Annotated in this window: 41 protein-coding genes, 1 tRNA gene, 1 other RNA gene and 1 pseudogene (1 of these 44 running past the window's edge); 21 read left to right on the top strand and 23 right to left on the bottom strand. The window is 58.4% G+C overall.

Annotation, left to right across the window (positions count from 1 at the left end; genetic code table 11):
• The 4 genes from QM649_RS12030 to QM649_RS12015 all read left to right on the top strand — a co-directional run.
• On the top strand, window positions 1–2829 hold the 3' portion of the coding sequence (locus QM649_RS12030; protein WP_415199288.1) for a carboxypeptidase regulatory-like domain-containing protein. The gene continues 786 nt to the left of window position 1, outside the view; 2829 of the gene's 3615 nt are visible here — the last part of the coding sequence; its start codon lies off the left edge, out of view; it ends in the stop codon at window positions 2827–2829.
• A gap of 432 nt (window positions 2830–3261) precedes the next feature.
• Window positions 3262–6873: a TonB-dependent receptor domain-containing protein gene (locus QM649_RS12025; protein ID WP_415199287.1), complete on the top strand. Its 3612-nt coding sequence runs from the start codon at window positions 3262–3264 to the stop codon at window positions 6871–6873.
• Between the two features lie 95 nt (window positions 6874–6968).
• Window positions 6969–8462, top strand: coding sequence for a hypothetical protein (locus QM649_RS12020; RefSeq protein ID WP_415199286.1), 1494 nt, complete (start codon window positions 6969–6971; stop codon window positions 8460–8462).
• Between the two features lie 132 nt (window positions 8463–8594).
• Window positions 8595–8777, top strand: coding sequence for a hypothetical protein (locus QM649_RS12015; protein WP_415199285.1), 183 nt, complete (start codon window positions 8595–8597; stop codon window positions 8775–8777).
• 481 nt (window positions 8778–9258) lie between these two features.
• On the opposite strand, the gene QM649_RS12010 is transcribed toward QM649_RS12015, so the two are convergent.
• The 11 genes from QM649_RS12010 to QM649_RS11960 form a co-directional block, all read right to left on the bottom strand.
• Window positions 9259–10221, bottom strand: a complete 963-nt coding sequence (locus tag QM649_RS12010) for a polysaccharide biosynthesis/export family protein (protein ID WP_415199284.1) — start codon at window positions 10219–10221, stop codon at window positions 9259–9261.
• Window positions 10205–12355, bottom strand: coding sequence for a GumC family protein (locus tag QM649_RS12005; protein WP_415199283.1), 2151 nt, complete (start codon window positions 12353–12355; stop codon window positions 10205–10207). Before QM649_RS12005 ends, QM649_RS12010 begins: the two co-directional genes overlap by 17 nt.
• Window positions 12356–12402: 47 nt before the next feature.
• The gene (locus tag QM649_RS12000; protein WP_415199282.1) at window positions 12403–13545 is read right to left on the bottom strand and encodes a glycosyltransferase family 4 protein; all 1143 of its coding nucleotides are present in this window, start codon (window positions 13543–13545) and stop codon (window positions 12403–12405) included.
• Between the two features lie 57 nt (window positions 13546–13602).
• Window positions 13603–14862, bottom strand: coding sequence for an acyltransferase family protein (locus QM649_RS11995; RefSeq protein WP_415199281.1), 1260 nt, complete (start codon window positions 14860–14862; stop codon window positions 13603–13605).
• Between the two features lie 137 nt (window positions 14863–14999).
• Window positions 15000–16151, bottom strand: a complete 1152-nt coding sequence (locus QM649_RS11990; RefSeq protein WP_415199280.1) for a glycosyltransferase family 4 protein — start codon at window positions 16149–16151, stop codon at window positions 15000–15002.
• Window positions 16152–16206: 55 nt separating this feature from the next.
• Entirely contained in the window at window positions 16207–17331 is a 1125-nt protein-coding gene (locus QM649_RS11985; protein WP_415199279.1) for a glycosyltransferase, read from the bottom strand.
• Complete coding sequence (locus QM649_RS11980; RefSeq protein WP_415199278.1) at window positions 17328–18455, bottom strand: glycosyltransferase family 4 protein; 1128 nt, start codon at window positions 18453–18455, stop codon at window positions 17328–17330. Before QM649_RS11980 ends, QM649_RS11985 begins: the two co-directional genes overlap by 4 nt.
• Before the next feature lie 21 nt (window positions 18456–18476).
• Window positions 18477–19415, bottom strand: a complete 939-nt coding sequence (locus QM649_RS11975; RefSeq protein WP_415199277.1) for a glycosyltransferase family 2 protein — start codon at window positions 19413–19415, stop codon at window positions 18477–18479.
• A gap of 93 nt (window positions 19416–19508) precedes the next feature.
• Window positions 19509–20684: a glycosyltransferase family 4 protein gene (locus QM649_RS11970; protein ID WP_415199276.1), complete on the bottom strand. Its 1176-nt coding sequence runs from the start codon at window positions 20682–20684 to the stop codon at window positions 19509–19511.
• Between the two features lie 139 nt (window positions 20685–20823).
• Window positions 20824–21933 carry a hypothetical protein gene (locus tag QM649_RS11965; RefSeq protein ID WP_415199275.1) on the bottom strand — a complete coding sequence of 370 codons (1110 nt, stop codon included), beginning with the start codon at window positions 21931–21933 and terminating at the stop codon, window positions 20824–20826.
• Entirely contained in the window at window positions 21933–25610 is a 3678-nt protein-coding gene (locus QM649_RS11960; protein WP_415199274.1) for a hypothetical protein, read from the bottom strand. The genes QM649_RS11965 and QM649_RS11960 overlap by 1 nt, the downstream gene beginning before the upstream one ends.
• A gap of 232 nt (window positions 25611–25842) precedes the next feature.
• Here QM649_RS11960 and QM649_RS11955 point away from each other — a divergent pair, with 232 nt between their 5' ends.
• From QM649_RS11955 to QM649_RS11920, 8 genes are all read left to right on the top strand, one after another.
• Entirely contained in the window at window positions 25843–27009 is a 1167-nt protein-coding gene (locus tag QM649_RS11955) for an acyltransferase family protein (protein ID WP_415199273.1), read from the top strand.
• The gene (locus QM649_RS11950) at window positions 27006–28076 is read left to right on the top strand and encodes an acyltransferase family protein (RefSeq protein WP_415199272.1); all 1071 of its coding nucleotides are present in this window, start codon (window positions 27006–27008) and stop codon (window positions 28074–28076) included. Before QM649_RS11955 ends, QM649_RS11950 begins: the two co-directional genes overlap by 4 nt.
• 136 nt (window positions 28077–28212) lie before the next feature.
• Window positions 28213–29619: a hypothetical protein gene (locus tag QM649_RS11945; protein WP_415199271.1), complete on the top strand. Its 1407-nt coding sequence runs from the start codon at window positions 28213–28215 to the stop codon at window positions 29617–29619.
• Window positions 29620–29724: 105 nt separating this feature from the next.
• Entirely contained in the window at window positions 29725–30588 is an 864-nt protein-coding gene (locus QM649_RS11940) for a glycosyltransferase family 2 protein (protein ID WP_415199270.1), read from the top strand.
• An 81-nt stretch (window positions 30589–30669) separates the two neighbouring features.
• Window positions 30670–32130 (top strand): flippase, encoded by a 1461-nt coding sequence (locus QM649_RS11935; protein ID WP_415199269.1) that lies wholly within the window; start codon window positions 30670–30672, stop codon window positions 32128–32130.
• Entirely contained in the window at window positions 32127–33221 is a 1095-nt protein-coding gene (locus QM649_RS11930; protein WP_415199268.1) for a glycosyltransferase, read from the top strand. Before QM649_RS11935 ends, QM649_RS11930 begins: the two co-directional genes overlap by 4 nt.
• A gap of 118 nt (window positions 33222–33339) precedes the next feature.
• Window positions 33340–34356, top strand: a complete 1017-nt coding sequence (locus QM649_RS11925; RefSeq protein WP_415199267.1) for a glycosyltransferase family 4 protein — start codon at window positions 33340–33342, stop codon at window positions 34354–34356.
• 142 nt (window positions 34357–34498) lie between these two features.
• Window positions 34499–35689: an acyltransferase family protein gene (locus tag QM649_RS11920; protein ID WP_415199266.1), complete on the top strand. Its 1191-nt coding sequence runs from the start codon at window positions 34499–34501 to the stop codon at window positions 35687–35689.
• A gap of 101 nt (window positions 35690–35790) precedes the next feature.
• On the opposite strand, the gene QM649_RS11915 is transcribed toward QM649_RS11920, so the two are convergent.
• The 4 genes from QM649_RS11915 to QM649_RS11900 form a co-directional block, all read right to left on the bottom strand.
• Window positions 35791–37305, bottom strand: coding sequence for an MBOAT family O-acyltransferase (locus tag QM649_RS11915; RefSeq protein ID WP_415199265.1), 1515 nt, complete (start codon window positions 37303–37305; stop codon window positions 35791–35793).
• A gap of 88 nt (window positions 37306–37393) precedes the next feature.
• On the bottom strand, window positions 37394–38368 hold the full coding sequence (locus QM649_RS11910) for a hypothetical protein (RefSeq protein ID WP_415199264.1): 975 nt from the start codon (window positions 38366–38368) through the stop codon (window positions 37394–37396).
• A 110-nt stretch (window positions 38369–38478) separates the two neighbouring features.
• Window positions 38479–38727 (bottom strand): acyl carrier protein, encoded by a 249-nt coding sequence (locus QM649_RS11905; protein ID WP_415199263.1) that lies wholly within the window; start codon window positions 38725–38727, stop codon window positions 38479–38481.
• Window positions 38693–40591, bottom strand: a complete 1899-nt coding sequence (locus tag QM649_RS11900) for an HAD-IIIC family phosphatase (RefSeq protein ID WP_415199262.1) — start codon at window positions 40589–40591, stop codon at window positions 38693–38695. The genes QM649_RS11905 and QM649_RS11900 overlap by 35 nt, the downstream gene beginning before the upstream one ends.
• 344 nt (window positions 40592–40935) lie before the next feature.
• On the opposite strand from QM649_RS11900, the gene QM649_RS11895 reads away from it, so the two are divergent.
• Window positions 40936–41862 (top strand): glycosyltransferase, encoded by a 927-nt coding sequence (locus QM649_RS11895; RefSeq protein ID WP_415199261.1) that lies wholly within the window; start codon window positions 40936–40938, stop codon window positions 41860–41862.
• A 271-nt stretch (window positions 41863–42133) separates the two neighbouring features.
• Here QM649_RS11895 and QM649_RS11890 read toward each other — a convergent pair.
• Window positions 42134–42220 (bottom strand) — tRNA-Leu (locus QM649_RS11890).
• A 282-nt stretch (window positions 42221–42502) separates the two neighbouring features.
• Between QM649_RS11890 and QM649_RS11885 the strand changes: the two are divergent.
• From QM649_RS11885 to QM649_RS11875, 3 genes and pseudogenes are all read left to right on the top strand, one after another.
• Window positions 42503–42805, top strand: a pseudogene (locus tag QM649_RS11885) (pirin family protein); the annotation flags it as partial.
• A 280-nt stretch (window positions 42806–43085) separates the two neighbouring features.
• Window positions 43086–43406, top strand: a complete 321-nt coding sequence (locus QM649_RS11880; protein WP_415199260.1) for a pirin-like C-terminal cupin domain-containing protein — start codon at window positions 43086–43088, stop codon at window positions 43404–43406.
• 83 nt (window positions 43407–43489) lie between these two features.
• Window positions 43490–43915: a MarR family winged helix-turn-helix transcriptional regulator gene (locus QM649_RS11875; RefSeq protein WP_415199259.1), complete on the top strand. Its 426-nt coding sequence runs from the start codon at window positions 43490–43492 to the stop codon at window positions 43913–43915.
• 408 nt (window positions 43916–44323) lie between these two features.
• Here the strand turns inward: QM649_RS11875 and QM649_RS11870 are convergent, their stop codons facing one another.
• Window positions 44324–44587 carry a hypothetical protein gene (locus QM649_RS11870; protein WP_415199258.1) on the bottom strand — a complete coding sequence of 88 codons (264 nt, stop codon included), beginning with the start codon at window positions 44585–44587 and terminating at the stop codon, window positions 44324–44326.
• A gap of 475 nt (window positions 44588–45062) precedes the next feature.
• Complete coding sequence (locus tag QM649_RS11865) at window positions 45063–46193, bottom strand: DegT/DnrJ/EryC1/StrS family aminotransferase (RefSeq protein ID WP_415199257.1); 1131 nt, start codon at window positions 46191–46193, stop codon at window positions 45063–45065.
• 115 nt (window positions 46194–46308) lie between these two features.
• Between QM649_RS11865 and QM649_RS11860 the strand changes: the two genes are divergently transcribed.
• Complete coding sequence (locus QM649_RS11860) at window positions 46309–47721, top strand: amidohydrolase family protein (protein ID WP_415199256.1); 1413 nt, start codon at window positions 46309–46311, stop codon at window positions 47719–47721.
• Between the two features lie 280 nt (window positions 47722–48001).
• Here QM649_RS11860 and QM649_RS11855 read toward each other — a convergent pair whose 3' ends face one another.
• The 4 genes from QM649_RS11855 to QM649_RS11840 form a co-directional block, all read right to left on the bottom strand.
• A complete protein-coding gene (locus QM649_RS11855; protein WP_415199255.1) occupies window positions 48002–48616 on the bottom strand; it encodes a hypothetical protein in 615 nt (204 codons plus the stop codon).
• Window positions 48617–48703: 87 nt separating this feature from the next.
• Window positions 48704–49450, bottom strand: coding sequence for a transferase (locus QM649_RS11850; RefSeq protein ID WP_415199254.1), 747 nt, complete (start codon window positions 49448–49450; stop codon window positions 48704–48706).
• Between the two features lie 55 nt (window positions 49451–49505).
• Window positions 49506–49742 (bottom strand): TIGR03435 family protein, encoded by a 237-nt coding sequence (locus QM649_RS11845; RefSeq protein ID WP_415199253.1) that lies wholly within the window; start codon window positions 49740–49742, stop codon window positions 49506–49508.
• Window positions 49739–50329: a TIGR03435 family protein gene (locus tag QM649_RS11840; RefSeq protein ID WP_415199252.1), complete on the bottom strand. Its 591-nt coding sequence runs from the start codon at window positions 50327–50329 to the stop codon at window positions 49739–49741. The genes QM649_RS11845 and QM649_RS11840 overlap by 4 nt, the downstream gene beginning before the upstream one ends.
• Before the next feature lie 156 nt (window positions 50330–50485).
• Here QM649_RS11840 and ssrA point away from each other — a divergent pair.
• Window positions 50486–50838, top strand: a transfer-messenger RNA (tmRNA) gene (gene ssrA / locus QM649_RS11835).
• Between the two features lie 447 nt (window positions 50839–51285).
• Here the strand turns inward: ssrA and QM649_RS11830 are convergent.
• On the bottom strand, window positions 51286–53217 hold the full coding sequence (locus QM649_RS11830; RefSeq protein ID WP_415199251.1) for a transketolase C-terminal domain-containing protein: 1932 nt from the start codon (window positions 53215–53217) through the stop codon (window positions 51286–51288).
• Window positions 53218–53453: 236 nt separating this feature from the next.
• Here QM649_RS11830 and QM649_RS11825 point away from each other — a divergent pair, with 236 nt between their 5' ends.
• From QM649_RS11825 to QM649_RS11815, 3 genes are all read left to right on the top strand, one after another.
• Window positions 53454–54911: an MFS transporter gene (locus QM649_RS11825; RefSeq protein WP_415199250.1), complete on the top strand. Its 1458-nt coding sequence runs from the start codon at window positions 53454–53456 to the stop codon at window positions 54909–54911.
• Between the two features lie 155 nt (window positions 54912–55066).
• Window positions 55067–56782 (top strand): ATP-binding protein, encoded by a 1716-nt coding sequence (locus QM649_RS11820; protein ID WP_415199249.1) that lies wholly within the window; start codon window positions 55067–55069, stop codon window positions 56780–56782.
• A 225-nt stretch (window positions 56783–57007) separates the two neighbouring features.
• Window positions 57008–57671: trans-sulfuration enzyme family protein (locus QM649_RS11815; protein WP_415199248.1), on the top strand; the 664-nt coding region annotated here is incomplete at its 3' end.

The following is a 57671-nucleotide window of genomic DNA, read 5'->3' as shown; positions in this document are numbered from 1 at the left end:
ACCTTCGACGCGCAGTATGGGCGCGTGGGCGGCGGCGCGGTCAACATCATCCTGAAGAACGGCTCTCCGCATTTTCATGGCACGCTGTATGACTTCTGGCGCAATTCGGTGCTCGATGCAAACACCTACCAGCTGAACCAGGAGAACGAAGCGAAGCCCTTCCACAACGAGCATCAGTTCGGTGGCACCGTCGGCGGCCCGTTCCTCAAGCACAACGCCTTCTTCTTCTTCAGCTATGAGGGCTATCGCCAGGTGCTGCCCGCGGGCGTCGTCACCACGGTTCCCACCTCCGACCTGTATCCCGGCTCCGATGGTTCTGTCGATCTTTCGAGCTATCTGACGGCGACCGGGCGCACCGGCGGCATCTACGATCCGGATACCACGGCCTGCGTGGTGGAAGGCTCAACCGGCTGCACCACTTATGGGCGACAGCAGTTTTCCGGGAACATTATTCCGGCGGATCGCATCAGCTCGGTCGGTCTCGCATTCATGAAGCTCTTCCCTGCTCCGAATCGCGCGGGTTACACCAACAATTATGTGTTCAATGGCAAGGATCGCTACAGCTACAACATGCCCATCGCCCGCGTCGACTATGACTTTACCGACAGGACAAAGCTCTACGGCATCTTCGCATGGTGGTCCGGTCATGAGTATCGCAACGGCAATGGACTTGTCGGTCCTGCCATCACCGGCGACATCGACAACTACCGTTCGAGCCTGACCCAGGTACTCGACCTTACGCACACCTTCAGCCCCAAGCTCATCGGCGATATCCGCGTCTCCTTCAATCGCTATTACTATGCCGATCCGAACGGCACCGTTGCTGCCGGCCTCGATTCGCTGACGGCAAGCGATGTCGGCCTGACGATGCCGAAGATCCCCACCACGACGAAAGACTACGCACCATCGATCTCACTCGGCGATAACTTCCCCGGCATTATCGGCAACGAGGTTAACCCGAATATCTTCGAGACCTATGACGTTGGCCCCTCGCTCACGCATGTGATGGGGAACCACAACCTGCATTACGGCGCGGAGTGGTCTCTCTATCACGACGTGCCCTCGGGCATCGGCAGTCCGAATGGCTACTTCGGCTTCGGCACCGACTTCACCCAGAAGAATCCATTCCAACAGGAGGAAGACGGCTCGGTCATCGCCAACCTTCTGCTGGGTTATGCGGACTCGGGCGGTGTCGATTACGACATCGCGCCGTACGAGTCCTATCGCTACGTGGCGGGCTATGTGCAGGATGACTGGAAGGCGCGCCGCAATCTGACAATCAATGCGGGCGTTCGCTGGGATGAGGAGTTCTCACCGATCGAACGGCACAACCGCCTGCTTGCCGGCATGTGCCTTACCTGCGTCAACCCGATCTCGGCCAGCGTGCCTTCGCTTGCGCCGCTCTATGGCACCGTGCTCTTCGCCAGCAGCAGCCAGCCTGCCTATCCGAACAACACGGGATTCTGGCAGCCGAAGATCGGCCTCTCCTATAGCCTGAGCAAGAGCACCGTGCTGCACGCCGGATATACGCTGAGCAAGGCCTTCGGCATCGAACTGGGCGGCGCTTCGGCCTGGAACGAGTCGACCTCGTATAACGATTCGCCGGACGGCAACCTGCATCCCGGCACCGGCTTCATCAGCGGCAACCCGTTCCCCAACGGCTACGTTACGCCTCCCGGAAGCTCGGAAGGCGCGCTGGCGCTGGTCGGCACCAACTTCGGCATCGACATGCGCGATCGCAAGATCATCCACGTACACCAGTGGACGCTCGGCATCCAGCAGGCTTTGCCTTTCCAGATGCTCGGCGAGATCGACTACCTCGGCATTCACTCGGATAACCTGCGCTCCTCAAGACAGCTCAACGGCCTGAGCGCGCAGGATTTTGCCGAAGGCCATGCCGATCCGAACTATCTCGACCAGCAGGTGCCCAACCCGTTCTACGGCGTTCTGCCCACCACGGTCGCGCTGGGACAGAACCCGACCATCCAGGCACGCTATTTGAAGGTTCCGTACCCGGCCTTCGATGGCGGCATCTACGACTACACCTTCCCCGGCGGCTACAGCAATTACAACGGGCTGCTGGCCAAGCTGGAGAAGCGCTTCTCGGGCACGGGCGTGCTCTCGAAGGGGCTCAGCTTCCTGACCTCCTTCACCTGGTCGCACCTGCTCGACGCGACCGGCTATCTCAACAACAATGGGGCGGGTCTCGTCGACCCGACACCGTACTACACCACGGACGGCGGCAACCGCCCCTGGGATCTCGCCTTCAGCGGACTCTGGGGACTGCCGATCGGCCGCGGTGCCGCGCTGTTCTCAAATGCCCACGGCATTTTGGGCCAGGTGGTGAACGACTGGCAGATGGATTGGATCTTCCAGAACGATGGAGGCACGCCGGTCGGCTATCCCAACGGCTACAACTACAACTGCGGCAACTACAACATTCTTCCCGCCCACCGGAGCTATAAGAGCTACCTCAACAACTCGGATAATTCCTGCTTCTCGACCTTCGCCGAGTACACGGCTGTGACCAAGCTGCCGATCACGACGAAGCTTCTCAACCCCTGGGCGCAGCAGACAGCCATTGGCTTCGAGAAGAAATTCCGCATCCGCGAAGGCACGACGCTGCAGTTCAAGGCGGAGGCCTTCAACCTGACCAACACCGCGATCTTCGGAGGCCCGAACACCGGCTCTCCGGATCAGGAAGTAACCCGCAACACCAGCGTGGCCAGCGACAACCAGCCCGGCTCCTGGTCGGGATACGGCACCATCGGCTCGACGGAACAGAACTTCCCGCGCCAGATCCAGATGTCCCTGAAGCTGCAGTTCTAACCCAGAAAACTCCCAGCAGAAGCGCCCTGTTGCCTAACCCGGCGGCAGGGCGTCTCTGTTTCTGACCGGTACTATCCGTTGCGAGATTAAGCCATTTCCCTTGAACCACTTGATGGGTCATTCCCGGTGCAATGCGGTTGAGTGAGCTGCAGGATTCCGAGAGCCGCAATATGCACCGGCATGCTGCCTTTGCGACGGTCGCGACGCGTTTCGCAGAGGCCGTTCTTTTGAGCGTCTCGAGAGATACAGAAAAAAATCCGAAAAGATAGCGTTTACACGGGATGCAATGTTGGATATATTCCCATTCACTCCATAGAAATACGAAATTTCTTCACTCCAAATTTGCTTCGAGGTTGTTTTTGCCCCTTCTTCAGGATGTTTGTGGTTTACGCGTTGATTCCTATGAAACCGATTACACACGGAGCCTAGCTCATGCTGGTTTTCGCAGTAAACAAGAGACCACACGGCGGCAAATCCGCACGCCGCATAGCCCTTCCCATTGCACTTTTAGCCAGCGCCGCCGCACTCCACGCACAGGAGTTTACCGGTCACGTCTCCGACGCTTCCAAGGCTGTGATTCCGAAAGCGCTCATCACCGTTCATAACGAACTCACCAACGAAACGCTGCAGACCATCACCACGGGAGCCGGAGACTACACCATACCCTACCTGAAGCCGGGCACCTACTCGGTCACCGCCGAGAGTCCGGGCTTTGACAAGCAGGAAAAACTTCACATCTACCTCGAGACGGGCAAGACCGCGACCATCGATTTCGTGATGAAGGTGGGCACGAAGGTCGAGACCGTGACCGTTGCCGATAATGCCCTGCTCGATGCGAGCAAGGCAGACCGCGGTGAGGTTGTCGAAAACGAGCGCGTGACCGAGTTGCCGCTGAACGGCCGCGATCCGAACATGCTCTCCATCCTCAACGCAGGCGCGGTGTGGACGGGCAGCATCCAGTATCAGCGCCCCTTCGATGACACGCAGGAAAACCTGTCGATCAATGGCGGCGGAGCCGGACAGAACGAACTCATGCTGGACGGCATGACGAACGAAGCGGCCTCCGCGAACAACACCGCCAACTCGAAGATTGCGTATGTGCCGCCGGTCGACTCCGTACAGGAGTTCAAGATCGTGACCAATCCCTACGACGCGCAGTATGGGCGCGGTTCGGGCGGCGTCGTGGATATGACGCTGAAGTCGGGCACGAACAAGATCCACGGCGATGCGTACGAGTTCGCACGGCGCAGCTTCCTCGATTCGAACACCTGGCAGAACAACTGGCTGCTGGCCAGCACCGGCGACGAAGCCGAGTACGGGCGTCCGCAGCATAAGCTCGACCAGTACGGCGCAGAGCTCGATGGCCCTGTCTATCTGCCGAAGATCTACGATGGCCGCAACCGCTCGTTCTTTCTTTTGCAGTATGAGAACTGGAACGAGATCGTGCCGAACGCGCTGGTCACTTCCGTCCCAAGCCCGCAATGGGTGAACGGCGACTTCAGCAACCTGACCTGGTGGGACGGGAGCGAGTATGCGCCGATCACGATTTACGATCCGCTGACGCTGCACCAGAACGCGGGGGGAGCGTACGTTCGCAACGCCTTTCCGGGAAACGTTATCCCAACAGGACGCATCAATCCAGTCGCACAAAAAATCATGTCCTACTATCCGGCTCCGAATACGACGCCGGCCACGGGCACGAATCCTTTTGCAAACAACTACTCCACACCCAACCCCACGACCGATCGCTATCGCAATGTGATCGGCAAGTGGGACCAAAACTTTTCACCGGCCGACCGCTTCACGCTTCGTTATGGGTACTGGGAGCGTGTCGAGATCCGCAGCACGAACGGCATGCCCGGCGCGATTGCGCAGGGCGAACTGCCGCACGGGGAGCGCAGCCACACCTTTGCCACGGAGTGGATCCACACCTTCACGCCGAAGCTGTTCTTCGACTTCCGCGCGAATGTGATTGTGCGCGCCGACTACACCTTCGATGGGCCTTCCGGCTTCGACCCCACAGCACTGGGCTGGTCTGCCTCGGAGGTCAACCAGCTGGGCAGCGCGGCACGGCAGGAGTTCCCGCTCATCGAGCCAAGTGAGTTTGCTTACATCGGCAACAATGGCTCTTCGCAGACGGTGAGCAACTCTCTGAACCTCTTCCCCAGCGTGACGTGGAACCACGGCAAGCATACGATTCACGCCGGGCTGGATCTTCGTCTGCAGCAGTCGGTGAATGACATAGTGAATGGCGGCCCGTACTTCTGGGTCGATCGCCAGTGGACGCAGTCGAACTACATCGACGCCGACTGGACGAACGACAGCGGCAACTCATTCGCATCGATGCTGCTGGGTACACCGACCTCCGGCAGCAACACGATCAACGCCACGTCCTTCTGGTCGCAGCACTACTGGGCGCCGTTTCTGCAGGATGACTGGAAGCTGACGCGCAAGCTGACGCTGAATCTTGGCGTTCGCTACGATCTCAATCCATCCGCGGTGGAGCGCCACAACGGGGCGGACTATGCGTTCGACACGTCGGTGACGAATCCTGTGAACGCGCAGGTCAACTCTTCCCTGCTGCCGGGCCCGGTGCTGGGCGGTGTGACCTTCCTTGGCGTCAACGGCAATCCACGCAGCCTGTACGCGCTGACCAAGACCAACATCCAGCCGCGCGTCGGCTTTGCATACGCGCACGATCCGGATACGGTTCTTCGCGGAGGCTTCGGCGAGATGATCCGCAATCCGCAGACCGGCGGCAACACGCTGGGCTGGAGCGCGACGACGCAATTTAACGCAACGCTGGATGGAGGCATGACGCCTTATGACACGCTCTCCAATCCGTTCCCCACGGTATTGCAGCCCACCGGCTCCTCCACAGGCCTGCTTACAGACCTGGGACAGGGGCCGTGGGATATCAATCCGAAATACCGCACGCCGAGCTTCTGGACTTACTCTCTCGGCGTGGAGCATAAGTTCCTGAAGCGCGATACGGTCGAGCTGAGCTATGTAGGCAGCCGCCTCTATAACGCTGACAGCAGCGATAACATCAATCACGAAAGCAGCGCGTACTACAGCAAGTGCAACCTGGATCAGGGCGGCAATCCAGCACTGTGCAATAACGACTATCCGACCAATCCGTTCTATAACATTCCGGCGTTCAACGGCTCGTCCTACTACAGCGCTACGACGATCCAGGGCGCGAACCTTACACGCCCTTTTACCGCCTTCGGCGACATCATCCGCTACCAGCTGAACGATGGACGCAGCTGGTATAACTCGCTTCAGCTTACGGCGATGCATAAGTGGACCAATGCACTTACCCTGCACGGCACATGGACGTGGTCGAAGCTGATGGACGCAGGCGGCTGGACAGATGAGACGTATCGCGTGCCGTATCGCGGGCTCGACGGCAACGATCGCACGCACCGCATCACGATCTCGGCTGTGTACGACCTGCCTGTCGGCCGGGGCCGCACCGTCGGCGGCGATATGAATCGCCTGCTCGATGGCGTGATCGGCGGATGGGAACTCGGCAGCTTGTATGTGTATGAGACAGGCTGGCCCTGGGCCGTCCCCGACAACCCCGGCGAGAACTACATTCACAACGCATGGGTGCCTCGCCATGTGGATAAGACAACCGGATACATACGCGGCGTAGCAGCCTGCGTGCGCCAGTGGCAGCAGGACAGCAACGGCGATTGGAGCCAGCAGATGCTTGCCTTCAACTACACCGGAGGCTGCCCCCAGGCAGACTTCTCCGTGGTGCCGGACTGGGGCGAATATCACAATACGGTAGCTACCGGGATTCGTGTACCGAATAACCAGCAGTTCGACGTAAACCTCTCCAAGAACTTCCAGGTGGTGAGCCGCATGAAGCTTCAGCTTCGTCTCGAAGCCTTCAACGCACTTAACCATCCACTGTGGCAGGAGGCTTATGAAGGCAGCGCACAGGATGTCAATTTCGGCACCATCGAAAAGGGCCCATGGGCGCAAAGCAATCTACCCAGACAGGTGCAGGTGGCAGTGAAACTGATGTGGTGAGATAGCCTCGCATTCTCCTGCGGCAGCGACATGGGAGTACTCTTCTCTATGTCGCTGCCGTTATTTTTTGTTTGCAATAGACCGATGAGGAATCGATGCGACTTATCCTGCTGCTCGCGATGATTGCTACAACGTCACTTCCTCTGAAGGCTGCGTCCTTTTATGTCGATGCTTCACACGGCAAGGATGCCTCGGCAGGAACACGACTTCATCCATGGAAGTCGCTGGACGCGGTGAACCGGCATACCTTTCATCCCGGCGATCACCTCTACTTCCGTGCAGGTTCCGCATGGCAGGGGCAACTCCGAATCAAAGACTCCGGGGCAGAGGGATCTCCGATTCAGATCGATCGCTACGGCCATGGCGCGCTGCCGCGCATCGATGGCGCTGGGCAAGTACGCGAGGTGCTCAGCGTGGTGAATGTCTCCTATGTTGAAGTGCGGCACCTGGAGATCACGAATCACACCGCAGCACCTGCGCTGCTGCGCGGCGTACTTGTAGCTGCCAATAACAGCGGGACGCAACGCGGCATTGTGATCGCGGATCTCTATCTTCACGACATCAGCGGTACAGAGCAGAAGAAGGATGCCGGCGGCATCGTCTTTCAGACTTCCGGCTCTGAAGTGCCGAGCAGATTCGACGGCCTGCGCATCGAAGGGAATCTCTTATGGAAGGTCGATCGTTCCGCGATCGCCGGACTCAGCGATGAAACAGATCGCACGCGATGGTTTCCGAGCCTTCATGTCGTGATCCGGGATAACGTGGCGGATGATATCGGCGGAGACGGAATTGTGCCGTGGGCCACAGATGGCGCGCTGCTGGAACATAACATCGTGTGGCGCGCAAATCAGCGAGCGGGAAGCTATGACGCGGGCATCTGGCCCTGGAGCACGGATAACACGACGTTACGCTGGAACGAAGCGGCATGGACTCACTCCACGCTGGATGGCGAAGGCTTCGATTCAGACTATAACTCACGCAATACGCACTTCTTCTATAACTACAGCCACGATAACGATGGCGGATTCATGCTACTGTGCTCGCCCGTACGAAGAGATGAGCGCAATAACTTCGGGAATACAGGCACTGTCGTCGCCTATAACATCAGCCGCAACGATCATGCCCGCATCTTTCACCTGAGCGGCGCGGACAACGTGACCCTCTCTCGCAATGCGATTTACACCGCCGCGGGAAACAACACGCAGATCCTCCTGGTAAGCAATTGGGAGGGCTGGTCACGAGGCGCGCATTTCATCTCGAACTTATTCGATGTACAAGGAGCCGGACATTACGGCTACGGAGCCGAGCGGCATACAGATGGCACGTATCGACTTGCACCGGGTTGGGGTGGCGCGAAAGATATACAGTTTGCCTGCAATCGCTATCAGGGAACGCAGACGAGCAAGCCAGAGGACTCGTGCTTATCCGCAAGCCGGCAGGACGCGCCGAAGGCTATCGACTGGGAAACTGTTCCGGCGGAACCGACGATGGACCCACGGCACCCGGAGCGGATGCCTGCGTTTCTCGCTGCACACAGGGCGTGGATGCGGAGACTTTTCGAACTGCAGTTTCCTGTGAGCCGTGAATAGCGATCTTCTACTTCCGGATGAGAGCTTAAGTGCGGGAAGGCGAGTTATTGCTGCGGAGAATCGCCGCCGCTCTTCTGCTCCTGCAGCTGCTCATGCAGAGACTGCCTCTTGGGCAAACCAAACTGCTCGCGCATGGACTTCTTCTTCTTCGACTTGCCGCCGCGCAGACTGCTTCTGCCAGAGGAGGAGGACGAAGAGCTGCTCGAACTGGAGCTGGAAGAGGAGGAGGAGCTAAATCCTCCGGACATCGCGGACGAGAAGATACTCGAGGAGGAGAAGGCTGAGGACCTGCCGAAGCCGCCCATCGCCGGATGACTGATGATGGGACTTCCAGGCTTTGGCAGCGAAGACGCCGTGGAGGTCTTACTCGCGCCGCTGTTGCTGCTACGCGACAGGCCGGCAAAACTGCTCTGGCTACCTGAATTAAAGGTATTGGTAACGGCCGAGCTGACGGCGCTGGAAGAAAGCCGCGACATCATTGCGGGGCTGATTGTCGACGCGCGGGAAGCCGCGGCAGAGAGCGAAGAGGCACTGAGATTCTGCTTGTTGCTACCACCGCCTCCACCGCAACCGGCACATACTGACGATGCCGACATGCTTGCAGAAGCAGAGAAACTCGTCGTTGCGTTCATGGTCGCACTCGCACTTGCAGAGCCGCTTGCAGAAGAGTTTGCTGCGACCTGTGATGCCCCTTCCGGAATAAGAGCAAGGTTTAGCAACAAAAGCGCTGCTAACCGAGCAAACATTCCGGAAGAAAGTCGAATCGCAAGCATGAAGTACCTAACACGAAGCAGCATTAGTCGATCTGAGAATACGCAACGGCATCCACGACAGCATTGGTGGCGCCAGGAAGTGCCGTCAGACCGAAGTCCTTCCAACCGCTACGCGGCAATACAAGAACATCTCCCGCCTGCATGACTGGAGCTGGTATCTGGTTCTTAAGAACCTTGTTTAGGTTGAAGCGAATGGTTTGAGCCGTTCCATCGGGCAGAGGACGGACAATCGCCGCTTTCCCCATAGCCGCTGTCTTATTGAAGCCCTGAGCGAGTGAGACAACGTTGAGAACAGTCAGTTTAGTGCCGCCTTGAATGTAGAAGGCACCAGAATGAACGAAGTCACCAACCACATATATGAGGGGCGCGCGGTTTACGACGACAGTATCGCCAGGAAGAACGACAGTGGCTTTAATTTCTGGCGAATAGTCTTGTGTCGTCACGTTGACAGTAATAGGGTGGGTCGAATCGTAAGCGTGTGTGACCGTAATACTCGATCCTTCGCTCGCCGTCACGCCACCGGCCGCAGCCAGCGCGTCATAGAGCGAGCGGGGGCCCAGCAGCGTATACACGCCGGGAGCTTTCACCTCGCCAAGCACTGTGACACCATCGGTCGAGTAGTCGACGATATCAACGGTCACGAGCGGGCTGAGCATGATCTTGCTCGTAACGAGGCGTTCCTGAATCGTGGCCGCGGCCTGACTGGGGAGCATACCGTCAACCTTGACGGTGCCTCCGATCGGCAGCACTACGGCACCCTGCTGATCCACACGCAGCTTTCCTGAGAGCTCAGGCGTATTGAAGACCTCGACGTCCAGCAGATCACCCGACGTGATCGGAATGTTCTGCAAGGGAACGCGTTCCGATGCAGCAGCCGGGGCGGCCTGAGATGCAGAAGCAGACTGTGCGTCCGATTGCGCAATCGCCGATGCGGAAAGGAATGCGAGCCCCAAGAGGGCAAATGCAGCCTTATTCGTAATAGCCATAGCTGTTCTTCCCGTAATATCCGGTATCTTGTCCGACATTGGAATCATTCAGCACGACACCCAGAATGCGGGCGTGCGCACGAACGAGAATCGCGCGGGTGCGTTTCAAAGCCTTCAGCGGAGTGCTTCCGGCCCTGGCTACCAGAATGGTGGCATCCGCGAGACGAGCCAGCGGAAGAGAATCGCTGACGGCCAGCATAGGAGCGGAGTCGATCAGAACCGTATCGTATTCTCTCTTCCACTGCTCCAGGAGGGCCTGGAGCTTTGCCGAAGACAAGGCTTCAGACGGGAATGTGGTTCCCTTTCCTGCCGGAATGAAGTGAAGGTTCGGAAGATCCTGAATCGGAGCAATGATCGTTTCCGGACCTGCGCGATCGATGAGCCAGTCGCTGAGGCCATTCGTGTTGGACACGTTGAAATCAACATGCAAACGAGGACGGCGAAGATCGGCGTCGATTACCAGGATGCGCGCACCCTTCTGGGCGAGAGCAATCGAGTAATTCGCCGAGGTCAGCGTCTTGCCTTCGCTGGGCAAGGAACTCGAAATCAGAACGAGGCGCGGCGGCTGATCGATGGAGCTGAGCATCACCGAGTTGCGCAGCGTTCGATAGGCTTCTGCGAAGCGGGAGCGCGGCTCGGTGATGGTAACCAGGCGTTGCGGCCGTGCCGAGGTATCGGTCTTCAGAGCCTCAATATGCGGAACGGTCGTCAGCGTAACCAGACCGGTGTTGGATTCCAGTTGGGCAATAGTTTGGATTTCACCTCCCATTGCTTCTTTCAAAAGGGCTGCGCCAACACCAACGGCAATGCCCAAGATAAAGCCAGATACGAGAATAATCGTCTTTTTCGGGGCGACAGGAACAAGTGGCGTGCGCGCACGGTCCACGATCATAGTGTTGATCGAGTCGAGACCAGCATTCACGGTAGCCTGTTGCAGCTTGTATTCGAGCGTGTCATAGAGATCACGACTCGATTCACCCTCGGCAAGCAGCACAGCGTAGTCGGCCTGCTTACGGTTCAGGGCATAGGCGCGAGCAAGCTCTGCTTCGTATGTGGAACGAAGCATATTCTCCGCGTTCCTTGAAGCGCTCAGATCCTCATTCAGGTGCGCAGTAATTACCTTGATATTGCTGCCAATTTCCTTGCGCACTTCAGCCAGCTGTGTCCTGACCTCGGCTAATGGGGGATAATTTTCACCAAATTTTGTCGAGAGCTGGATGTACTGCGCGTAAAGAGTGGATTCGGTGCCCTGCAGACTTTGTAGGTGGGCATCAGGCACTAATGATGCAAGAACTTCCGGATCCCCAGATTGAGCCGCCCGCCACGCGGCTTCCTTCAGAATGCGGTCGCCTTCTGCCTTCGTAACTTGATCGTTCAAGTCCTTGAGACGATCGATCTCCGTGTTATTTGTTGGATCTGTTCCAACCAGATTGTTGTTCTGCTGGAATTCCGCGATCTTAGTCTGCGCATCGGCCGCGCGCTTCTTGAGATCATCCATCTGCGAGGCAAGCCATCCGTGGACCTGAGAGACGGAGTTGTATTTGCTCTGGAAGTTGACCCGCATATAAGCATCTACGGCTCGATTCAACAACAATGCAGCTAGCTCTGGGTTGTGGTCTTGAAACGTGATGCCTACCAACTGGGTACCAGTTACCTGAGCTGCTTTAATAGAGCCTTTAAATTTATCGATGACGCCAATCTGGCGAGGCGTTAACTGTAAAGGCTGATGCTGCGCGTCTTCCTGGACAAAAACCATCTGGTCTTTTGGAAATCCAGCGAACTGTTGAAACTGCTCGGGGCTCAACGTCTCCAGAGTAGAGAGCGCCACCTGATCACTAGTCAGAATCCCAATCTCAGTCGGAATGACGTCGTTTTCTCCGCCCATCAGCGCATCGGTCAACCCAAGAGAACCGGAGCGCGAAGGATCAATGCGGACCGTGCCCGAGGCCTCGTAGACCGGCTTCGTAACAGAGATGTAACCCGCCGAAGCTGCAGCACAGATTATCGTGCAAATCAGAATGAACCATTTGCCGTTCGCAATTGCACGGAAAAGATCAGCAAAAGAAGTTCCCTCTGCCTCAACGTGTTCAAAGCCTGACATGGGAAGAGACTGCTCAGGAGGAGTTTGGGGCATGGCTGGCTAATTATATCCTTATGGTCACGGCCCAAAGCCGTCAAAGGTTAACGCGAAAACCGCGTAATTGTTGTATCTACGTTACAAATCATCTTCTCGACGGAAAAGTCAGCGAGGGCACTCTGCCGTCCTTGTTGCGCGAGTTGATTCAAGAAACCTGAGTCCGTTTTAAGCCGTTTTATGGCCTCTTGCAGTTCTGTCGTGTGGCCCGGAGTCACGAGGATGCCCGTTTCGCCGTCCCGGATGATCTCCACTGCTCCACCTGCGCGCGTCGCGATCACGGGACGCGATGCGAGCATACCTTCCACAATCACGCGTCCAAAGGGTTCCGGCGCGGTTGCGGTATGTGCGATGACATCCACTGAGCGCATGAGCTGGGGAACATCTCTACGAAATCCGAGGAAATGAACACGCTCTGACAACTTATGTCTCTGAACCAGAGCATGCAGTGATTCCACATACTCCTTCTCACCGAATAATGCGTCGCCGACAATCGCGAGATGCACATCGGGCAGTGCTGCTACGGCCTCGATCAGGACGTGCTGCCCCTTCCAGGGAGACAGACGGCCGAAGGCTCCTACAACGAACTTGCCCTGCCAGCCGAGCTCACTGCGGAGCTCTCCAACCATTTGTTCAGAAAAAGTATCAAATGGCGCCGGGCTAATTCCATTGTAGATGACGATCGATTTTTCGCGCTTGCCACCGGACGCGATGAAGGAATCGAGCGTGGCCTGCGAGTTCGAGATAACCAGATTTGCGGAGTGATTGCCAGTAAAAACGGCGACGCTCCGCATGATGCCGCTGAAATGATCCGCCTGCAGCATATCGCGCAGGTGCCAGATCAGTGGCTGCCCCCGCCGTTTTGCCAGAGCGCTCACCAGAAAGGCTTTCTGCGAATTGGCATAAATCACGTCAAAGCCTTCTGCGATCTTTGCCAGTTTGTTGCGAAGTTCAACAAACGACGGCACAGCCGAGAGCAGAGAAGAGATGCCAGCTTCCCGGCGCACTTCGCCAGCGCTGCCCGCAGCAAGCAGATGAACCGGCACGGGGATTTCTTCCAGCAGCCTGCGAAACGGGCCATCGGAGAAGAGCACCACCTCAGCCGTATGCGAGGTTCCGCGCACGGTATCGAGCAAGCTTAACTCGCCGCCGCCAAGCTGGCCGGTCTGATCGACAAACAATACCTTCATGCCGAGCGCTTCCTTCTCAGCGAAATGGAGAGCCCGTGTACTCGCCTATTCGAATCTTTACAAAGCATCCGACACCCTTGTCGCTGGAAGATCGGGGCGCTCAAGATCTGCAATTTTTCTTTCCCGCCGATCAAAAAGCCAATAACGAATGCGATCCGTATTGGCCTCAAAAATGCTATAGAAGCAAAGGGTGACAAGGATAATCAGCGAAAAAAAGCCGATCATCTCAGCAAGATTTATAGGAGTCTTAGCTCGCGGATGCCATGGACGCAGCAAGAGCGCTGCCAGGAAAGCGCCCACTGGCATATGCAATACATATAAGGAGTACGAAATTTTCGAGAAAAATCCTGCCAGCGAACGGTACCAGCCAGCCCGGGATGGCCTCTTGTAATGAAGAAACATGTACAACAACCCCGTGAACAGTAGGGCAATGATGTATTGAGACTTATGGACCCCGATATCGAACTTCCGCAGGAGCACCGTCCCTGCCCCAACCAACAACACCATCATGGCCGTCACCGCATTCACGAGTGCAGCTGGAACACGCAATGGCACGAGCGACAGCAAGGCTCCCATGATCCAGATCGGAAACAGGATCGGAATATGCTTAAGCGAAGCAAAATCACTACGCATAGTGACAAATGTGAGAAAAGCGACAACGAGACTCACGCATGCTGCCCTCGCAACCAATGAACGCTTCAATGCAAATGGGACTACGAGTATAGGAAACAGGATGTAGTACCAGAATTCGTTTCCCAAGCTCCAGAGGGCACCATTACTACCGGGGGTGGAGACCAGGATGCCCTGCAAAAATGCGATATTTCCGAGGATTGTCGTTATCCGGAAATCCTGATCTACATGGGGATACACATATCCAATATGAGCCACATACACCTGGCCCGGAGCACCCAGCAGATGATAACCAAGGTTGTCCAGTAGAAGCCCAAACAGCAACGCCGGCAAAAGAACAACCCACAGGCGTGTCAATCGCTTGATGAGGTACGTCTTCGACGACCAGACGTGACGCCTCAGACTCTTGATAACGCTGCCGCCTACAAGGTAGCCGCTTAAGACAAAAAACATCATGACCGGGGTGTTACCCATGTCCGCGCGGCGATGAAATACAGGTGGAGGAGCAGGCACTGCAGTCGCAGTATTTACTGCTGGCACCTGCACATCCGCTGTCGAATCACTCAGCGATGAGAAGAAGAAACTCTTTTCGTGGAATACCATTACCGCGAGAGCAGCCAGCCCACGCACTGCATCGAGGTGAACAGAGCTCCACGTGGGAGCAGTCTCTTTATGAACGGTCGGCATACGCGTCCTTTACCTAATTGTCCGGAAGTCGTTAGTCCTCACATGACCCCAATATTGCGGACGAAATTTGCATTGCAACGACGATGGAATCAACGGCTCAGATACCTACCGCGGTGACGTCTTTCCCAACAAAATTCTCATGCGAGCGCCTCCTCATAGACCTGGCGGGTCTTTGCGGCGATCACGGGCCAGTCGAAGTTTTTGACAGCATAAGCGCGGCAGGCATCGCTTGAAGGCAGCGCTCGCGCTCCGCTCAGGAAGGCGCCGAGTGCTTCCGCGATGGTGCCGGTCGCGGTATCGGCCAGCACGCAGTCCGGAGCGAAGGGACGAATCACCTCGGGCAATCCGCCAACGGGCGTGACCAGCACGGGCGTTCCCGAGGCCAGCGATTCGAGCGTAATCATGCCAAAGCCTTCGAGCGCCTGCGTCGGGACGATGGAGACATCTGCGGCGCGATAAGCCAGAGGAAGGTCTTCGTCTTCGACACGGCCAAGCTGGCGAATGTTGTTCTCGAGGCCCGCAGCAGCGATGCGTTCTTTCAGCTCACCGAGGATGGGACCGGCTCCGGCGAGCATGACCATGATCTCGGGCACGCGCTTGCGCACCTCAGCCGTGGCGTCGATGAGATTCTCGAGACCCATGCGGCGCACCTGACGACGCACGGCGAGCACGGTGGGCCGATCGACGGGCCAGCCAAGGCGTTCGCGCGCTTCGGCACGCGTGAACTGATCATGAAAGCGTGTGGAGTCGATGCCGCCGGGCACAAGACGCACGCGCTCTTCCGGCACGCGATAGCGGCGCACCAGCTCGCGCTTGAATGCTTCCGAAAGAACGATGAGACGCCTGCCGCGGCGATACACGGCATTCTCCATCGCAGCCTGTACACGCGATCCCAGTGAGGATTGGCCTTCCACACCTGCTTCCGCGGCCCAGGGCCCATGGAAGTGAATCACCGTCGGCGTGCGTGAGAGCTTATCGACAATAGGAAGCGTGTAGAGCGCAAAGTGCGAGGCGATGAGATCGAAGTGCCCATGGCGCAAGGCATCGATACCCGCCTTGCGCGCGGCGAGCAGACGCTTCTGCAACGGCGCCTTGGCAGGCGCGAAGCCGGTCACGACACCGTTGGTCGAAACAGACACCTTTGGGGAACCGGCAACCAGACCGCGCACCTCCACACCTGCGCCAGGCAGGTAGCGGAGGAGTTCGCTATAGACGCGATTCAATCCGCCCTGGCGCTCACCGAACCAGTCGTTGCCAAGTTGTAGGGTGCGAAGCGTCTTTGCTGCCATGCGTTCGATTCGTCCTCTGAGTCGGGCGGGGAATTTGTAACAGTTCTGGATCATTTTAGCGTTGAGGGCGCATACGGTCCGCTTCGACAATCTCGCGGAGAAACCCGGTAACCCTGTTCACTTGTGAAGTACGTTCGAAGAGCGGCGCGTCGGCCATCGACCAACGTTTTGCGAGTGCGTCAGAGGGTGTGACGCGATCCATGAGGCCCACCAATGCGTCGAGGAAGACCGGATCCCATGGAGACTGGCCGTGCAGGCGCCAAAGGGCGCGCTGGTCCAGATCATACGACATCGGAATCTGATTGGTGATAAACGGCAGCCGCGCGGCCATGTATTCGCTCAGCTTCGTTGTGTAGCGAAAGCTCCCAACACCATCGACACTCTGCGGGATGGAACCGATATCGAGCGCCGCCAGCCAGTAGGGGACCTCTTCACGCGATACGCGGCCAGGCAGATGCACGGTGCGGCCCAGCGCATCACCTGCAATCTCCTTCAGCTTCGGCAGCCCGGAACCATCGCCCACAATCACGACGATTGCGTTTCCTTTCGAGCTGCGGATGGCGCGCACCAGTTCCGCGCCATAGCAATAGCCATAACGGCTGGACCAGCTCAACGAACCGACGATGCCGAAGACTACGGTGCTGTCATCGATATTGAGCTGTTGACGGATGCGGCGGCGGCCCTCTGCCAGCTCCTCCTCGGTGCGCTCGAAGGGCGCCCAACCGGGGATCGTGATGCCGCGTTTTGCTCCCATGGTGAGAGCGCGGCCGACGAGATAGGGCGTCCAGCCAATGAAACCACTCGAATACCTGTAGAGCATCTGCTCATAGCGGCGAAAGACGGGCTCGGCCGCAGGATGCCGCGCAGACAGAAACGGGGCCACGGCATCGCCGCTGCTCACGACGTACGGCATGCCGTAGAGACGGCGGCCGAGGATCGCGGCCAGGCCTCCGGCGATTCCCGTCCCTTCAAGGACGAGGAGATCGAACTGCCGGCTCTTCAGTTGCGCGAGAAGTTTCTTTGCGCCGCCGCGCTTGTCGCGCTTCGAGAACTCGGCCAGCGTGTACTGGAAGCCGGAGACCATCGCGCGCAGGCGAGCCTCGTCGTCACCGCCATTGCCCTGCGTAGCGCATGCCAGCAACTTCAGATCGGTTGTGGGTGCCGCAGCCTGCTGGTTCAACGAGACTCCTTCGATGCCAACGTATTACCTATTACTTCATCAAGACGTTCGGAAAAGCGGTCCACCGAAAAGCTGCGACCACGTTCGTAAGCAGCGTTGCTCATCTCACTTAGCTGCGCCGGCGAATTCAGCAAGCGAATGATGGCAGAGGCAAATGCTGGAGAATCGCCAACAGGCGCCAGTACACCATTTATCCCGTCCTGAATAATCTCCGCAGGACCGGCATTTTTGCTGGCAACAACTACACGCCCGGAACCCATGGCTTCCACCACAACCATGCCGAAAGGTTCAGGACCAGTAGGCGGATGTACCATCAGATCTGCAGCGCCAAGCCACAAACGCACCCGCTCAGGAGGTATCTGACCAAGAAGGAGCAACCGATCCCCAAGGTTCGCCTGCTCAGCGAAAGCACGCACTTTCGCAGCGAAAGCGAGGTCACGCGGATGCTCCCCACCTGCTACAAAGAAAACGGCGTCCGGGAAGGCCCTAGCACATCCCTGAGCTGCCTCGAGAAAAACAAGAACGCCTTTCCAGCGCTCCCATCGAGCCACCATACCAACGAGACGAACCTCAGGCCGAATTCCGAGGACCGCGCGCGATTCTTTGCGCGTCGGAGGATCAAGGATGAAAGGCACACCCGGATAGCACACCACAGTCCGATCGACGGGGGAGATGCGTCGCTGAGCTGCGCGACTCGCCTCAGAACAGCAAAGGACGGCTTTCGCCGGCAATCGTGAGATGAGGCGATTCAGACGATCGTCCCCTGGAATTCCATGCTGAAACCAGAGAAGCGGTACGCCTATACCGAAACATGCAGGCGCGGCGTACAGATGACCTTTCGGCATCCATGAAAGAAGTCCCGCAAGGCGTTCCTTCCGTACCCATCCCCTCAGCTTGAAAAGCACTCGCACGTAGTTGGCAGCATCGGTTAAACGGGTTGCAGGAATCACCTCAGTTTTGACACCCAGGCTGCGAGCAACCTCGACCATCGGACCGTCCTGCAAAAAAGCACACGCAAGCGTGTACTTCTCGCTCCCCTGGCGCAGCCAATGGAGCAGAAGATTCTCTGCACCTCCCTGTTGATACCCCAGCGGCATCACTACGCCAATCGTCGGGCGCTTCAAGCTCTCTTCGGAAGGCACTATTCAGGCCCTCCCTTGCGAAGTGAGCTGATGTTTCTTCTTCGCCGCGTCACGGCTTCGCGTTGCGGTCCTGTAGAGATCCTTCACTTGCGCGTTGCCGCGAATGCGCATAAGGATCATGCGCAGAGAGCCGGGACGCGTAGCTGTTCCAAGCGTCCGCTCCCAGGCAAGAGCCGCCCATTTACGAGGTCCAATTGGCAAATATCGAAGCAGCGCCCAATAGTAGTTGTAAGACGTGTCCTCCACTGCTTCGAGGTGGATCTTGCCGCGCTGGTCGTTGCCGTAGCGTTTCGAGGGGAAGTGGTCGACAAGCACAGCTGGGTCGTACTTTAGATGCCAGCCAGCACGCGCGATAGCCAAGCTAAAGGCCAGTTCAAAATAAACCTGAGCGCCTTTGCCCCGGAGACCTTCATCGAAGCGCAGCTTGCCGATGGCAGCGCGCCTCCAACTCATATTGACGCCTTTGAGATGCTGCACGACTCGAGCCGGCCCCAGACCCAGATGATGATTACCGACCATGCGTCCGTAGAAATAGAGCCGCCCGACTTCAGAAGTCACTGGAGGAAGAAAATGGCCGTCATCCATCAATGCATCGCGGCCACCAAGACCGCCAAGCTTGGGGTCGTCTGCAAAATGTCGTTCGATGAGGCGAAGCCAGTCGGGATGTGGCGCAGAGTCGTCGTCAGTGATGGAAACTATTTCGCCTGAACATTGCTCCATGCCCTGATTCAGTGCATAAACCACGCCAGGCCGAGAGATCTCCAGCACTCGCAGCGGGAGCTGTCTTTGCCACAGAGCCAGTGTCGGACGTGTAACCGTGTCTTCATCACGAACCGTAATCACAATCTCATCGGCAGCACGTTGCTGCCTACTCAAGGCCTCCAGGCAACGAGCCAGATCTTCAGGCCTTTTGTATGTCGGAATCAGGACGGAGAGACGCATAGGCTGAGGATCGATTAGCTCCTATAAACAAACTTTCAAAGTTTGAGGTGTACCAACTACTCAAGAAGCAAGTGACGAAGGCGCTAGGGCAAATCAAGAGCGCAAACTCTGGTAGACACGCAGATATGTTTCCGCAGTTGCCGACCAACTGACATCCTGTACATGCTTGAGCGCAGAACCGGCCAGCTCCGCGCGTTTCTCTGGCGAGGCCAGCAGATCGTGAACGAGAGCTGCGAGCGCTTCAGCATTCTCCGGATCGTCGACGACTGCGAGGCTATCGCTAAAGCTTCGCGCAGCACCTACGTTGCGGGATACCACTACGGGAAGCCCGGCAGCCATGGCCTCGACTGCGACCAGGCCGAAAGGCTCATACAACGAGGGGAAACAGAAGAGATCAACCGAGCGCATGAGCGCGGCCACCTTCGGCGTTTTACCCAGAAAGTGCACCCGGTCTGCGATACCGAGACTGCGGGCCTGCTCCGGAGCGGGGCTTCCATCGATAGCGCCAGCCACAGCCAGATGCACACCGGGCAAGTGGGGCAATGCGCGCAGAAGCGTGCCAAGATTTTTGCGCGGCGTGCGGATATCGCCAACGAAGACCAGCATCGGCACACCTTCCGGCAACCCAAAGGCTGCACGATCCGCAGGGCCCGGGCGAAATTCTTCTGTATCGACACCGTTCAGGATGACTTCAATACGATCCCTGGACACACCCAGAGCCGCGACTTCTTCGGCGATGATGTCCGACACGGCGATCACCTTGCCCGCGGATCGATACGCCAGCTTCTCCCAGCGCGCATTCAACAGCGAAAAAGTCCGCTGGTACAGCTGGTATGGCTTGAAGCCGCGATAGGGATAGAAACGGCTGCCCATCCACGCCGTGTGGACAAAATGCGCGGCAACGATATCGCAGGGCTCCCAGGTGATAAAGCCGTTCGCCTGGATGAGGTCAAATTCATGCCTGTGGCTGCGAATCCATGCAGCGCTGTCATAGGCAAAGCCAAGATTTTTTGCAAGCTGAGTGGGCCAGCCTTCGCGCCCTACCTTCACGACAGTCACATTTGGATGGCAGGCGATCTCATCAGAACAATGCGCAGTCACGAGCGTCAGCCTGACGCCACGCTGAAGTGCGGCCAAAGCAACCTCGTAATTAACACGACCCTGCCCATCGTTTTTCTGAAAACGATGGGCGACCATGGCCAGGCGTAAAGTCGAGAGATCGGCCGCCTGGATGGGCTCGACCTGCGAAGGTATAGCAGATGTCGTCAAAGCAAAGGATCTTTCAGGATTCAGACCGTTCGTGGAGCACTGTTATTCGTGCTTTTTGACAGGAGCTACTGGACGCGACCGGTACCGCAGCGGGGGTCAGTCTCAGTGTACCAAGCAAGAGCGACTTTTGTTACGTAAGTTATGTAAGCTTCCTGCTGACGGCACAGAGCAGAACTGCGGAATCGCTCACCCGCAAATCGAGCGCGCCGGTGGAAGGAGCATCGCCCATCACGGGAATGCCCCAGGCGTAAGGCGGCAGGTCGCCGGTCCATCTTGCGGGGCCTGAAGGCTTGAGCGATGCCGCGGCGGCGATCTTTGGCGCCGCAGCCGCAGCTTCGGAGGGCGATCCGAAGGTGGCAGCCCACACGGCGTTGCCGTAGGCCCTGCGATGCAGGCCGTTTGCGTAGTTCTGGAATGAGGCGATCTGCCCGGCTCCGTCCCACTGGCCTTTCTGGAAGTACTTGGCCTGCCAGATGGAGCGGGGCATCACGCCGGCGTCGGCCAGCGCGCCGCGATACTCATCCTCGGCAACCTGGGTCAGCGCGATCCGCTGCAGAGAGCCCAGCGTGGACGGTACAGTCGCGGGCACGCCAAAGCCGGGAGGGAGCGGATCGCGATCGAGCAGGGTGGGCGAGGTGCGCTTCCAGCCAGGAGCGGCGACCAGTCCGTTGACGAGGCTCTGCTTCAGGAAAGCATCGACCGCCAGACCGACTCCGGCGCGGTCGGTCCCGGTGAGGGTCACCCATTCGCATTCATACGGCGACTTCACAACATCCGGAGAATGCAAGAACGGGTTGCGATCCGCTTCCAGGTAGCCGATGGATCCCTGCAGGTGACCGAATCCAAAGGCATAGATGGAGCGGGAGGCTGGGTCGATCTTCGCCTCGCGCTGCCATGCCTGCACCAGAAGCGGGTCATCCGGGAGCGCAATCAGAAGGACATGGTTGTAGGCCAGCTGCGGCTGAGCCGGAAGTGCGCCGGGAGCAGTGGGAGCATGAATGAGCGATTGCCCGCCGGCAAAGGCCTGCAGGAGCGGGTGCCGCGGAGCAGCGGCTTCGATGGCACGGCGGTAGGATTCCCCTTCTCCGCCGAGACGGGGATCGATGTAGAGGAACAGGCCGCGCTGAGAGGGCGAGGTTGGGATCGCGCCGGGAACGGCGCCCCAGGCTACGGGCGGCCCCGGGAGAGCGACAGCGGCCGCTGTGGCAGTGGCGATCTCAAGGAATCGGCGGCGATTGATTGCAACCATCAGGCCTCCCGCACGGCGATGAGCGCGCCGTCACCGGAGCGCATGGGAACTGAGATCGCCCAGAATGCGCCCGCGTCGGACACGGTTAACGTGCTGTGATCGTTCAAGTTAGCTGCCGAGGCGTGCCGCATTCCGGGCGATTTGCGGAGCCGCACGGTGGCCATTCTCGCCTGCTCCCGCCAATCTTCGACGACGATGAGCTTGAGGTCCTGGCAGCGGAAGCCATAACCGGTGAAGCCCTCGGAAAAGATGATGGGGACTTCAAGCGCCGGGATGAGCTGGGCCGCGAGCTGGAGCGCCTGCGGGTGCGTGAGGCCAGTTGCGGGCGTTTCGAGCAGGAGCGTGTTGGGATGGGCGAGCAGAGCAGCGGCAGCCGGAGGAAGATCCTTACGCCGGGCAAGGACGGCAACCCGGACGCCCTGCGCCTGCACGCGAGCGAGCCCGGCGAGCTCTACCGGACTGAAGTCCTGCAGATTCAGCACGATCAGCGATGCGCCGGGGGTCGGCTTCCAGGCGGCCAGGGTGGAAGCGTTGGTAGAAAACGGGACGCTTATACCGGCCTCGGCGAGAGAGCGGAATGCCTCCATGAGGAGAGGGATTTCCGCGACGGCCGAGGGATCATTGCCGTTCCAGCGAATCGATCGCGGATCGGCATTCTTTTGCGTGCTGATCACCAGGCCCGCGCCCAGCGGCGATTCCGGCTGGAGCAGGTTGCCGCGCTGCTGCAGGTACCACCATTGCTGATACTCCCCGGCGGTCAGGACATAGGACGTGCCAACGTTGTCTCCAAAGCCGTAAGAGACCGCCCCACCGTAGGTTCCGCCATCCCATACGAGACCGCGCCAGAGATAGCCATAGAGCATGCGTCGCTGGGGCTCGGTGGTTCCTATGGGAACGTGCCACTGCCAGTTGTTGAAGACCGAAGAGACGAATCCCCAGGCCACCAGGCCGTTAATCTGCCAGACAGGATTGAACGCGAGGCTGGCGAGCGTGCGCCCCGTGGTGAGGGTGGGACTGTTGCTCTCCATGCCCCAGGTAATGTCGTCGTTCAGACCGCGAATGGTCTTCGCCAGCTCGCGGCCGGCGGCTCCTGCGACAACCGGCAGGCTCTGCCCGTAGAGCACGACCTCTTTACCAGCGGCCTGAAAGGCTCCACGGATACACCTGACGGCGTCGACGTAGCGGGTCAGCTGCCAGGCCTGCCATTGGTCCTCGTGATCGGCATGAATGGAGGACTCGACCTCGGCGTGCGTGCGGCCACTGAGGCCCTTCCCGCTGTTCTGGCGGAGGTAGCTGTCAAAAGCGACATACTCCTGCCAGCTGTTGCAGCTGTTGATGTCCGGACCGAGAACCCAGCGATCGGCGAAGGTGACGCGGATCAGCGGAGAGGTCGCCCAGCCGCCCTGCGCCTTCATGTACCGCACCAGCCCCGAGACGCATGTCTCGAAGAACATTTCCCCGTTGCCAAACTCACGCCATGGAATGGAGTAGTGCTGCATGTTGGTTTCGGTGGCGTAGAGGCGATTCGCCTCGGTACGCGCATGGGGGCGAATCTCCTTGAACTGGCGGCTATAGGCCCAGATGAGATCGTCCGGATGGCTCCAGCCTCCCAGAGGCTCCGAGGTTCCGGTACCCAGGGGAATGAACTGCGCAAAGCCCCTGGTGACGATCATTCCTGTACCCAGCACACCTGGTCCGTTGATCTCATCGATGCTCTTCAGGGTCTTTCGCGGCACGATGGAAAGAACCGGGGATGAGCCTGTGACCGGATGTTCTTCGCCAGCCGGGTGAAAGACCGCCTCAAGCCGATGGACGCCGGGAGCCGCTGCATGCGGCAGCGAGACGGAGAAATCCTGCTGCGGCGTGTCACCAGCATGCAAAATCATCTGCCGTGAAAGCACCTTCAAGCTCTGGCCCGAGAGCGCATCCACAAGCGCCACGGTTAGCCTGCCTTGCAGGGAAACGGCAGCGGGCTGGACTGCTGTATCCCAGCCTTCGATGCCGACCTCTCCGAGTTGCGGCTCCTGGCGCGGGTGGCCTGCCCGGGTTGCGACCCAGGGCATTCGCACCGTCATCACCGATCCCGTGCTCGCCGGTGGAAGTGTGATGCGAGCCTGCCCCATCCCTTTGGTGAAGGCGGCATCGAGGTCGTCCACTGCGGCGACCTGGCGTCCATCCAGCTCGACGACTGCGCTGCCGGGATTGTGCAGCTCAGCGGCCGCATAGCCGCCATAGGAGCCAAGCAGGGTCACCGCCGAGATCCGCGCCTTTTCCGGCAGGGTAAACCGCAGCGCATTCTCGACGCCGGGCTTGCCGCTCCAGGTTCCATAGCCCTGGATGTGATCGATAGGAGGCCGCCGGAAGGTCGCACCTCTATCGTTCAAGGCCACCACGGACGCATTGTCCGGCTGTGCCAGATCCTGGACCTTCGCGTAGGGCGCGAGATTCCGGCACTGAAAACTGAGCTTTACATTTCCATGGACGGTGTCCCCTGGCCGATATGCATAGGCGCCAACCGGCGTGCCCATCCTGCTGCGGAAGCCGTCCATCGTATCCGCGTCGGGCCCGGAAAACGGAGGCGGCACGTGATAGAGATTGTCTGTTTCGACGCGGACCCTGAGCACCGGCGATGGCGACGGAGTCCGCTCTTCGACCAGCAGGGAGGAGCCATCGGCGGAGAGCAGCCCGGCGCGGACAAGCAGGCTGCTTTCCGCTTCATTCCACTCAAGTCCCTGGAGGGTTGGAGCAGGCAGTGGCAGATCCAGCACCGTGGGGCGCCCCGCAGGCAGGCTCAGAGGCTTTTGCAGCTCTCCCGCACCATCGGCCAACATGGCGCCATCACGATCGACCACGCGCATGACCAGTTGTACGGGCAGTGCTTCATGAGAGGGGTTATCGATGGTGAGCCGCACCGCACCCGGCGAGGGAAAGCTCATGGCAAGCGATGGCTTCACCACGGGCAGGCGGGATGGCACAGCCTCATCCGCAGCGAGCCAGCTTACTACGCCTCGCCAGAAGGCCTGCGCGGCTGCTGATTCTCCGAGGGCGACGACGCTGGTGGCGAGCATCGCAACGCGGCCCGCGCCGTAGCGGCCGGTCACCAGTAGCGGCGAACGCGCGAGGTCGCTGTAGCTGGCGCGGACCTTCCACTCGCGATTGAGCAGCGGGCGCGACCAGAGATCGGTATTCGGCGCCACATCGACGCCGGTGACCGGATGCTGCAGGCGATAGCGCTCATAGCGGGCCTGCCCACGCTCAACCGCGGAGACGGGACGGATATCGACACCGAGCGGCGCAGCCAGCCCTTGAAGATCGGCGCCGTGAAAGAAGGCGGGATCGGACACCGTAACAGGCGTGGGATCGTGCGGAGCGTGAGGAGATGGACGCTGCTGCGAGGTCCAGCCCGTGGATGGAAGCGCCTCACTGAACCAGAGAGCGGTGTGCCCTGGAAAGGTACGAAAGGTGAAGAGCAGGCGGCCGCCGGTTCGCACGCGATTGATGAGTGCGCCCGCGCTCTGCACTTCGAGAGACTTTGCTACGGCTTCCGTCGCTTCGAAAAGTATCAGATCTGCATCTGCCGCCTGCTTGCCTCCAGGCTGGAGGCCAACCGCGGCACAGGCCTGCTGAAGAGCTTTGCTGGCAGGAGAAAGATTGGAGAAGAAAGTCTCTACTGGCACTCGCGCTCCTTTCCGCATATTGTATGAGTATGGCTCTCTGCAACGAGGGCTTCGCGTTCTGACGGTTTTTACGCGATCGTCATCCTTCTTGTCATCGCCGTCTGTCACGTCACTGGCGCGCGAACAGATTTGGATGGAATCGACACTTACTTCGTTCTCTCCAGCTCTCTAATCACCGGAATCCTGGTGCGCAGCGATGTGTCGCTACGCTCATCATGAAGGGAAGAGGCATTTGAATCACACGGCTGACGCCGAACTGGAAAAATCAACTCCCATCGCTCAGCCAAAGCGCGGGGAGCTTACGGCGCATCGCGCTCCGTTGCCGGCGCTTACCGGTATCCGCTTTTTTGCGGCGATGTATGTGGTATTTTTCCACTCGCATTTTCCAGAGACACTGGATCAGCACCACTGGTTCGCGGCGGCACAGCTGATCCGGAATGGACTGCTGGCTGTTCCGCTGTTTTTCATGCTCTCCGGCTTCATCCTGAGCTACACCTACGAAGGACAGATCGCGAAACCGACGGGTTACAGGCGCTTCTGGGAGGCGCGGTTCGCGCGCGTGTGGCCGCTCTATGCCGTGTCGCTTCTGCTGAGCAGCATAGTCAATCACACAACGCCACATTCCATTCCCCTGGCTGCTGCCACCATTCTCATGGTGCAGTCGTGGAATCCGTTTGATATGGGAATGGCGGCGACGTGGAATTTCGTCTGCTGGACTCTTTCCGCTGAAGCGTTTTTTTATCTTCTCTTCCCGCCGATACAGACGTGGCTGGAAAAGCGCCGCACCGCAACATTGCTTGCAGGATTCGGTCTGATGGTCGCGGTTGCAGCGCTGGGAAAGACCGGCGGGATCAACTATGCGGATACGCGCGGCCTGCGATATCTACCGCTCGCGGTTATCCATCTGCCTGAGTTCCTGATTGGGGTATGCGTGGGCAATCTCTTCCTGCGCAATCGAGTCAGGCGGATCGCATCCTCGCTGCCGGGACGAGGCATGGTCACCATTCTTCTCGCGATCATCTGCGTGTGGCTGCTCTGCGAGCCTCTGCTTGGCGCGGCGGCATGGACAGCACTCGGCTTTCCGCTGCTATTGTTCGGCCTCGCAGCCGAACGGTCACCGCTTCAGCGCCTGCTCTCTTCTCGCGCACTGATCATCGGGGGGCAAATCAGCTTCGGGATCTATCTCCTGCAGTGGCCCTGCAAAGCCGCTGTGGCTTCGCTTTGCGACCTGGCCCACATCAGCTCAGTCGCAGAGCGATTTGTGGTGGACTGCATCGTGCTGATTCTCGTCTCCACCGCGGGCTTTTACGGTGTTGAGGAGCCTTCGCGCAAAGCTATCCGCAAACTGTTTGCCCGCAGAGAACAGACCACCCCACGTCCGCTCCGGAGCCATGCATGAGCAAGCCACTCGTTGACGCCGCAGCCAGGCGTATTGCATGGATCGATATCGCGCGTGGAATCGGCATCATCCTTGTCGTCTACGGTCATGTGCTGCGCGGCCTTATCGGCGCGCACCTGATTTCGGCCGCAAATCCGATTTGCGCGTCGGACTACACGATCTACACCTTCCATATGCCCTTGTTCTTCCTCCTGGCCGGATTGCAGGTGGAGCGCTCTCTTTCGAAGGGGCGAGCGCCGTTCCTGAAGAGCAAGCTGATGACTATCGTCTATCCCTATCTGCTGTGGTCATGGTTCCAGCTCGCGGTCCAGATGCTCGCACCGAAGGGCTCGCTGAACACGGTGCATCCTCCCATCACATTCGTTACGATCCTGTGGCGTCCGGTTGAGCAGTTCTGGTTCCTGTATGTCCTCTTGATCTGTCATTTTGTAGCGTTTGCGACAAAAGCTCGTCGCGTATGGCTCATGCCTTTTGCTGCAATCGGCATCCTGGTAGCGGTTTTGATCGCCATTGGCAAACTTGCTTCAACACAGTGGGTTGGTTCGGTCGCCCCGTGGCTGGTTTTTTACATCGCAGGGATCTTCCTCAGCCGCCCCATTCTTTTGTGGAAGCCCCGCAAGGGCATCGCCATCCTGTCAGCTCTCATTTCTGCAATATGCTTCGCCTTTTTATCCATACTTTGCAGCATGCTCTCTCATTCTGACGCCAATTCAATCTTTTCCTGGCCTGCTACTGCGGCTGGACTACTAATGACGATTAGCTTCAGCCAGGTTTTGGCAAGCGCCGAGTTCGGTCTGACCGACTGGATGGGAATCCTAGGGCGCGCGTCCATGACGATTTATATTTTCCATGTACTGGCAGCTGCAGGAACGCGAGCGGCCCTAGAAAAGGCGCACATCGGGAGCTGGGAGCTGCAATTGCTCTTAGGCACATGCGCTGGAGTCTGCCTGCCGCTCCTTCTGCACATAGTATTGGACAGCCTTAACTTCTTACCCATCTTTGGGCTTGGGGGAAGACGCAGCAACGCTCGACCGCAGCCCAATCTGACACCACTTGTAAAGGCTTAAGGCAAGAACGACCAACTATAATCGGTCCGACTGCTTCGTGATACAGATGATTTCTTCCATTTCGTTGCCAAAACTCCCAGCTCGTCTATGGCTGTCAGCTATTCCGCGGACTGTGAAGATCCTTGGAGGAGCTCTAGTGGTGCTGCTCCTAGGTCTGTGGCTTATCTTTCATGGCTTTTACAGTTTGGTTGCCGCAGCAATTTATCTTTCATTGTTCCTCCTTATTGCTTATTGGGATAAACCACTCAGCCTTGTTGTTGTGGCTGCATTCACATATCTTCTTGGTGACCTGCGTCGCATTTTGATTTTTACGGGAGAGCTCCCAAAGCTAGATCCATTGTTGCTTGTGTCACCAGCCTTTGCGCTCCTGCTGGTTTTGCCGGTACTCATGGACCTTAAACTGCGAGATCCGGTTCAAAAAGCAGTCTTGGGACTCATGCTCGTCATGACTTTGGAAGTCTTTAATCCGACACAGGGGCCTGTGATTGTCGGAATCGGCGGAGCCATGTTCTACCTGGTCCCTATGTTCTGGTTCTGGCTCGGATGGAGATATGGGTCGTTAACCCTACTCCGCCGCTTAATTTTCGCTGTGCTGGTGCCTCTCGGCACCATTGCCGCCATTTTTGGTGTTATCCAAACATATGTCGGCTATCTACCGTGGGAAATGGCTTGGCTTGATCAGGTCGGATCCAAGATTCACTCCATGTATTTGGGTGCTGGCGTTCTCAGAGCGATCGGTTTTTCCGTAAATGGAGTGGAGTTCATGAGCTTGCTTATGACCTCTCTCGTCGCATGTGTTGGATTGTTCTTCGCTGGCAAACGGCCATACTTGCTACTTGCTCCTTTATTGGCATTTGCGCTTTTTCTTTCTTCCTCGCGAACGTCTGTCGTATTTGCTCTTTTTGGTATGGCAATCGCATGGTCCGTCAGCAGCCGCAATCCTAAAGTCTGGGTACCTCGATTGGTCTTCGCTTTGGTGATTGGAGTCGGAGCACTTGGCTTTGCCGTCAGTCATGCCGCGCAGTCCGAAGATGACAGCGCAGCCGGTGGCGACAATTCTGCCGCAGGCCTGTCAACACAACATGAAGTGGAAGGGCTCGCCCACCCGCTTGACTCTAAACACTCAACTGCCGGCAAACACTCCGAGATGTTCTTAGGAGGCATCATGAACGGCATTCACTCTCCTCTCGGCTGGGGGCTTGGATCTGCCACATTGGCTTCGGGCAAGCTGGGAGGCGATGAGTCGGCTCATGGCAGTTCAGAAATGGACATCAGCGATTTGTTCACTACAACTGGCATCATTGGCGGATGTCTCTATCTTTATGTCATTTGGCTCATTACCAAACGCACTTCGTACTTTATTCAAAGGGCTCCAAAAGAACTTGGATTGCCAATGGCCGCTATCCTCGCTGGTCTTTTCGGAAACTGGCTCGGGCTAGGACGCTACGGTCAAACGACCTGGCTTTGGTTGGCGATCGGCATAGTATGCCGCTACGGAAGCATAGCTGAGCCCATGAAGAGTCAGGCGAGGATCGAAGCATAAGCCGCAAGATTACGCCAAGGGTAATCACGATTCGCAGTTTCTGCGCAACGCGCTCAAGCAATCCGTTCGAACTGACAACTAATCAAGCTAAAGGGATTGTTGACGATGGCATTTGATTCCAGCCTGGCGATTTGTATCTGCACCCGGCACCGGGCGGACGATCTGCGGAAGGCACTGCAGTCTATTGCCGATTCTCCGCGGCGGCCGGATCAGGTGATCGTGAGTGACGATGGGCAGGATGGACGCACCTCGGAGGCTGTGGTCGCGGAGTTCCCTTTCGCGTTCTATCAGCGCGGGCCTCGCATTGGCCTGGGTGCCAATCGCAATGCCTGCCTGGCCGTGGTGAAGACGGCCTTTGTCTGCTTTATCGATGACGATGTTGTTCTGCCGCCGTCCTTCGTGCCGCTCGCGTATCAGCTGTGCGAGGCGAACGCGCAGCGGTCTCCGCAACCGCTCGTCTCCGGCATTGAGTTCAAGCACGTTACGCCGGGCGAAGCACCGATACGCATCGAGCCGCATAATGCCGACTTCTGGGGCTTCCAGCGCGTAAAGCCGACAAGCGAGCTCAAGGCCATGGTGATTAACTCCGGCATCTTCCCCATGGAGTTATTTCGCAAGGCGCAGTTCGATCCGCTGCTTCGTTATGGCTCGGAAGAGATCGATATGATCCGCCATGCGTATTCGCTGGGCTATCGCGTTGAGTTCAAGCCTGAGCTGTGGGTGGATCATTATCCGTCGCCGGTGAACCGCGATGAATATGCAAGCGTGGTCGATGCGTCGCGCATGTACACCACAGCCAAGGACTACCTGAAGTATCAGAAGAATTTTGGCCGCTTCCTCTTTTTCAGCATCTTCGCTCCGTTAAAGCTCGCGCTCGCGTTAACTCGCCGCTACGGACTGAAGGGACTTACAGCGTCCATCCATGCAACCACACTTGCATTACAGTACGGCGCAAGATCGAACTCTTAGTTTCGCGTTCGCTGTTGCGCGGTACAGATCAAATTCAAGAAACGGATCGTTAAAGAACTCCGGATAGACTGGTGTCAGCCTATGAGCCTTAAGCGCAATACCCTCTACAACCTTCTCGGTGCAATCACGCCCATGTTTGTTGGCATGGTCACCGTACCGCTGTATCTCAAGACAGTCGGGGACGCGAGATATGGCGTACTGGGTCTTGTATGGCTCTTTCTAGGCTATTTTGGCCTCTTCGATCCTGGCATCAGCCGCGCGGCCTCTTATCACATTGCGCGCCTGCATAAGCCGGAGCAGGCGAAGGAACGCGAGAGCGTATTCTGGACGGCGCTTCTTGTAAACATTGGTTTCGGCTTGGCCGGTGGCATTGCGGTCTATCTCGCTGCACGCCCTCTGTTTATGTCGACTTTTAAAATGCCGGAGTCTATGCGCGGAGAGGTAATGGCAAGTCTGCCCTGGCTTGCAGCATCGGTTCCCGTTGCGATTGTGACCGGCGTTATTGGCGGAGCGCTACAAGCCCGCGAGCGTTTTGGCTCCTACAATATCGTTGGTGTGTTCAACGCTATCTTTACGCAAGCGGTCCCGCTTGCCGTAGCCAAGCTACACGGACCCGACCTAACGTGGCTCATCCCAGCAGTCCTCCTCACGCGTATGATCGGCGTGATACCGAACTGCGTGACCCTGCTCAAGGCCATGCCGCTTTTCCAGGGTGGCGGCTATGACAGCAAGCTGGTCAAAACGCTCTTCTCTTATGGTGGCTGGATCACTCTCACGAATCTGTTGAACCCAATCCTGAGCTCGGCCGACCGCATGCTGATCGGTAGCGTACTCAACGTTCAGGCAGTTACCTACTATCAGGTTCCATTCAACCTAGTGAGCCGCGCATCGGTCATCCCCGGCTCATTGCAGAACAGCTTGTTTCCGAAGCTTAGCCAGACGCAGACGGAAGAAGAGAGCAACGCGCTTGCCTATAACGCGCTCGCGGCTCTCACCGCCGTAATGACGCCGCTGTGCATTATCGGCATCGCGGCGATGCCGATCTTCATGCGCTTGTGGATTGGCCATGAAAGAGCGGAGCACACCTGGACCATCGGCGTAATTCTACTCATCGGCGTGTGGCTCAACTCCCTGAGCTACATTCCCTACGGTCAGCTGCAGGCGATGGAGAAGCCCGGCGTCGTAGCCAAGTTCCATGCGATTGAGTTAGTACCATTCCTCGGTGTGCTCTGGGTTGGCCTTCACTACTATGGACTCATCGGCGCGGCCTGGGCGTGGACGCTTCGCATGGCCATCGACTCGATCCTGCTCTTTGCCGTAGGCAGCAAGATCAAAGGATGGCCGCGCGTGCTGGTGGGCCTTGGTCTGGTGCTGATCGCCACACTCTTTCCGCCGCAGCAGATCCTCTCCGTACGGATGCTGATTGAACTTGTGATCATCGCGGTCTCTATCGTGTGGTCGATGAAGCTGAGTCCCACGGTCGGGAAGCTTCTGCTGGCACGCTTTGGCGCGAAGAGCCGGCCGCAACAGGCGGCAGCATGAGCACTGGTACACACACTCGCCCTGCCAAGGCGAACTCCGAACTTACCATCTCTATCTGCATAGCCACATACAACGGCGCGCGCTTCCTACGGGATCAGCTCGACAGCCTGGCCCGACAGACTCGCCTGCCGATGGAGATCGTTATCACGGACGACCAGTCGAGCGATGCCACGGCAGAAGTGATCGCAGAATTCGCCAAGACTGCTCCATTTCCTGTCCACTTTCATCGCAACGAGAAGCGCCTTGGCTACGGCGATAACTTCATCAAGGCTGCCGAGTTATGCCAGGGTGACCTGATTTCCTTCTGCGATCAGGACGATGTGTGGATGGAGAACAAACTTGAGCTGTGCGCTGAAACCTTCCGCGATCCTGGCGTGATGTTATGCGTGCACTCCGGTGAATTCTGGGAAGGCGGCAAAGAGCGCACGAACCGGCGCATCCCCGAATACCCGAGGCGCGCGACGTTCGAGCCTTCCGCTATCTATCCACTACAGGGATCGTATGGCTATGCCATGGTGATACGGCGCGAGCTGCTTCATGTCGCGAACAACCATGACCGCTTCTGCTCGCTACCCGGCGAAGACCAGATGTCGCACGACCGGTGGATCTGGTTCCTGGGCACGATCTTTGGAAAGACCGTTCTGTTGCCCGACGTGCTTGCGCTTTACCGACAGCACGGCAACAACACGATCGGCGGCGTGGCGACTGGATTGAACGACTCTCTTGCCGGGGCATCGAAATCGCGCAATGAAATTCAAAGAGCGCGTATCGAAGAACATGCCGTCGAGTATCTCGACAAACTTGCAGCGCACCCTGTCGCCGAAGGCACCGGCCCGCTGGCTGCGAAAGCCGCACGCGTGCTGGAACGCAGTGCAAGGTCGAACCGGACACGGACAAGGATCTTCGAGGCAAGCTCCGGCCTGCTGACGCGCCTCAGCGCATTTCTCAAGCTCAGTACGTCGGGAGGATATGCTCTTCCCTCGCTGCGATGTGGCCGCACTGGACAGGATCCGAATCGCTCCCCGCTGCGTGGCATGTTTCGCGATCTTGGTTTCGGCGTCTTCCATGCCGGCACACTACTTAAAAAATAAGAACCCTGCCGGCTTGGAAACATTCAGCGATCCGCCTTCCAGTATAAGCCGGGCATAGCAAGAATATGAAGTTTGGGCTTTACGCCCCACATAACATCGATTGGCAAGGAGTTTTCTAGTGCATATTTTGCTTTGCTCTAACTGGTTTTCCCCAAGTTTTGGCGGAGTTGAAACGGTATCGAAAGTCTTAGCCGAAGAGTTTACACATGCGGGCCATCGCGTAACCGTTGTCACAAGCAGCAAAGGACCTTCTGCTAAAGAAAGCGGCGTTCCGTATGAGATTGTTCGCAATCCGTCTCAGGCAGCGGTATTCGGACTTGCAAGAAGTGCGGACGTTCTCATGCAGAACCTTATTTCACTCCGCACCATTGGACCACTTATCGCAAGCCGCAAACCCCTCGTCGTAACTCACCAGAGCTGGATGCGTCGGCACAGTGGACGTCTTGGCCCGGAAAATCGACTAAAGCGTCTTGCTACACATTTTTGTTATAACGTCTCTATTAGCCGAGCGATTGCTGATTCGCTTCCAGTGAAATCCGAAGTAATCGGAAACCCCTTTGAGGCGTCAGAATTTGATCACCTCCGCGAAATCTCGAAAGATCGAGACATCGTATTCTTGGGCCGTTTGGTGTCTGACAAGGGATGCGATCTTCTTTTACATGCCTTGTCCCGCCTAAAGACACGGGAACTAACGCCAACATGCACCATTATCGGAGATGGGCCTGAGATGCCTAAGCTGCGGTCCCTAGCAGAGCAATTTCAATTGGATTCTCAAGTTGAATTCAAGGGAGCCATGCGAGAAGGTCGTGGAGAAGTTGTAGCTCGGCATCGGATCATGGCTATCCCATCTGTCTGGGCAGAACCTTTTGGCGTTGTTGCACTTGAGGGAATTGCTTCACAGTGCACTATTGTTGCCTCCAATCAGGGAGGTCTTCCTGACGCGGCCGGCCCGGCGGGATTGTATTTTCCAAATGGCGACGCAAACGCCATGGCCGAGCAATTAGAGAAGCTCCTGATCGATAGAGAACTTCAACAACGCTTAGTTTCTAATGGCCAGATTCACCTCCAAGAATTCCAGCCTGCGTTCATCACTAGGCGTTACCTATCTTTCTTCGAGAAGCTATTAAATAAGTAGTTCTCCCATCGATCCCATATATGAATTGGGCATCAGAGATGCCGCTTCCCATATGGCTTTCTGCTATTTTTCCAAATTAAAGCCGATCCAATCGGATGCTGTGTAGCAAAGAATTTGCCACCTACTTTAAAGATGCCCATCCATGAATAAACGAATTCTCGAACTTGACGGCCTGCGCGCAATCGCTATTTTGCTAGTTTTTGGCGTCCACTACCGCGGCTTTTCCAGTTTGTTCTGGAAATTGCCCACATATGGATGGGTGGGGGTAGATATATTCTTTGCCTTGTCCGGCTACCTCATTACGAGGATCCTTCTCAGCTTACGTCATAAAAACAATGCGTACACGACTTTCTATTCGCGACGCATGATTCGCATTGCCCCGCCTTACCTGGTTGCGACTTTGGCTGTACTACTTCTCAGCTTCGTGGCTCGACACGCTCTTGCACCTGGTGCATTTTTATTTCATCAAGCATTTTTTCTGCAAGCGTTCTACTCGAACGATTTCCACTTTCTCTATGACTTGCTTAATCATCCTCGCTACTATCTGACACACATCCCTAGTCTCATCCCGCATTTGCAAGCAGGGGAGGTGGGTCTAGCACCAAAACTCTCCTCTGCGACAAGCATTTATTGGTCTCTTTCAGTAGAAGAGTATTTCTATATACTCTGGGCTCCCATCGTGCTTCATTTTCGCAGAAGCATTGTCATAGGGTTTGGTATCGCGGTATGCATTATTTCTGCCTGGATCCGACTTGAGTACGGACAGATGGCTGCATATCTCTCCATTATCACCAGGTTCGATGCATTGCTATACGGAGCGTTGCTGGCAATCTACTTTGATTCGCTTTCGCTTAGCCGGACGCGCTGGATTGAGCGCGGATTACAAGCCACAGCATTTGTGGCTGCATTTGCAATTGCGCTAATCGTATTTGCCATCCATCCTGTGCCCGGAGCTGACGTTCGACAAGCGCCATTATTTATTAGCCTAGGGCTCACCTTCATATCCATCGGTGCAGCGAGTATTATCGGGCTGCTCGTACTAAGGTCAAACTCCGATTGGTGGTTGAGCCGGCTGCTTCGTACTCGACCATTCCAATTTATTGGCACCATCAGTTATAGCATGTATCTCTTCCATATGATCATTGCCTTTGTAGTGGATAGAGCTATAACGGCAACGCACAAGCAGCCTCACGAAATCATAAAGGCAATCCTATCCATCGGATTGACAATATCCATGGCGTGGCTTTCCTGGCACTTCATCGAAAAGCCTTTGCTACGCTGGAAAGATCGTCGCTTCCCGGCTGTCAAAGTAGCTGAGCCATCGCTGAACTAATGATGGGGGCCTTAAGACTGGAAGAAGTGCAATCTGCACATATCTCATATCTCCCGTGCTTTACATCACACTTTGCCGAGCGCTGGGCGGCACAAGCATGGCTAAAACTGGAAGTACAAGAAAGCTGTCTGATTTCTAGCATTTAGCAATGCGATGAAGAGGAGCATTGCAATCGCCAGACTCCATCGCAAAGTAGGCTTCCAGCTGATGCAAAAAAGCCCATACTTTTCCTGAGGGTTTTCTATCTGTCCCAGGATCTGCTGCGTATTGGGCATCGTCCAGACAATGAACAATCCCGCCAGAATCAACAACACTTCACCACGATAAAAAGACAAATGGTGAAGTGAAAGCGTATGCGGATTCGCCATGTTCGCAAAGTAGCGGATGGCGTCACCAGTGCTGTCTGCGCGAAAGAAGACCTGGCCGATCAGCACACAGAACCAGGTGAGTAATACAGACGCTGCCACCGCGATCACAGATGGCTTCGCATCCTTCGCTGGAGCGCCGCGGAAGATTCTCCAGCCATGATTCACGGATAAAAAGAGGCCGTGGACAAGGCCAAAGATCATGAACTGAGTGCCCACGCCATGCCAGATGCCCACCAGGAACATCGTGGCCATAGTCGGCCAGATGAGCATGCTCGTAAACCCCTCGACGGTGCGCGCAGCCTTCGCCGATACCTTCTTACCTTTCTGGAGGCGCGCCCGGTTCACGGACATCGAGATCGGGTTATAGAGATAGAGCGTCAGGTAGCGGGTTAGGGTCATATGCCAACGCTGCCAGAAGTCGATGATGTTTCTGGCTTTGTACGGCGAATTGAAATTCATCGGGAAGCGGATAGAGAACATACGCGCCAGCCCGATGGCCATATCTGAGTAACCCGAAAAGTCGAAATACAACTGCAAGGAGTAGCTGAATAGCCCAAGCCAAGCATCGACCACTCCGAGATGTGTTCTCGCAACAAATGCAGGATTAGCAAAGTTTGCCAGGCGATCGGCAAGCACACACTTCTTTGCCATACCCAATACAAACCAGCTCAGGCCCACGAGCATGTCATCGCTGCGAAGACGTCCGTAATTCTTATCCAAGAACTGCGGCATCATCTCGCGATGGTGAAGGATGGGGCCGGCAATCAAATGAGGGAAGAATGTGACAAAGAGCGCGTACTCTACCACGCTCTGGGGTTCAGCTTCGCCCTGAGCTAGGTCGATGAGGTATGCGATCTGAGTAAAGGTGAAGAACGAGATACCCAGCGGAAGCGCGATGGATTCCCACTGATGATGGACGTGAAAGACCCCATCGAAGAACTGAAATACATGGAAGAGATACTTGTAATAGAACAGCGCGCCGAGATCGATACAAATCCCCGCAGTGAGCCAGAACTTACGACGTCCCGCAGAGACCGAGGCAGCGATGCACTTCGAGATTGCGAAATTGACTACGCCGGAACCAACAAGCACAAAGGCAAAGTGCCAATTCCACCACGAATAGAAGACCACAGAAGCAAAGGCTAGCCATGCCAGCACGGCGCGACGCCCAAGAGTGGAGAGTATCGCAAAGCCGATCAGGGCTACCGGCAAAAAGGCGAAAAGAAAGATGCCAGAATTAAAAAGCATGGGGCTTCACCAATCGTGATCTTCTATACTGCTAAGCACTTGATTTAATCCAGATGATACATCCCACAATCACACTTCAAAAGTGTAGTTATGGTGCCCTTACGGCTGCTTCTTCTTTGCTGGCTAAATCCGCTAAAACTTCCTTGGCCACAGTATCTGAGTAACGCTTCGCACCAGCGCCAGTTAAATGATAGTAGTCATCCGCAAACATATTCAGCGGGTAGGCAGCTAAACCGTTGTCCGTACTATGCGCTAGCGCTGCCGACCACTTAGGAAACATATCGAGACAAGACGACGTTGGTGAAACATTCAGGACTAGATGATCCGCCCGAGGCGCGAAGCTGGAACGCAGGTGGTCGATATAGCTTTGATCTGGAAGAAAATGTGCCGCACGAGTCGGCACGCAAGAGACCAAAGGCCCGATTGGAACGGCGGCATATGTCCCTTCATCCTCTGGGCCGGGAATCAAGGCATGATGGCGCAAGAGGGACTTTGCAAGTCCCAGGGAGCCTCCGAGATATGCATAGTTAATTAAAGCAAAAATGCGGTCCGGATTCTGAATAATCGCCCGCATCATTGGGTGCCACTCGCCAAGCCTAGCTGCCAAGATCAAACCATCCCAAGCCAAGCCTCCCTGACTCGGGGTCGGATACACGAAGTTACCTGGAGCGAAAGACAATACGATGTAACGAGGCCTTCCTCGTACAGCAAGAAACCGCTCCAGTGGATCTGTTCCTAAAACCGAGACAGTCGGAAACGTCACAGCAACGTTGCAAGTGCTGAGATGAGTTTCCTGAGAAATCCGAACAGGATCCAACCCGACTTCAGCTGTGGAATCTCCATAAATGACGATGTCACAGCGCTGGCGTGTGCTCAGAAATGGATGGGTCATCCGTTGAATATCTGGCTTGTCACAGTACCGCTGAAAAAACGCTGAGGACACGAGAGGAAAGGCCACAATAATCAGTACCAGCGGAAGAGCAATCACCAGCCCAAACAGGACTACCGAACGGCACTTATTGGTCATGCCTGTACGGTTCTCGGCCTGCGGAGAAATCTCCATCGTCAGGGTCCTCTAGGACCAATGGGTCAGAAAAAGACAAATTAAGAGCGCAGCAGCAAAGTAGAGAACTGAAAGAAGATTTGTCCGATGAAAGATTAATCGTGCCGGCCCTACTTTTTCGCCAACTTGGTTTCAATAATCTCTACTAAGTGACCGACATTGCGCAGCGACTCTGTCTCAGCAGTCTTGAACTTGATGCCAAACCTTACCTCTGCCGCCACGAGAAGGTTGATGTGATTGAACGAATCCCAGCCGGGAATGTCCGTTGCCGTGGTCTCCGGCGTCAGAACGATGGATTCGTCATCAAACAGGTCGCGGAAGATCTCAGTGAGTTGCGAGTAAATCTGCTCGGTGGTCAAGTGTTCCCTCTACAGTCTGAATATGGGTTGGCTTTGCCCCGTAGGAGTTCAGATCAAGAACCCACTCGGAGCTTCCGTCTTCGTTCTGGCTTACGTTGGTGAAACCCAGCTTGGCGTAGTGCTCCTTGACCATGCCGTTCTTCGCTGAAGGGAGATAGCGGCCGATCAGTTGCTTCGCGCCCAGGCTCCGGGCCTGCTCCACAATCAGGTTCAGCGTCGCCTCTTCCACCTGTCTGCCAAGGACGCGGCAGCTCATCAGCCAGGTATCGATTTCGATGGCTTCGTCCTCCGCAGGCTTGCCGACGATCACCGCGATCATGCCGTTGTCGCCGAACTTGTCGAGCAGACGCAGCTGCAAGGTCAGGTGATCTGGACGGCCCATCAGCGCGGCAACGTCTTCTTCGGTATAGCGGCGCGTGGTCAGATTGAACTGGTTGCTCTTGTTGATGAGCTGTGCGACGCGGCTCTGGCCGATGGGCTCAAAGGGCAGCCACACCATCTGCATCTGCAGACTGCGCAGATAGCTGTCCATGTCCGTGACCGACTCCTTGAGCCGCTCGCGTTCGGAGTTTGCCTGATACTGCTGGGTGCGCTCGCGATCTTCGCTGGTCAGCGTAAGGCCTTCGAAGTAACCCGCCGAGGCAATGGCGTCGATATAGTACGCCGGATCTTCCGAGAGCTCGGGGACCGCGACCATCGGCAATTCCTGGCGAACCAGGTTGCGCTCGAAGGGATTGTCATCGGCGAAGACCAGAGAATCGATGCCGATGTTCAGCGTCTTCGCGATGTGGCGCAGATTGCCGGCCTTGTCCTGCCAGTTCGCGACGAAGCATGCGATGTCCTTGAGCCGCAGCACCATGTCCGGATGCTTCTCGAAGGGCCCCTTGGCATTCGCTTCGTCATTCTTCGAGCACACCGCGAGGATGATGCCGCGGCTCGCAAGCTGCGCTGCGTACTTCTGGAAGGCGACGAAAGCCTCGCCGGCGGCATTGCCCTGGCCGAGCTGAATGCCTTCGAGACCATCGTCCCCGATGACACCGCCCCAGCACGTGTTGTCGAGATCGAGCACGAGGCACTTGAAGGACAGACCGCGAAGCGCCGCGAGGAGACGTCCAACATGATCGCCCCATACGGGGGAAGCCGAGGGGTGAATCTCCTGCTTGGAGCGATGCCACAGCGCCTGATCATAGAGCGCATTCAGGCCATACTGCTGCGCGAGCTGATCGACTGCAAGCAGATGAACTCCGGCTTCACGCGCGGCGACGCGGAGCTGATGATTGATCTCCGTGACCACCGCTGCCGGAGAGGACGGCATGTGGTACTCATTCTCACCAAGCAATGCGGGAAACACGGGCAGAATCGTCTGCTGGATCACGACAGCGCCGAGCTGATTCTTCGCAAGCTCCCAGCACGAACGGATGCGGTCCATGGCTGCTTCCGCCGAGGGGCTATCGCCGGCCGTCAGATGATGCGCGTCGAGCGCAAGCAGAACGACATGAGGCTTGAACGCATACAGCTCAGAGTTGGGGTCGGCGAGCTCCTGAAGATACGAGCCGTAGTGACCTTCAAAGATCTCAACGTAGAAGCCGCGACGCAGCGCAGCGATGCGAATCGCAGGCACAAGATGTGCAAGCGTCGACGAACCGATCAGCGCCAGACGCACCGGCTTGGTGCGATTGAGATGAGGAACGACCTTGTCACCAAAGCCCTGCAGCAGACGGTCAAGCTTCGCAGTCTGGACGAAATCGATGCGCGCGTTCGCGAGAGCGACAAGACGCGGTGCCGCTGCTTCTGCTTCGAGGTCACGAGTGCTCTTGACCTCGGCATTCCACTCCGGGGACTCCGGAAGCCAGGATAAATTCATCCGTTCACCCGTAAAAGATGTGTGAATTGAAGTGCTTGGCCTATCGCTTCTAGCGAATTAGATCGGAGAGGCTCAACCGAGAGGTGTATCTGCATTACAAATCAAGCGCTTCCACTCGTCAACAATTAATTACTTGCGCGCATCATCCACTACAATCATGAAACGACGCTAACTGCTCTCTTGGAGACGAGGACACCTCATTCAAAATGAACTGACTCATAGGCAATCGGTCAGATATTTCCTCACTCCCGGTCCGTTGTTTTCTTCTCAATTTTCGCGAGAACAGTAAGCGAAAACTGGCTGTTAATCTAGCAGTGCTCCCATTGCCCAGCCCCACGAGCCCAATGAACACTACGATCGAATCTCAAGAGCCGTTTGTCTCAGTCGTCATGCCTTGCTACAACTCCCGGCGAACGATCGGGGACTGCTTAGCAAGCGTGGAAGCCCAAAGCTATCCACGTGGCCAGTTTGAGATCCTTGTTGCGGATAATGGCTCAACCGATGGGAGTCAAGAGTGGATCTCAAAGCACTTTCCACTGGTGCGCCTTGTAACGGCTTCAGCAAAGGGATCGGGTAACGCTCGCAACTCTGGCTTTGCCGCAGCCCGAAGCCGGTGGATCATAAGCATCGACAGCGACTGCGTAGCCGCCCCTCAGTGGATTGCCTCATTGGTAAGAGCAATGCAAGGGGCTCCGGAAAAAACTGCGGCCATTGGAGGCTATATTAGGCCCTACAGACTGCAAACGCTTGTCGAGCGATATCCCCCGGCATGGGTAGCACAGCCTGAGATCAACAATCCAAATATTAAAGTTCGCTACACCGCTACTCCGAACGCTATCTTTGACCGAACTGCAGTCGAGGAAGTCGGCGGATTCGATGCAAGCGCGGGCCACGATGACACAGACCTAGGATTAAGGCTCACCTCTGCAGGATATAGTTGCGCCTATGAGCCAGATGCTGTTGTGGCTCATCGCAACCCCGTTACGCTGTTAGAACTCTACGAACATCGCTACAAATATGGGGAGCGAAACTTCATACTTGCACAGAAGCATCGCTCAATCTTTGGTGATCCGCAAGGCGCAGCCAAACGCAAACAGCTTCTGAAGGAAACCCTCTCCCGCATTGCAAAAGATGTGGTCAAACTACCGCTATCGGTGGCTTATCGGCCCAAAGGATCCCCCATAGGCTGGCCCCTCGTTGATGCCGTCATGGCCTGGGGGAACTATCAAGGCTACGCTCATATTTCGCTCAAGAGCGAAGGGCAGGTGTAACTCTACACACGGCAGGCCCATTAGCTTTAAGAAAAGAAGGCCGTCTCCTGCTCAGGATGCGGCCTCTCAGGGAAAAAGCCTCCGTGACTGATGACGACGACGCATGCAGTGAGCGCTGCGGACGCTGTCGATCCCACCAAGCCGTCCACGTGTATCCCGGTTTCGGGGACTGAGGCCTCACGGATGTGAGTCGTCGAATATTACAGCCTCAGCCGTCTCAGCGATGGTATTCGCAAACGGGCGTAACCAGAGCAGCTCGCTTGCCAATCGATGGTGCCCGGAGGGGGACTTGAACCCCCACACCCTTGCGGGTCGCGGATTTTAAGTCCGCTGCGTCTGCCGATTTCGCCATCCGGGCCGGTACATCCATGATTTTAACTGCAGTCGCTCTTTTGCCGCCCCCGGCACGGACGTCGCTGCGGAAATGCCTGCATCCCGCGTGAGTTTTTCGAGGAGCTGAGAACCTCCGTTTAAGACGGAGGCTGTTGCCGGCTGAGACTCAGAGGGACAGACGATTCGCACGCAGAGAATTGAGAATCTGCATCCCGTGCATATATCTTGACATCAAGATATATGCACGGTGAAATGGAATAGAGGGGCGCTTCGCCATATATTGCATGGCGCTCGTGAGGGGGATTCGATGTCGGTTCGGCCGGTGAAGAGATTGACGCAGGCGCAGGAGACGATGGAAGGCGCGGGGGTGCGGCTGCGGCGTGCATTCGGATTCGGTCATACGAGCGACTTCGATCCTTTCCTGATGCTCGATGATTTTCGCGGCGACGCGCCGCACGATTACGTGGCGGGATTCCCCTGGCATCCGCATCGCGGCATCGAGACGATCACCTATGTGCTGGCGGGCGAGGTGGAGCACGGCGATTCGCTTGGGAATCGCGGCGTAATCGGCGCAGGCGATGTGCAATGGATGACGGCGGGCAGTGGCATCATCCACCAGGAGATGCCGCGCGGCAATGCGATCGGCCAGATGCACGGCTTCCAGCTGTGGGGCAACCTGCCATCACGCATGAAGATGAGCACGCCACGCTACCAGGAGATCAAGGCCGGCGAGATCCCCGAGGTTGTCGAAGACGACGGCACGCGCGTGAAGGTGGTCTGCGGCGACTTCTGGGGCAAGAAAGGTCCGGTGGAAGGCGTGGCTGCCGAGCCGGTCTATCTCGATATCTCCCTCGCTCCGGGGCGCGAGCGCACCATCCCTGTCGAAAACGGTGCGCAACGCTTTTGCGTATGTGTTCGCGGGCAAGGCGCAGTTTCGCGGGGCCTCCGATCCGCAGGCGGTGCTCACCGAATATGTAGGCCGCGAAGAGGAGGGTCCGGTGGCCGGCAACCGCTCGCTGGTGATCTTCGATCGCGGCGATGAGATCCGTGTACGCGCAGGAGAAGAGGGTGCGCGTTTCCTGCTGGTCTCGGGCAAGCCGCTCGAGGAGCCGGTGGCGTGGCGCGGGCCGATCGTGATGAACACGCAGGACGAGCTGCGGCAGGCCTTCCACGAACTGCATACGGGCGAGTTTCTGAAAAGCAGGGGATAGCTGCAGGCTGTAGTTTTTGTTTACGTCTGCCAGCATCTATTCCCTTGACGTCAAGATTTCTACCTGAACCCGATTGAGATTGCATGGCTATGAAGAAGGTGGAAGGCACGCACGTCTTTCTTGTGCTTTGGAAGAGCTACCGCGCGATGATGCGTGTGGCGGAAGAGAGCATGGAGCGCGTTGGGCTGGGCAACTCGGACTTCCGTGTGCTCGAGGCGCTGCTGCATAAGGGTCCGCTGCCGGTGAATGTGATCGGCGAGAAAGTCGAATTGACGACCGGATCGATCACCACCGCCGTCGACCGCATGCAGGAGAAAGGCCTCGTCGCCCGGCGTCTGCAGGAGGACGACAAGCGCGTGCGGCTGGTGGAACTGACAGCGAAGGGGCGCAGGCTGATCGAAAAGGCCTATGCGGAACATGCGATCGACATGGAGCAGGCGGCAGCGGTGCTCTCGCGCGAGGAGCGCGCCACGCTGGTGGAACTGCTCAAGAAGCTGGGAAAAGCGTAGGGCTCAGGGCTCAGGGCTCAGGGCTCAGGGCTCAGGGCTCAGGGCTCAGGGCTCAGATAGAAGCATCTGTCATTCCGACCGATAGTGAGACGCTTTTGTCTCGCGCAGCGGAGGAATCTGCGGCTCTCTGCTCGGGATAAAAGCTTCCGGCCGTTTTGCCCTCCCACCCAAGCAAAGCTTGGATGGGGCACCCATATCCTCGCTTGTTCCCAGAGAACCGCAGGTCCCTCCACTGCGCTCACTTCGTTCGCTTCGGTCGGGATGACAAAGCTTGCTTTATGGCATCCATGCATTCGGTCTTTCCACAAAGAGGACCGACCGTAGAGAGCATCGGACAATAGAAAGAGCCGGGCCTGAGCCCGGCTCTTTTGTACTTCTCGCCGTTACAAATTTCGCTGCGTCTTCGTCCTAGTGGGGCTTGCGGTATTCCACGTGGTCTTCGCGGAGGTAGTATTCGGCCGAGCAGTGGTCGCCGCCGCAGATCATCGCTTCGCGGCCGTGGAACTGGGAGCGGGTAATCAATCCGAGGGTGCCGCAGGATGGGCAGGAGAGCACAGCCCAGTAGGGATTGCGCGCGTCCCCGAGCGAGCCTGCATTCTCGAGCACGAAGAGCGTGCCCGGCTCCATCTGTTCCGGGATCCATTGTTCGAGCCATTGCGTTTCCGATGCCATGTCGTTCCTCCGCTGGCTTGTCTGGCCTGGCTTATCTGGCGCTGATGTGGGGCAGCCTGCCTCGCCGATCAGGACGGGCTGCGGTTACGGCTTGAAGCATGAGCGCGCGGCCGCGAAAGACGCGGTCGCAGGCAGATCGGAACCTCCTGGAAAAATGATTCTGAAAAGGAATCGCGCGCCTCCTCTACGCAAACCGACGATGAGCCGGCAGGGAGCGCTCTCGAAAAGAGGCCTGGCAAATGCGGCAATAGGATGGGAGTGCGCGCTACACGCAGGAGAAGGGGCGGGTCGACAACCGCAGTCGGTGCTGGAGAACGCTGTCCGCAAGGCTAAGCTTTCCAGTTCCCTGCGTCGAGCCTGCAAAGCCCGGCGCTTGAGGCCATTTTTGCCGCAGCGCGCCGGACTGTCAATGATTCTTTCGGGGCAGAACCGTCCGGACCGGTACTTCCGAGGTTCTTCCCGATTTCGTACCGGTCTATCCGGCCTTCACCGGCGTCTTCGCAGCCTTCAGTGCGGCCTCGAGCGCCTGCGTCACGCGGCGTGCGTCGCCTGGCGTCTGGTAGGGATGCATGGGCAGGCTCAGCACGCGCGCAGCCGCTCGCTCGGAGACAGGGAAGCTTCCGGCTGCGTAGCCGCGCTCGCGGCTGAGATCCGCGAAGACCGGCTGCAGGTGCAGCGCTTCAGGATAGTGCACCGCGGTGGGGATGCCGGCCTCGCGCAGCGCGGCTTCGATGGTGGCGCGGTCGTCGACCTCGACGGTGTACTGCGCCCAGGCGCTGCTGGAGTGCGGGGCGATCTTCGGCGTAGGCAGCACATCGCGCAGCAGGGCTGCGTAGCGGTTGGCGACCTCATTGCGCTCGAGCAGCTCCTGGTCGAAGACGCTGAGCTTGGCGAGCAGGATCGCGGCCTGCAGCGTGTCCATGCGGCCGTTGATGCCGATGCGCGTGTGGTGGTAGCGGCGCTGCTGGCCGTGATTGCGCAGCTCAAGCATCGCTGTCGCCAGCGCATCGTCATTGGTGAAGCACGCGCCGCCATCGCCGTAGGCGCCGAGCGGCTTCGAGGGGAAGAAGCTGGTACAGCCGACGGTGGAGAGATTGCCGGAGTGGCGTCCTTTATAGAGAGCGCCGAAGCTCTGCGCCGCGTCTTCGATCACAGGCAGGCTGTGGGCGGCGGCGATGGCATTGATCGCATCCATCTCCGCGGGCTGGCCGTAGAGGCTCACCGGCATGATGGCGCGGGTGCGCGGTGTGAGCGCTGCCTCAATCTTCGCGGGGTCGAGGTTATAGGTGACCGGATCGATGTCAACGAAGACGGGCACGGCGCCGAGCAGCGCGATCATCTCGCCGGTAGCGAAGAAGGTGAAGGGCACGGTAATGACTTCATCGCCCGGGCCGATGCCCAGCGCCATCAGCGCGAGCAGCAGCGCATCCGTGCCGCTCGAGCAGGAGATGGCGTGCTTTGCGCCGATGCGCGCGGCCAGCCGCTCTTCGAGCTCGCGCACCTCGGGGCCGAGGATGTACTGGCCGTGGTCGAGAACAGCGTGGATGCGGGCGTCGACAGAGGGCTTGATGCGGCGGTACTGCGCCTTGAGATCGATGAAGTCCATGCGTTTATTTTCTCAGGTTCGGGGATGCGGCTGCGAACCGCATTTGCCAACAGCGGCCAGTGGAAGAAGGGATCGCTCAGCCGCTATGCTCAGCAAGGTGGACGGGATGATGAGAATGATGCAATTGGCCCCACGCGCACTTGCCGCGATCGCGGCGCTGTTCTTCTGCTGCCTTGCAGCGCGGGCGCAAACGCAGCCACTCGCGCTCACGGGCACGGTGATCACGCCGCAGGGCCCGCTGAAGGACGCGACGGTGCTGATCGAGCATGGGCGGATTACCGCGGTGGGGCAGAAGATCGACGTGCCAGCCAATGCGCGGAGGATCGATACCAAGGGCATCGTCTCGCCCGGATTTGTGGACCTGCACAACCACCTGACATGGAATGTCTTCCCGCGCTGGCGGCCGACACAGCGCTTCGGCGCGCGCTATGACTGGCAGGCGCTGCCCATGTATCGCACGCTCATGGAGGCGCCGCATCGCGCGCTGGTAGACGAGGGCGACGAGTGCGAGATGGAGTGGTATGCCGAGGTGAAGGCCGCGGCCGAGGGCGAAACCAGCGTCGTAGGCGGCACGAAGCGCGACTGCGGCAGACGTTTGCTGCGCAATCTCGACACGCCGGAATTCGATGCACGTGTGAAGGATCAGAACCCGCAGACCGCAGGCGACGCAAGCGGGGCCACGGGCAGCGTGATCTACAACGTCTTTCCCTTCCAGATGAGCGAGGACGACCTGGGCACGGCAAAGACCTCGCTCGACCACGGCGGCGCACTGCTGATCCACGTGGCCGAGGGCGCGCCGGGCGATGCTTCGGCGGAGCGCGAGTTCCAGATGCTCAAGGGGCGCGGCCTGCTGCGCACGGGCGTTTCGGTGATCCACGGCGCCGCGCTTACGCCGGACAACTTTCGCGAGATGGCGACGGCGGGCGTGGGGCTCATCTGGTCGCCGCGCAGCAATATCGAGCTCTACGGCGGCACCGCGGACGTGGCGGCAGCAAAGGCCGCGGGCGTGACGCTGGCCATCGCGCCGGACTGGAGCCCGACCGGCAGTGACGGCACGCTGGCCGAGTTGAACTTTGCCGCGGCATGGAACATGGCGCAGACGACGCCAGTCTTTACCGACCGCGAACTTGTGGACATGGCGACGAGCGGCGCGGCGGCGCTGGTGGGCATGAGCGGCCATCTGGGCGTGCTGATCCCGGGCGCAGAGGGCGACGTGGTGGTGCTGCGCCCGCATGAAGAGTATCCCGGCAAGGATGCGTACTGGAGCATCGTGCATTCGGACGCGCGCGATGTGCAACTGGTGGTTTCACGCGGCGAAACGATCTATGGCAGCCCTCACCTGTTCTCCACGCAAAAGCACAATGGTCCGACGATGAACACTGCCACGGTGTGCGGCGAAGCGGTAGAGGTAGAGCCGCCAGGCCCGAGCGACGGAGCGCTGTCCTTCGGCGAGCTCGAGACCAAGCTGAGCGTGGCGCTCAATGAATGGGGACGCAAGCTGGCGCCGCTGGCCGAGTGCGGGGACTAGCTGTATTTCGATAGACGCTGCCGCATGAGAACTCAACTGCGAGCTCTCATGCGGTAGTGCAGACGAAGAAATTCTTTCCTTAGAAACCAGAGCCGATGATCGGCTCGGACTGTCCCTGTTTCGGCCCGATAGACAAGGATCTCCTCTTTAAGGCCCTTGATATATCTGGCCCAAATCATGCCGTGCTCTCCCTGTACGACGAAATAAAAACCCGGGGAGCCAAATGAATTGCCCATCGATTGAAGGGCCAGGGAGCCATCCGGATGAGCTACGACTTTCATCAGCACGATGGCGTCCCCATTCGGTAGAGGAAAAACCACTTTACGCAAGGATTCGGATGACCTGGAACATGAACGACTGAATAAGCTCCCGCATAAAGGACATTGCCGGTAGCATGGAGCCTGCGAACCCAGGCCGTGTGAAGGATCTCTCGCGTTTGGGGATCCTGCACCTGGACAACATCACTGCTCATGCCCTTTGCCGAATCGAGAGCGGAGAGAGGGACATTCAATTGTTGAAGGCGGCGCGCAAACAGAACCCCTAACGCACGGCCAAAAGGGCGGAAGAATCCGCACCACTCAGACCATGCATCCAACTCAAATTCAGATGTTCTCTCATAGAACTGCCGCACCTGCTCCGACACGGCATGCAGGCTATCGGCGTTATCCAACGCGCGGAAAGAAGGGATGAGCCCGCGAACGCCGGTCTGGATAAGTTCATACCCGTTGCGGAGAGCATGTTCCTCAAAGAAAGCACTCCCGATGACCCGGGTTCCCCCCACGGGGCCTTCGAGCCATCGATGCTCGGCCAGCTTCAGTTTTCTGCCTGTTGCTCGCACCCACTGCTGGGTCATCCAGTCCGTGAGTAGCCCGCGCTGACTCCCCATCCAGATCATGTCAACAATCCAAGAGCGAATTCGACCCAACCAACGCTAAAGCGCGCTTCGACGGCAGCATCCGCGCGCGAGACTATGCACAAAAGTTTAGATGGGCTTGAGCGCCCTGGCGAGGGCGTGTTTCTTTTCGAAGGCAATCCGCGCCTGCGAGAGAAAGGTGCCGGTCGCATTCTTTGGCCATAACAGGTCTCCCTTGCAGGCATAGACGACCGTGTTGCCGTTCTTATCCCGCGCGGAGAGGATGCGGCCGGCGAAGATTCTGCGCAGGCGGGCCTGCGCGATGCGCCGGTTGTATCCGCAGAGGTTCACCACCAGCAGCCCATTGGCTGAGAGCGCGCGATAGCAGGCGCTGTAGAAGTAGACGGAACAGAGCGCGTCGGGCACGCTGTCGAGATCGAAGCCATCGACGAGCAGTACATCGAGATCCTTTGCCTGCTCCACGACGAAATCGATGCCATCCGCGCACAGGATGCGGAAGCGGCGCGAATCGGGCGGGATGTGAAACCGGTCGCGCAGCGCGATGACGTGGGGATTGATCTCGACGACCGTGATCTTTGCGCGGGGATGGTGGCGATGGATCCACTTGGCGAGCCCGCCGCCGCCGAGGCCGATGAGCGCGATGCTGCGGGCATCGGGCGTGAGCTGCTCGAAGGCCATCATGTTGCGGGCATAGGCCAGCGTGAGAAAACCGGGATCGGCGGACAGCATCTGGCTCTGCACGTATTCCGCCTGGAAGTGCATGGTGAGCACGCCGTTCTTCTCGGAGACGGATGGAACCGGATGGGCCGATGGGTCTGGAGCGGGAAGCTGCGTGCGGGTCTTCTTCGAGGGCATTCGTGTCTTATCCTACGCCGCGGTTTCAACACGCGAATGCCGCCGATGGCTACGATCAATCCGGCGAGGGCGGAGCGATGCGATCGATGACAAATAGCGGAATGCTGCCTTTGGCGGGTTGGAGCTTGAGCCCCAGCTGCTCTTTGAGTGCAGTGAACAGGGATGGATTGGTCGAATCGGGGATTTCGTCGGGAGACCATTCCATGTGGAAGTCGAAGCTGCCGCTCACACCGGTGTGATCCTCTACCGGGCGATCGGCCTGGCGGCGAAGCGCGGCGGCGAGATCGGTCATGGACATTTCGACGCCCGCAGGACCTTCCTCGCGCCGTCGAAGCTGGAACTCATATTGGGCTGAGAGGCGGGAGCACTTGCCTTGACGGCGGGCCCAAGTCTGCCGGGCTTCTCGACCTCAAGCCAATAGATCGGGCCTTCCTTCTGCTCGCGATGAAACTGGAACTGGAAGCGGTCTTCGAGCAGGGAAAGGATGAGCGCCTGAAACTGTTCCGGCGTGGTCACGTCCGCGCGATTCACGGTGGTGGCGGCAATATCGAAGAGCTGGCTGTCGATCCAGCCCGGCGCACCTGCAATCTGACGGTCGTCGGCGCCGAACGCGATGCGAATCAGGGTGCGGACGGAAGTCGCGGTGGCGACAAAGCGTCCTCCGGGAAGCATCCGGCGATTCGATGGATCGTTGGGTCCGGAAAGATGCGGGCGGATCGAGGTAACTTCGAACTTCATGAGTGGCGGGTTCGCGCCGGGCGGCGAGACCGGAGATTGCGCTGAGGATTGAGCCGCCGGCAGAGCGATGGACGGCATCGGGCAGCCCGCTGCGAGGAGCAGAAAGGCGAAGGAGATAGCGGCAATCAGGCGCGCAGCCATGCTGCCATGGTTACGAAGCCGGAAAAGCGGAAGTTCCGTGATCCGTGCTGTCTGCTGAATGCCGGCGAAGGGTTCCCACAGAGTCAGGCGAAAGGAAGTAGAATAGAAACACAGCTGGTAGAGACCCTGGAGTTACAGGGATTCCCACTTCCAAGTGGGGGCGTCACGGTTTCGACGGGATCGTCAGCGGTAAAGAGGCATGCCGGGGTGTGTGCACCCGTAATCGCTCACAAAAACACAAGTGCCGAACCACAATTCGCACTCGCAGCTTAATTAATTAAGTTGCCGTCCTCCGCGGCTTTGCCTATGGGCTTCGAGAGGACGTCGCACAGTAGGCTGGCTTCTATCGCTGGGTACGGGCGCTAGAGGCGAGATCCACGGACTAGCAATGCGCGCATCTTGTCCGTTCTGAGCGCGCAAAGCGAAACCTTCGGAACAGGACTGAGCATGGAGCCTCTCTTTGCTGACTACGATTTCGGACGCGGGTTCGACTCCCGCCGCCTCCACCATGCGTAAGACCGGATACGGACTTTAGCGCATACATTAAGCTGATTGTGACGCATCGGATTGGAATTGCCTCGACAAGCCAGAATTCCTGAATAACGCCGATGCGATGCGCCACGCAGCTTTACTCCGTGCATTCCATCACTTTCAAGCAGGACGCGATTGGGGCAAGCAATCTGCTCAAAAGGTAGATACTGCCTCAATCCAAGGATTACTTCCCTGATCTGCGCCTGCACCCTTTCAAGCTCCCTATTCGCTGGATAACTCATGAGGTCCGCTACGCCGCCAATGGGCAGGAACGATTTGTTGTTCCAATCCCCGACTGGCCATGGCGTCGCCCCGTCGAGTAAAACTTCTATCTATATTTAAGCCAGAAAAGCAGCCGCCACTCCGATCTCTTCCAGGGGTGGCGGCTTTGGTATTGGTGTTCGTCGGTGCTGAATGAACGCTCGTTACAACAGCGTCTTGATGGCTTTCTGGATGCCTTCGGAATCCAGGCCCTGGTGACCCATCTGCTGCCACAGGCCGCCGCCGCCTTCCACGTGTACACCGATGTGCTTGTACTTGCCCTTGAAGCCTGCTTCCAGCAGATAGCTGCCGAAGCGGCTTCCGAGGCCGGTCTTCACGTTCCAGCCTTCCGCGACGAGCACGAAAGGCGCAGCCGCGAGCTTCTTCAGCATGGTGTGATCGATGACGTTGAGCGTGGGCTTGTTGATGAGTCCCACATCCGTGCCGCTCTCCTGCAACGTGATGACCGCATCGAGCGCGCGGTAGACGGTCTCGCCCATGGCTACGACATAGCCGCCACCGGCCTTGGCTTCGCGGACAACGTAATCAACGCCTGGTTCGAAGGGTTTGCCCTTGTAGAGCGGCTGCCCATCTTCGCCGAGGATATCCGGCACGGGCGCGCGGTTGGTGAAGAGGAAGCGCAGGCCGGGATCGTGATAGATGCGCTTCACGCAGGCTGCAAACTGGTGCTGATCGACAGGGAAATAGAGGCGCGTCGTGTCTTCGCCGCCGTGGCCGGGCTTCACGCCGCCGTCGGCGTACATGCTGTTGATGCCGAAGTGGCAGGTGTTGTCGGCCATGTCGTCGACGCCGCTATGGCTGAAGTGCGCGAGCACATTCGAGAAGTTCAGGCGGGACATGGTGATCTCGCTGATGCACATCTCGAGGAAGGCGCTGAAGGTGGCGTAGATGCCCTGCTTGCCCTCGCTTGCGCCGAAGCCAGCAGCCGCCGAGAAGTTGCCGCGCTCCATGATGCCGCCGCGCACGAAGACTTCGGGATGCGCCTTGCGGATGTGGTGCAGGCCGCATGAGCCTTCGAGATCGTTGTCGAAGACGCGCACGCTGGCGAGGCGCTCCTCCTCGCTCAGGCCATCGAGGATTTCATTGATGATCTTGCCGAAATCATCGCGGTTCTTGCCTACGCCGGACGAGCCTTTGAAGGTGAGAGGGCTCTTGTCGGGCTTGGCAGCCTTCAGCAGCTCCACGGCCTTGTCACAGCCGCGGGCCTGGAGATATTCGACAGCCACATCGGTCTTCAGCACTTCGTGCGCATGCGGGCTGCCTTCAGCGCCTTTGATCCCCGGCGCCATGGGCCGCTTGATGACGAGACCGTGCGGACGATTGTCGGCAAAGGCGCGACACAGGTCGATGTAGAGCGCGTCGATGTCCTCGCCCATGGTCGTCTCGGTGGTGAGGCCATAGCCGGAGAGCGTGCGGCTGAGATCGTAGCCGGTCATGTATTCCTGCGGATGACCGGCGATGGTCACGTTGTTGTCGTCGACGAGAATCTTCACGTTCAGCTGCTTGCCCACGGTGAGACGCGCGGCTTCGGCATTGTCGCCTTCCATCTGGCTGCCGTCCGAACCGAGCAGGATCACGGCCTTGCCGGGATGCGCCAGCGCAACGCCGTTGACGAAGGCCCACATGTGGCCGAGGCGGCCTGAGCTGAACTCTACGCCGGGCGTGAGCTTCTTTTCCGGATGGCCGGGAAGGCCGCTCTCATATTCGCGATAGTGCAATAGCTTCTCGGCGGGCATCGCGCCATTCAGCACACTGAGCAGATACTGCGTCGCGACGCGGTGACCGGCCTCGTCATAGAAGATGGGCACAATCGGCGTGCCGTTTTCGATGAAGGCGCGGATGATCATGACTTCGGGCACGGTGTCATACGCGCCGCCGGTGTGGCCGGACAATCCCTTTGCGCCTGCGAGTGCGGTGAAGAAAACGATCGCGTCACGACAAAGCTGGATGTTGTCTTTCAGCGTGGATTTCTGTTCCTCGGTGAGCGTGCTGTTTGCGGGGTCGAGCTTGAGCGGTTTGAGCTTGCTGAGATCGATCGGAAACTTCTCTACAACGGTTTCTACGGCTGTCGACATTGCATTCTCCTGATTCTTCGCCTCGGCATGGCTGCCCTTATCGATGGGACTTCCGCCGGGGAGGATTGGTTGCATGCATGAAGCAGTGGACGCGCGGCCCCAAAAGACCAGGCCGTTTGATCGCAGGAAAGAAAAGAGGCCCGCCGCGGCACATCCCGAAGAGCCCGTGCACTCATCCTGATATCAGGGTGAAGGGACGATGACGGCGTGACGATGATACCGCCGCAGCGCGAGAGGTGACCGTGTCGATTGCGGAAGCACAGCAGGAACAGACGATCGAAACCGACATTCCGCAGCGGCTGGACCGGCTGCCGTGGTCGTCGTGGCACATGCGGATCCTGACCGCGCTCGGCACCTCGTGGCTGCTGGACGGGCTGGAGGTGACGCTGGTCGGCTCACTCGCCGGCATCCTCACCTCGCCGCACGGGCTTTCGCTTACCGACAAGCAGGTCACTGCCGCGGCGACAACCTATCTTGCCGGCGCCGTCTTCGGCGCGCTGCTCTTCGGCTGGCTCACGGACCGCCTCGGGCGGCGCAAGCTGTTTCTCGTCACCGTGGCCACATACTCGCTGGCGACGCTGTGCAGTGCGTTCTCATGGAGCTTCTTCTCCTTTGCGCTCTTTCGTTTTGTGACCGGCGTCGGCATCGGCGGCGAGTATGCGGCAATCAACTCGGCGGTGGATGAACTGATCCCCGGCCGGATACGCGGCACCGTCGATCTGATTGTGAACGGCACCTTCTGGATCGGCGGCACCGTCGGTGGGTTGGTTGCGATCTATCTGCTGGGCGGGCAGCATCCGGCGCTGGGCGACCATGGCTGGCGCTATGCCTTCGGCGTGGGAGGCGTGCTGGGCGTGGTGATCTTCCTGCTGCGGCTGTCGGTTCCGGAGAGTCCGCGCTGGCTGATGCTGCGCGGGCGCGAAGAGCAGGCGCGAGCGGTGGTGGAGCAGATCGAAGCAGCCGCCTCGCATGGCGATGCAGGCAGGCTGCCGAAGCCCGAGGGCGAATCGCTGAAGATCGCCGTGCGCGACCACACCCCGTGGAAGGCGATCTTCGGCAACATGCTCGGGGAGAATCGCATCCGCAGTGTGCTGGGGCTGGTGCTGATGGTGGCGCAGGCCTTCTTCTTTAACGCGATCTTCTTCAGCTACGGTCTGGTCGCGAAAACCTTCTTCCAGGTGAGCGACAGCGATATTCCGAAGCGCCTGCTGCCGTTTGCCATCGCCAGCTTTCTCGGGCCGGTCACCATCGGACGGCTCTTCGATACGGTGGGCCGCAAGAAGATGATCGCGATCACCTACGGGCTCGCGGGGCTGCTGCTGGCAGGCACCGCAATTCCTTTCGCGACCGGATCGCTCGGCATGCGGGGCGTCGGCATCGGCTTCACGCTGATCTTCTTCATTGCCTCGTCGGCGGCGAGCGCGGCATACCTGACGGTGAGCGAGATATTTCCTCTGGAGCTGCGCGCCTTCGCCATCGCCGTGTTCTATGCGCTGGGCACGCTGGCCGGGGGCGTGGGAGCGCCGGTGCTCTTCGGCGCGCTGATCGAGACGCATTCGCGCCTGCCGGTGGCGCTCGGCTACGGATTGGGCGCGGTGCTGATGTTCGGCGCGGCTATCTGTGAGATCGCTTTCGGCGTGGAGGCGGCGGGCCGGTCGCTGGAGTCGGTCTCAAAGCCGCTGCAGAGCCGATAACTTCACCGCGATCAGGGTGCCGCGACTCCTGTATATACTCAGCTACGGAACGGCTCATGGAGCGGTCAGGGGCGGAGGAATTTCGGGATATCCAACCCCTGCAACCTGAGGCGATCCAACGAGATAGCAGTGATTCTGCAACTAAAGAGACTGTTATGCCCGCGGCCCCTGAACCTTACTCCGATCCTCAGTCCAATCTCGACACCGACCCGCGCTTTCTCCATCTCCAGCTCGAACTGAAACACCTGCAGGCGCGTGAAAATCTTCTCGCAGAGATCGATGCCGCCACGCGCGCAGCCACCGACCCGGTAGAGATTACGCATCGAGCCGCCAGCCTCCTGGGCCGCTACCTGAAGGTGAATCGCTGCGCCTACGCCGAGGTCGATCATGACCAGGACCACCTCGCCGTCATCGGCAACTTCACCGATGGATTGCCGTCCATGGTCGGCGAGTACACGCTGCACCAGTTCTCCAGCTCCGCCTACGACCTGCTGACCACGGGCCACCCTTTCATCGTGGAGGATGCCGAGGCCGATCCGCAGTGCGCCGCGGGCATTGCTACCTTTCGCGCCGCGGGCGTGCAGGCGACCATCTCCTATCCGCTCATGAAGGACGACCGGCTCAGGGCCATCCTCGCCATCCATACCCGCGAGCCGCGGCAGTGGCATCCGCAGGAAGTGGCGCTGGTCGCCTCGGTGGCCGCACGCTGCTGGGAGTCGATGGAGCGGGGACGCGTGGTGCGAGCACTCGAGGCCGATCGCGAGGAGCTGCGGCGCAAGTCGGCGGAAAGCGAGCGCCAGCACGCCGAACTGAAGACCATCTATGACACCGCGCCCATCGGCCTCGCATACTTCGACCTGAACGATTACCACTATCTCCGCCTGAACGAGCGGCAGGCGGCGTTCTTCGGACTCAAGCCGGAACAGGTGGTGGGTAAAACCCTCACCCAGATGGCGCCGATCCCCGGCCTTCGCGAGCTCTTCGACCAGGTGGTGCAGGGCGAGCCGGTGATCAACTTCCCCCTCGAAGGCACGCTCGTCACCGATCCCTCCGACTATCGCTACTGGGCCGTCAGCTACTTTCCTGTCTATGGTCCCGACGGCAGAATCCAGGGCATCACCGCCGCGTCCCAGGAGGTTACGCAGCAGAAGAAGGCCGAAAAGGCGCTCATCCAGACAGAGAAGCTGGCGGCGGCCGGACGGCTCGCGGCCTCCATCGCGCATGAGATCAACAACCCTCTCGAATCAGTGACGAACCTGCTCTACCTCGCCCGCTCGAGCGGCGACCTGGAGGAGGTCCGGGGCTACCTCGATACCGCCGAGGCGGAGCTGCGCAGGGTCTCCGCGATCACGGCGCAAACGCTCCGCTTCCATCGCCAGTCGAGCAGTCCGCAAGAGATCGATGCCTCGGCGCTGGTCGAGGAAGTGCTGAATGTGTACGTCGGGCGTCTTCGCAACTCCCCCGTACAGGTCTCTACCCGCCTCCGTGCGCGACGCCCCCTGCGGTGCTTCGATGGCGAGATTCGCCAGGTGCTCGCGAACCTGATCGCCAACTCGCTCGACGCGATGAACTCGCATCCCGGTACGCTGACCATCCGGACACGCGAAAGCACGCACTGGCCCAGCGGCTCGCGGGGCATCGTCTTCACGGTCGCGGATATCGGACCGGGCATTTCCGCCGACGCCCTCAAGCGTATCTTCGAGCCATTTTTCACGACCAAGGCCACGCATGGAACCGGCCTGGGTCTGTGGGTCAGCAAGGATATCGTCGACCGGCATGGGGGCACCATCCGGCTGCGCACCAGCCCCGCGCCCGAACGCCACGGAACCGTCTTCAGCGTCTTCCTGCCCTTTGACGCGGTTACGCGCTAAAAGCCAGGCAATTACGCCAGTCCTTTCGACCGGATTGCGCTCCATTCTGCTATCCCATAGAGCTTTCGTTCGATACGCCCGAGACCCGCTTCCAGCACCCTGCCGGAAGCGCCCTGACGGGCCTCGGGACGAGCTTCCGGATGGACCTGCATTGTATTCTGGAGGGGATGGGTCATGTTGGTCCCCGGGCTTTCCGAAGGAGCGATGAGATCCCAAGGAGCATGCGTGCAAGACCGACCGGAATTTGATCCCTCTACGCTCGTCATTCACTCGAATCGCAGCTACGAAAAGCAGTCGAATTCGATCCTCTTCCCGATTCACCAGACGGCGACCTACATCCACGAGAGCGTCGGCGTCACCAAGGGATACGGCTATACGCGCGGCGCGAACCCGACGGTCAACGCGCTGGAGCAGGCGATCGCGGCCATCGAGGGCACGGCGCAGGCGCTGTGCTTCCGCTCCGGTATGTCGGCCATCACCACGCTGTGTATGGGCCTGCTGCATGCGGGCGACCATGTCATCCTCTCCGAGGTGATCTACGGCGGCACGGCGCGCCTCTTCCACCAGGTGCTCACGCACTTCGGCGTGGAGTTCAGCTTCGTCGATACCGCTTCGGTCGAGGCGACAGAGCGTGCGATCCGGCCGAATACCCGGCTCATCTTCATCGAGACGCCGGCGAACCCCACGCTGCGCCTTACCGACATCCGCGCCATCGCCGACCTCGCGCACTCGCACCAGAACATCCTGCTCGCGGTCGACAACACCTTTCTGACGCCGCTGCTGCAGAACTGCCTCGATCTCGGCGCGGACATCTCGATGCTCTCGACGACCAATATGAACGCATCGAATATGCGCAAGCCCGCCGATCGGCAGGACGGAAAAGACGCGA

It is taken from the genome of Silvibacterium sp. (assembly GCF_047605705.1).
Classification (GTDB): Bacteria; Acidobacteriota; Terriglobia; order Terriglobales; family Acidobacteriaceae; genus Silvibacterium.
The sequence above is the reverse complement of the archived record's forward strand: the minus strand, read 5'-3'. Positions and strand labels throughout refer to the sequence as shown.

Coding starts and splice junctions, on each gene's coding strand:
- QM649_RS11820 (WP_415199249.1), top strand. CDS start 55,067: ATGCCCGCGGCCCCTGAACCTTACTCCGATCCTCAGTCCAATCTCGAC.
- QM649_RS12005 (WP_415199283.1), bottom strand. CDS start 12,355: ATGCCCCAAACTCCTCCTGAGCAGTCTCTTCCCATGTCAGGCTTTGAA.
- QM649_RS11860 (WP_415199256.1), top strand. CDS start 46,309: ATGATGCAATTGGCCCCACGCGCACTTGCCGCGATCGCGGCGCTGTTC.
- QM649_RS11995 (WP_415199281.1), bottom strand. CDS start 14,862: ATGCCGACCGTTCATAAAGAGACTGCTCCCACGTGGAGCTCTGTTCAC.
- QM649_RS11915 (WP_415199265.1), bottom strand. CDS start 37,305: ATGCTTTTTAATTCTGGCATCTTTCTTTTCGCCTTTTTGCCGGTAGCC.
- QM649_RS11845 (WP_415199253.1), bottom strand. CDS start 49,742: ATGACCGATCTCGCCGCCGCGCTTCGCCGCCAGGCCGATCGCCCGGTA.
- QM649_RS11850 (WP_415199254.1), bottom strand. CDS start 49,450: ATGCCCTCGAAGAAGACCCGCACGCAGCTTCCCGCTCCAGACCCATCG.
- QM649_RS11935 (WP_415199269.1), top strand. CDS start 30,670: ATGAGCCTTAAGCGCAATACCCTCTACAACCTTCTCGGTGCAATCACG.
- QM649_RS11965 (WP_415199275.1), bottom strand. CDS start 21,933: ATGGTTGCAATCAATCGCCGCCGATTCCTTGAGATCGCCACTGCCACA.
- QM649_RS11855 (WP_415199255.1), bottom strand. CDS start 48,616: ATGATCTGGATGGGGAGTCAGCGCGGGCTACTCACGGACTGGATGACC.
- QM649_RS11940 (WP_415199270.1), top strand. CDS start 29,725: ATGGCATTTGATTCCAGCCTGGCGATTTGTATCTGCACCCGGCACCGG.
- QM649_RS12010 (WP_415199284.1), bottom strand. CDS start 10,221: ATGGCTATTACGAATAAGGCTGCATTTGCCCTCTTGGGGCTCGCATTC.
- QM649_RS12020 (WP_415199286.1), top strand. CDS start 6,969: ATGCGACTTATCCTGCTGCTCGCGATGATTGCTACAACGTCACTTCCT.
- QM649_RS11895 (WP_415199261.1), top strand. CDS start 40,936: ATGAACACTACGATCGAATCTCAAGAGCCGTTTGTCTCAGTCGTCATG.
- QM649_RS11950 (WP_415199272.1), top strand. CDS start 27,006: ATGAGCAAGCCACTCGTTGACGCCGCAGCCAGGCGTATTGCATGGATC.
- QM649_RS11870 (WP_415199258.1), bottom strand. CDS start 44,587: ATGGCATCGGAAACGCAATGGCTCGAACAATGGATCCCGGAACAGATG.
- QM649_RS11900 (WP_415199262.1), bottom strand. CDS start 40,591: ATGAATTTATCCTGGCTTCCGGAGTCCCCGGAGTGGAATGCCGAGGTC.
- QM649_RS11920 (WP_415199266.1), top strand. CDS start 34,499: ATGAATAAACGAATTCTCGAACTTGACGGCCTGCGCGCAATCGCTATT.
- QM649_RS12025 (WP_415199287.1), top strand. CDS start 3,262: ATGCTGGTTTTCGCAGTAAACAAGAGACCACACGGCGGCAAATCCGCA.
- QM649_RS12015 (WP_415199285.1), top strand. CDS start 8,595: ATGGACTTCTTCTTCTTCGACTTGCCGCCGCGCAGACTGCTTCTGCCA.
- QM649_RS11865 (WP_415199257.1), bottom strand. CDS start 46,193: ATGGACTTCATCGATCTCAAGGCGCAGTACCGCCGCATCAAGCCCTCT.
- QM649_RS11990 (WP_415199280.1), bottom strand. CDS start 16,151: ATGGCAGCAAAGACGCTTCGCACCCTACAACTTGGCAACGACTGGTTC.
- QM649_RS11910 (WP_415199264.1), bottom strand. CDS start 38,368: ATGGAGATTTCTCCGCAGGCCGAGAACCGTACAGGCATGACCAATAAG.
- QM649_RS11930 (WP_415199268.1), top strand. CDS start 32,127: ATGAGCACTGGTACACACACTCGCCCTGCCAAGGCGAACTCCGAACTT.
- QM649_RS11840 (WP_415199252.1), bottom strand. CDS start 50,329: ATGGCTGCGCGCCTGATTGCCGCTATCTCCTTCGCCTTTCTGCTCCTC.
- QM649_RS11975 (WP_415199277.1), bottom strand. CDS start 19,415: ATGCGTCTCTCCGTCCTGATTCCGACATACAAAAGGCCTGAAGATCTG.
- QM649_RS12000 (WP_415199282.1), bottom strand. CDS start 13,545: ATGAAGGTATTGTTTGTCGATCAGACCGGCCAGCTTGGCGGCGGCGAG.
- QM649_RS11875 (WP_415199259.1), top strand. CDS start 43,490: ATGGCTATGAAGAAGGTGGAAGGCACGCACGTCTTTCTTGTGCTTTGG.
- QM649_RS11830 (WP_415199251.1), bottom strand. CDS start 53,217: ATGTCGACAGCCGTAGAAACCGTTGTAGAGAAGTTTCCGATCGATCTC.